The organism is Atlantibacter hermannii (genome assembly GCF_009907385.1).
Classification (GTDB): domain Bacteria; phylum Pseudomonadota; class Gammaproteobacteria; order Enterobacterales; family Enterobacteriaceae; genus Atlantibacter; species Atlantibacter hermannii_A.
On the sequence record NZ_JAAATR010000005.1, the window covers coordinates 57098 to 113065 of the forward strand.

The 55968-nt window shown below is 56.8% G+C and carries 59 protein-coding genes (2 of these 59 only partly in view); 34 read left to right on the top strand and 25 right to left on the bottom strand.

Annotation, left to right across the window (positions count from 1 at the left end; all coding sequences use genetic code 11):
* From sapD to pspF, 5 genes are all read right to left on the bottom strand, one after another.
* Positions 1 to 443, bottom strand: the beginning of a protein-coding gene (gene sapD / locus GV764_RS02080) for a putrescine export ABC transporter ATP-binding protein SapD (RefSeq protein ID WP_161658861.1). 550 nt of this gene lie to the left of the window's left edge; 443 of the gene's 993 nt are visible here — the first part of the coding sequence; its start codon is at positions 441 to 443; its stop codon lies beyond the left edge, outside the window.
* Positions 443 to 1333 (bottom strand): putrescine export ABC transporter permease SapC, encoded by an 891-nt coding sequence (gene sapC / locus GV764_RS02085; protein WP_161658862.1) that lies wholly within the window; start codon positions 1331 to 1333, stop codon positions 443 to 445. Before sapC ends, sapD begins: the two co-directional genes overlap by 1 nt.
* Positions 1320 to 2285, bottom strand: a complete 966-nt coding sequence (gene sapB, locus GV764_RS02090; protein WP_161658863.1) for a putrescine export ABC transporter permease SapB — start codon at positions 2283 to 2285, stop codon at positions 1320 to 1322. Before sapB ends, sapC begins: the two co-directional genes overlap by 14 nt.
* Entirely contained in the window at positions 2282 to 3922 is a 1641-nt protein-coding gene (gene sapA, locus GV764_RS02095) for an ABC transporter substrate-binding protein SapA (protein WP_161658864.1), read from the bottom strand. Before sapA ends, sapB begins: the two co-directional genes overlap by 4 nt.
* Positions 3923 to 4012: 90 nt before the next feature.
* A complete protein-coding gene (pspF, locus tag GV764_RS02100) occupies positions 4013 to 5008 on the bottom strand; it encodes a phage shock protein operon transcriptional activator (protein WP_328515147.1) in 996 nt (331 codons plus the stop codon).
* 160 nt (positions 5009 to 5168) lie between these two features.
* On the opposite strand from pspF, the gene pspA reads away from it, so the two are divergent.
* The 7 genes from pspA (at position 5169) to tyrR (ending at position 10980) form a co-directional block, all read left to right on the top strand.
* Positions 5169 to 5837 carry a phage shock protein PspA gene (gene pspA, locus GV764_RS02105; protein ID WP_125294388.1) on the top strand — a complete coding sequence of 223 codons (669 nt, stop codon included), beginning with the start codon at positions 5169 to 5171 and terminating at the stop codon, positions 5835 to 5837.
* A 56-nt stretch (positions 5838 to 5893) separates the two neighbouring features.
* A complete protein-coding gene (gene pspB, locus GV764_RS02110) occupies positions 5894 to 6118 on the top strand; it encodes an envelope stress response membrane protein PspB (protein ID WP_161658865.1) in 225 nt (74 codons plus the stop codon).
* Positions 6118 to 6477, top strand: coding sequence for an envelope stress response membrane protein PspC (gene pspC, locus GV764_RS02115; RefSeq protein WP_161658866.1), 360 nt, complete (start codon positions 6118 to 6120; stop codon positions 6475 to 6477). The genes pspB and pspC overlap by 1 nt, the downstream gene beginning before the upstream one ends.
* 18 nt (positions 6478 to 6495) lie before the next feature.
* On the top strand, positions 6496 to 6720 hold the full coding sequence (gene pspD, locus GV764_RS02120; RefSeq protein ID WP_161658867.1) for a phage shock protein PspD: 225 nt from the start codon (positions 6496 to 6498) through the stop codon (positions 6718 to 6720).
* A 102-nt stretch (positions 6721 to 6822) separates the two neighbouring features.
* A complete protein-coding gene (locus GV764_RS02125; RefSeq protein ID WP_161658868.1) occupies positions 6823 to 8220 on the top strand; it encodes a YcjX family GTP-binding protein in 1398 nt (465 codons plus the stop codon).
* On the top strand, positions 8217 to 9269 hold the full coding sequence (locus GV764_RS02130; protein ID WP_161658869.1) for a TIGR01620 family protein: 1053 nt from the start codon (positions 8217 to 8219) through the stop codon (positions 9267 to 9269). Before GV764_RS02125 ends, GV764_RS02130 begins: the two co-directional genes overlap by 4 nt.
* A gap of 148 nt (positions 9270 to 9417) precedes the next feature.
* A complete protein-coding gene (tyrR, locus tag GV764_RS02135) occupies positions 9418 to 10980 on the top strand; it encodes a transcriptional regulator TyrR (RefSeq protein ID WP_161658870.1) in 1563 nt (520 codons plus the stop codon).
* 43 nt (positions 10981 to 11023) lie between these two features.
* On the opposite strand, the gene tpx is transcribed toward tyrR, so the two are convergent.
* The gene (gene tpx / locus GV764_RS02140; protein WP_161658871.1) at positions 11024 to 11527 is read right to left on the bottom strand and encodes a thiol peroxidase; all 504 of its coding nucleotides are present in this window, start codon (positions 11525 to 11527) and stop codon (positions 11024 to 11026) included.
* Positions 11528 to 11664: 137 nt separating this feature from the next.
* Between tpx and ycjG the strand changes: the two genes are divergently transcribed.
* A complete protein-coding gene (gene ycjG / locus GV764_RS02145; protein WP_161658872.1) occupies positions 11665 to 12630 on the top strand; it encodes an L-Ala-D/L-Glu epimerase in 966 nt (321 codons plus the stop codon).
* Here the strand turns inward: ycjG and mpaA are convergent.
* A complete protein-coding gene (gene mpaA, locus GV764_RS02150) occupies positions 12621 to 13334 on the bottom strand; it encodes a murein tripeptide amidase MpaA (protein ID WP_161658873.1) in 714 nt (237 codons plus the stop codon). The two genes, ycjG and mpaA, sit on opposite strands and share 10 nt — an antisense overlap.
* A gap of 222 nt (positions 13335 to 13556) precedes the next feature.
* Here mpaA and GV764_RS02155 point away from each other — a divergent pair, with 222 nt between their 5' ends.
* From GV764_RS02155 to GV764_RS02165, 3 genes are all read left to right on the top strand, one after another.
* A complete protein-coding gene (locus GV764_RS02155) occupies positions 13557 to 15158 on the top strand; it encodes a peptide ABC transporter substrate-binding protein (RefSeq protein ID WP_161658958.1) in 1602 nt (533 codons plus the stop codon).
* Positions 15159 to 15284: 126 nt separating this feature from the next.
* On the top strand, positions 15285 to 15932 hold the full coding sequence (gene zinT, locus GV764_RS02160) for a metal-binding protein ZinT (RefSeq protein WP_161658874.1): 648 nt from the start codon (positions 15285 to 15287) through the stop codon (positions 15930 to 15932).
* Between the two features lie 340 nt (positions 15933 to 16272).
* A complete protein-coding gene (locus tag GV764_RS02165) occupies positions 16273 to 16539 on the top strand; it encodes a DksA/TraR family C4-type zinc finger protein (RefSeq protein ID WP_161658875.1) in 267 nt (88 codons plus the stop codon).
* Here GV764_RS02165 and GV764_RS02170 read toward each other — a convergent pair.
* Entirely contained in the window at positions 16536 to 17690 is a 1155-nt protein-coding gene (locus GV764_RS02170) for a sensor domain-containing diguanylate cyclase (protein ID WP_161658876.1), read from the bottom strand. The genes GV764_RS02165 and GV764_RS02170 overlap by 4 nt on opposite strands.
* Before the next feature lie 184 nt (positions 17691 to 17874).
* Here GV764_RS02170 and zntB point away from each other — a divergent pair, with 184 nt between their 5' ends.
* Both zntB and ynaL read left to right on the top strand, forming a co-directional pair.
* Positions 17875 to 18858, top strand: coding sequence for a zinc transporter ZntB (zntB, locus tag GV764_RS02175; RefSeq protein WP_161658877.1), 984 nt, complete (start codon positions 17875 to 17877; stop codon positions 18856 to 18858).
* Positions 18859 to 19133: 275 nt separating this feature from the next.
* Positions 19134 to 19265 (top strand): proline-rich small protein YnaL, encoded by a 132-nt coding sequence (gene ynaL / locus GV764_RS22215; protein WP_269090130.1) that lies wholly within the window; start codon positions 19134 to 19136, stop codon positions 19263 to 19265.
* Between the two features lie 31 nt (positions 19266 to 19296).
* Here the strand turns inward: ynaL and ttcA are convergent, their stop codons facing one another.
* Positions 19297 to 20232, bottom strand: a complete 936-nt coding sequence (ttcA, locus tag GV764_RS02180) for a tRNA 2-thiocytidine(32) synthetase TtcA (RefSeq protein WP_161658878.1) — start codon at positions 20230 to 20232, stop codon at positions 19297 to 19299.
* Between the two features lie 272 nt (positions 20233 to 20504).
* Between ttcA and GV764_RS02185 the strand changes: the two genes are divergently transcribed.
* From GV764_RS02185 to dbpA, 4 genes are all read left to right on the top strand, one after another.
* On the top strand, positions 20505 to 20831 hold the full coding sequence (locus tag GV764_RS02185) for a four-helix bundle copper-binding protein (RefSeq protein ID WP_161658879.1): 327 nt from the start codon (positions 20505 to 20507) through the stop codon (positions 20829 to 20831).
* A 129-nt stretch (positions 20832 to 20960) separates the two neighbouring features.
* Positions 20961 to 21266: a DUF4156 domain-containing protein gene (locus GV764_RS02190; protein WP_161658880.1), complete on the top strand. Its 306-nt coding sequence runs from the start codon at positions 20961 to 20963 to the stop codon at positions 21264 to 21266.
* A 60-nt stretch (positions 21267 to 21326) separates the two neighbouring features.
* Positions 21327 to 21524, top strand: coding sequence for a hypothetical protein (locus tag GV764_RS02195; RefSeq protein WP_161658881.1), 198 nt, complete (start codon positions 21327 to 21329; stop codon positions 21522 to 21524).
* A 102-nt stretch (positions 21525 to 21626) separates the two neighbouring features.
* Entirely contained in the window at positions 21627 to 23000 is a 1374-nt protein-coding gene (dbpA, locus tag GV764_RS02200) for an ATP-dependent RNA helicase DbpA (RefSeq protein WP_161658882.1), read from the top strand.
* Between the two features lie 58 nt (positions 23001 to 23058).
* On the opposite strand, the gene nifJ is transcribed toward dbpA, so the two are convergent.
* Positions 23059 to 26589 (bottom strand): pyruvate:ferredoxin (flavodoxin) oxidoreductase, encoded by a 3531-nt coding sequence (gene nifJ / locus GV764_RS02205; RefSeq protein WP_161658883.1) that lies wholly within the window; start codon positions 26587 to 26589, stop codon positions 23059 to 23061.
* Between the two features lie 263 nt (positions 26590 to 26852).
* On the opposite strand from nifJ, the gene GV764_RS02210 reads away from it, so the two are divergent.
* The gene (locus GV764_RS02210) at positions 26853 to 27119 is read left to right on the top strand and encodes a putative hemolysin (RefSeq protein ID WP_161658884.1); all 267 of its coding nucleotides are present in this window, start codon (positions 26853 to 26855) and stop codon (positions 27117 to 27119) included.
* Here GV764_RS02210 and hslJ read toward each other — a convergent pair.
* Complete coding sequence (hslJ, locus tag GV764_RS02215) at positions 27116 to 27538, bottom strand: heat shock protein HslJ (protein ID WP_161658885.1); 423 nt, start codon at positions 27536 to 27538, stop codon at positions 27116 to 27118. The genes GV764_RS02210 and hslJ overlap by 4 nt on opposite strands.
* A 91-nt stretch (positions 27539 to 27629) precedes the next feature.
* Positions 27630 to 28619, bottom strand: a complete 990-nt coding sequence (locus tag GV764_RS02220) for a 2-hydroxyacid dehydrogenase (RefSeq protein ID WP_161658886.1) — start codon at positions 28617 to 28619, stop codon at positions 27630 to 27632.
* 212 nt (positions 28620 to 28831) lie between these two features.
* On the opposite strand from GV764_RS02220, the gene GV764_RS02225 reads away from it, so the two are divergent.
* The 3 genes from GV764_RS02225 to GV764_RS02235 all read left to right on the top strand — a co-directional run bounded on the left by GV764_RS02225 (position 28832) and on the right by GV764_RS02235 (position 32087).
* Positions 28832 to 31471 (top strand): YdbH family protein, encoded by a 2640-nt coding sequence (locus GV764_RS02225; RefSeq protein WP_161658887.1) that lies wholly within the window; start codon positions 28832 to 28834, stop codon positions 31469 to 31471.
* On the top strand, positions 31468 to 31680 hold the full coding sequence (locus GV764_RS02230) for a YnbE family lipoprotein (protein ID WP_161658888.1): 213 nt from the start codon (positions 31468 to 31470) through the stop codon (positions 31678 to 31680). The genes GV764_RS02225 and GV764_RS02230 overlap by 4 nt, the downstream gene beginning before the upstream one ends.
* A gap of 77 nt (positions 31681 to 31757) precedes the next feature.
* The gene (locus GV764_RS02235) at positions 31758 to 32087 is read left to right on the top strand and encodes a hypothetical protein (protein ID WP_161658889.1); all 330 of its coding nucleotides are present in this window, start codon (positions 31758 to 31760) and stop codon (positions 32085 to 32087) included.
* Between the two features lie 52 nt (positions 32088 to 32139).
* Here the strand turns inward: GV764_RS02235 and azoR are convergent, their stop codons facing one another.
* Positions 32140 to 32745, bottom strand: coding sequence for an FMN-dependent NADH-azoreductase (azoR, locus tag GV764_RS02240; protein ID WP_161658890.1), 606 nt, complete (start codon positions 32743 to 32745; stop codon positions 32140 to 32142).
* A gap of 203 nt (positions 32746 to 32948) precedes the next feature.
* On the opposite strand from azoR, the gene hrpA reads away from it, so the two are divergent.
* A complete protein-coding gene (gene hrpA / locus GV764_RS02245; protein ID WP_161658891.1) occupies positions 32949 to 36851 on the top strand; it encodes an ATP-dependent RNA helicase HrpA in 3903 nt (1300 codons plus the stop codon).
* A gap of 39 nt (positions 36852 to 36890) precedes the next feature.
* Here the strand turns inward: hrpA and GV764_RS02250 are convergent, their stop codons facing one another.
* Positions 36891 to 37586, bottom strand: a complete 696-nt coding sequence (locus GV764_RS02250; RefSeq protein ID WP_161658892.1) for a hypothetical protein — start codon at positions 37584 to 37586, stop codon at positions 36891 to 36893.
* Positions 37587 to 37784: 198 nt separating this feature from the next.
* Between GV764_RS02250 and GV764_RS02255 the strand changes: the two genes are divergently transcribed.
* The 8 genes from GV764_RS02255 to GV764_RS02290 all read left to right on the top strand — a co-directional run bounded on the left by GV764_RS02255 (position 37785) and on the right by GV764_RS02290 (position 43070).
* On the top strand, positions 37785 to 38423 hold the full coding sequence (locus GV764_RS02255; protein WP_161658893.1) for a TetR/AcrR family transcriptional regulator: 639 nt from the start codon (positions 37785 to 37787) through the stop codon (positions 38421 to 38423).
* Positions 38413 to 38808, top strand: a complete 396-nt coding sequence (locus GV764_RS02260; protein WP_161658894.1) for a VOC family protein — start codon at positions 38413 to 38415, stop codon at positions 38806 to 38808. The genes GV764_RS02255 and GV764_RS02260 overlap by 11 nt, the downstream gene beginning before the upstream one ends.
* A gap of 80 nt (positions 38809 to 38888) precedes the next feature.
* Entirely contained in the window at positions 38889 to 39671 is a 783-nt protein-coding gene (locus GV764_RS02265; protein ID WP_161658895.1) for a YdcF family protein, read from the top strand.
* Between the two features lie 356 nt (positions 39672 to 40027).
* Complete coding sequence (gene proP / locus GV764_RS02270) at positions 40028 to 41533, top strand: glycine betaine/L-proline transporter ProP (RefSeq protein WP_161658896.1); 1506 nt, start codon at positions 40028 to 40030, stop codon at positions 41531 to 41533.
* Positions 41534 to 41623: 90 nt separating this feature from the next.
* Positions 41624 to 42154 (top strand): cytochrome b561, encoded by a 531-nt coding sequence (gene cybB, locus GV764_RS02275; RefSeq protein ID WP_161658897.1) that lies wholly within the window; start codon positions 41624 to 41626, stop codon positions 42152 to 42154.
* Positions 42155 to 42252: 98 nt separating this feature from the next.
* The gene (locus GV764_RS02280; protein WP_161658898.1) at positions 42253 to 42603 is read left to right on the top strand and encodes a TehB family protein; all 351 of its coding nucleotides are present in this window, start codon (positions 42253 to 42255) and stop codon (positions 42601 to 42603) included.
* 10 nt (positions 42604 to 42613) lie between these two features.
* Positions 42614 to 42796: a DUF1869 domain-containing protein gene (locus GV764_RS02285; protein WP_161658959.1), complete on the top strand. Its 183-nt coding sequence runs from the start codon at positions 42614 to 42616 to the stop codon at positions 42794 to 42796.
* A 61-nt stretch (positions 42797 to 42857) separates the two neighbouring features.
* A complete protein-coding gene (locus GV764_RS02290) occupies positions 42858 to 43070 on the top strand; it encodes a hypothetical protein (RefSeq protein WP_439954650.1) in 213 nt (70 codons plus the stop codon).
* A 149-nt stretch (positions 43071 to 43219) separates the two neighbouring features.
* Here GV764_RS02290 and GV764_RS02295 read toward each other — a convergent pair whose 3' ends face one another.
* Positions 43220 to 43660: a multidrug/biocide efflux PACE transporter gene (locus GV764_RS02295; protein ID WP_161658899.1), complete on the bottom strand. Its 441-nt coding sequence runs from the start codon at positions 43658 to 43660 to the stop codon at positions 43220 to 43222.
* A gap of 100 nt (positions 43661 to 43760) precedes the next feature.
* Here GV764_RS02295 and GV764_RS02300 point away from each other — a divergent pair, with 100 nt between their 5' ends.
* Complete coding sequence (locus GV764_RS02300; protein WP_161658900.1) at positions 43761 to 44630, top strand: LysR family transcriptional regulator; 870 nt, start codon at positions 43761 to 43763, stop codon at positions 44628 to 44630.
* A gap of 78 nt (positions 44631 to 44708) precedes the next feature.
* Here the strand turns inward: GV764_RS02300 and GV764_RS02305 are convergent, their stop codons facing one another.
* Together GV764_RS02305 and GV764_RS02310 are read right to left on the bottom strand one after the other, a co-directional pair.
* Positions 44709 to 45053: an anti-adapter protein iraM gene (locus tag GV764_RS02305; RefSeq protein ID WP_161658901.1), complete on the bottom strand. Its 345-nt coding sequence runs from the start codon at positions 45051 to 45053 to the stop codon at positions 44709 to 44711.
* A 429-nt stretch (positions 45054 to 45482) separates the two neighbouring features.
* Complete coding sequence (locus GV764_RS02310) at positions 45483 to 45803, bottom strand: hypothetical protein (protein ID WP_161658902.1); 321 nt, start codon at positions 45801 to 45803, stop codon at positions 45483 to 45485.
* Between the two features lie 54 nt (positions 45804 to 45857).
* Here GV764_RS02310 and GV764_RS02315 point away from each other — a divergent pair, with 54 nt between their 5' ends.
* From GV764_RS02315 to GV764_RS02325, 3 genes are all read left to right on the top strand, one after another.
* Positions 45858 to 46328: an Hsp20 family protein gene (locus GV764_RS02315; protein ID WP_161658903.1), complete on the top strand. Its 471-nt coding sequence runs from the start codon at positions 45858 to 45860 to the stop codon at positions 46326 to 46328.
* A 107-nt stretch (positions 46329 to 46435) separates the two neighbouring features.
* Positions 46436 to 47032: a DUF1349 domain-containing protein gene (locus GV764_RS02320; RefSeq protein WP_161658904.1), complete on the top strand. Its 597-nt coding sequence runs from the start codon at positions 46436 to 46438 to the stop codon at positions 47030 to 47032.
* A gap of 179 nt (positions 47033 to 47211) precedes the next feature.
* A complete protein-coding gene (locus tag GV764_RS02325) occupies positions 47212 to 47793 on the top strand; it encodes a DUF4142 domain-containing protein (protein ID WP_161658905.1) in 582 nt (193 codons plus the stop codon).
* A gap of 349 nt (positions 47794 to 48142) precedes the next feature.
* Here the strand turns inward: GV764_RS02325 and arsC are convergent, their stop codons facing one another.
* The 8 genes from arsC to GV764_RS02365 all read right to left on the bottom strand — a co-directional run.
* Complete coding sequence (gene arsC, locus GV764_RS02330) at positions 48143 to 48565, bottom strand: glutaredoxin-dependent arsenate reductase (protein WP_161658906.1); 423 nt, start codon at positions 48563 to 48565, stop codon at positions 48143 to 48145.
* A gap of 12 nt (positions 48566 to 48577) precedes the next feature.
* Positions 48578 to 49867 (bottom strand): arsenic transporter, encoded by a 1290-nt coding sequence (locus GV764_RS02335; RefSeq protein WP_161658907.1) that lies wholly within the window; start codon positions 49865 to 49867, stop codon positions 48578 to 48580.
* 44 nt (positions 49868 to 49911) lie between these two features.
* Complete coding sequence (locus tag GV764_RS02340; RefSeq protein ID WP_161658908.1) at positions 49912 to 50232, bottom strand: metalloregulator ArsR/SmtB family transcription factor; 321 nt, start codon at positions 50230 to 50232, stop codon at positions 49912 to 49914.
* Between the two features lie 235 nt (positions 50233 to 50467).
* Positions 50468 to 51733: a tyrosine-type recombinase/integrase gene (locus GV764_RS02345; protein WP_161658909.1), complete on the bottom strand. Its 1266-nt coding sequence runs from the start codon at positions 51731 to 51733 to the stop codon at positions 50468 to 50470.
* On the bottom strand, positions 51733 to 51945 hold the full coding sequence (xisR, locus tag GV764_RS02350; protein ID WP_144129407.1) for an excisionase family protein: 213 nt from the start codon (positions 51943 to 51945) through the stop codon (positions 51733 to 51735). Before xisR ends, GV764_RS02345 begins: the two co-directional genes overlap by 1 nt.
* A 64-nt stretch (positions 51946 to 52009) precedes the next feature.
* Positions 52010 to 52240 (bottom strand): DUF4060 family protein, encoded by a 231-nt coding sequence (locus GV764_RS02355; RefSeq protein ID WP_161658910.1) that lies wholly within the window; start codon positions 52238 to 52240, stop codon positions 52010 to 52012.
* Positions 52241 to 52273: 33 nt separating this feature from the next.
* Entirely contained in the window at positions 52274 to 53353 is a 1080-nt protein-coding gene (locus tag GV764_RS02360; RefSeq protein WP_161658911.1) for a RecT family recombinase, read from the bottom strand.
* An 11-nt stretch (positions 53354 to 53364) separates the two neighbouring features.
* A protein-coding gene (locus tag GV764_RS02365) for a RecE family exodeoxyribonuclease (RefSeq protein WP_161658912.1) crosses the window boundary here: on the bottom strand, positions 53365 to 55968 show its 3' portion. The gene runs 798 nt beyond the window's last position; 2604 of the gene's 3402 nt are visible here — the last part of the coding sequence; its start codon lies beyond the right edge, outside the window — the gene reads right to left on this strand; it ends in the stop codon at positions 53365 to 53367.

Here is a 55968-nt window from a genome sequence, read left to right on the forward strand (position 1 = left end):
TGATCTTTAATCCCCACCCGGTGCAACAGCTCGATGGCGCGCTGTTTGCGCCAGCCGAAGCGCTGCCACCAGCGGCCTTTCCAGGTCCAGGCGGGTATGTTTTGCATCAGTTGACGACCCACTTTCTCAGAGGGATCCAGGCAGGACTGCGGCTCCTGGAAAATCATCGACACGTTATGGCCCACCAGCCGCCGCCGCTCGCGCGCAGACAGGCGCAGCAGGTCGATATCGTCAAAACGCATACGGTCAGCGGTCACGCGCCAGTTATCCCTGGTCACGCCGCAAATCGCTTTGGCGATGAGGCTTTTACCGGAACCCGATTCGCCCACCAGCCCACGGATCTCCCCCTCGGCCAGCGTCATACTGACGCGATCGACGGCTTTTACCCACTCGTCACCGGCTTTAAATTCGATGGTGAGATTACGGATATCAAGTAACGGCATTATTCCACTCCCGCATTAATGGCGCGTCGGATACCTTCGCCAAGCAGGTTGATCAGCAGCACGCTGACCATAATGGCGGCACCGGGCAGCATCACCGTCCACGGCGCGACATAAATCAATTCTAGCGCATCCCCCAGCATCGCTCCCCACTCGGGCGAGGGCAGCTGCGCGCCGAGATCGAGAAAGCCGAGCGCGGCAATATCCAGCACCGCCATCGACAGCGCGCGCGTCACTTCGCTGACAAATACCGACGCGGTATTCGGCAGCACCGCGAACCAGAGAATATTCAGGGTTGATGCGCCGTCAAGGCGCGCCGCCACCACGTACTCTTTTTCCAGCTCGTCATGCACCATGCTGTAAACCGAACGCACGATGCGCGGCAGCAGCGCCAGCCATACCGCGAACATGGCATGGGTCAGCCCCGGCCCGGCAAACGCCACCACGATAATCGCCAGCAGCAGGGAAGGGATCGACAGCAGGGTATCGAGAATATGGTTCAGCAGCGCCGAGCGCAGACCGTGGGTCGATCCGGCGACCACGCCTAACACTAACCCGACGACCGCCGCGCCCAGCGTCACCACGAACGCGCCGCCGACGGTCGGGGCCGCGCCGCTCAGCAGGCGGCTTAATACGTCACGGCCTAAATCATCGGTGCCTAAAAAGAACGACACCTCGCCATAGCGCGACCACGACGGCGGCAGCAACTGATAGCCAAGAAACTGCTGATTGATGTCGTAAGGGGAAAACAGCGAGCCAAACAGGCACAGCAGCACCAGCCCGGCGCAGCCGTACAGGCCGACCATCGCCATGGTATCGCCGTAGAATTTGCGCCATACCGTGCGTAAGGCTCCCGGCGGGCGTTTTTCGCTGTAAACATTATCGTAGGGCATACCATTCCTTATGCTTCAGCGGGTTCGCCATGGCCCCGAGAATATCCGACAGCACGTTAACCGCGATCACCAGCGCGCCAATCACCATCACCCCGGCGGAAATCGCCGCATAATCCTGCTGGCGGATGGCGTTAATCAGCCAGCGCCCCAGCCCAGGCCAGCTAAACACCATTTCGGTGATCATCGCCAGCGTCAGCATGGTGGAGAATTGCAGGCCCAGACGCGGGATCACCGGCGGCAGGGCGTTATGCAGCACGTGGCGGCGCAAAATGGTGATCCGCGACAGGCCGCGCGTGGCGGCCGCTTTCACATAGTTTTGATCGAACACCTCGATGGTGCTGATGCGCATCAGGCGGATCACTTCGGTGGTGGGTGCCAGCGCCAGGGTCAGCACCGGCAGCACCATATGGCGCACGGCGCTGATAATCATCTCATCGCGCCACGGGGAATCCGACAGCCAGGCGTCAACCAGCGCGAAACCGGTCACCTGCTTAACCTCATACAGCAGGTCGAAGCGGCCTGAAACCGGCAGCCAGCCCAGGGTAAGCGAGAAAAACAGCGTCAGCAGCAACGCCAGCCAGAACACCGGAATCGACAGGCCCACCAGCGCCAGCCCGCTGATAAAGGTGTCCTGCCATTTATTGCGCAAAATCCCTGCCAGCATCCCCACCGGGATGCCCACCAGCAGCGCAAAGCCAAACGCCAGAAAGCACAGTTCCATCGTGGCCGGGAAAACGTCCCGCAGCTGAGCGGTGATGGGCTGGCCGTTGATGCTGGACACGCCGAAATCCCAGTGCAGCACGCCGTCAAACCAGAACCACCAGGCATTCCACAGCGACGCGCCCTGAAGCGGGGCGTGCGGTGTAAAGTAGCTCAGGCAGAAGCCGACAATGCTTAAAAACAGCAGCGTCACCAGCAAAAGCAATAAGCGACGCAGGGTAAAAATAATCATGGCGCTTTCACCTCCGCCTCGTCCCGGGAAACCCCGGCGAATGACGCATTGCCGAACGGGCTCAATACCAGCCCTTTGATATCATAGCGCGACGCCTGCAGACGCAGGGAGGACGCCAGCGGCAGCACCGGCAGCTCCTTCGCCAGTATCCGCTGGGCCTGATCGTAGGCGTCGATGCGCGCCGCCAGCTGCTGTGAGGAGAGCGCTCGTTGCAGTACCTCGTCGAATTCACGGTTGCACCAGTGGGCGACGTTGCTCTGCGAGCGGATCGCTGCACAGCTTAATAACGGGCGGAAGAAGCTGTCCGGGTCGTTACTGTCGGTGGCCCAGCCAGCCAGCGTCAGGTCGTGATTCATATCCATCAGACGCGCCTCCTGGAAACGGCCCTCTACCGGCACGATCACTACCGTCACGCCCACCTGGGCCAGGTCGGCCTGAATCAACTCGGCGGTTTTGAGCGGGCTGGGGTTCCAGGCCTGAGAACTGGTCGGCACCCACAATTGCAGGGTTAAATTCTGTACGCCCAGCGCTTCAAGCTGCGCTTTGGCCCTGGCGGGATCGTACTCGGTGATTTTCGCATCGTTATCATAGGCCCACGAGGCACGCGGCAAAATCGACGCGGCGGTTTCGGCGGTGCCGTAATAAATTGACTGCATCAGGCGTTGATTGTTGATGGCCAGCGCCAGCGCATGGCGTACCGCCGGGTTATTCAGCGGCGCTTTATTGGTGTTGAATCCGAGATAGGCGATGTTCATCCCGGGGCGCAGCGTCAGGCGCAGGCGCGGGTCGTCGCGTAAAATCGACAACTGGCTGGCGGCGGGCCAGGCCAGCACATCGCATTCGCCGGTCAGCAATTTTGATAAGCGTCCGGTGCCGCCGGAACCCAGATCGATGACCACCTGCGGCATCAGCGGCTTACCGCGCCAGAAATTATCGTGACGCGCCAGGCGGATAAATTGCCCGGCGCGGTACTCCCGCAGCTTAAAGGGACCGGTGCCTACCGGTTCGCGATCCAGCATCTCCTGGCGGTCGGCCTTAGCCAGTTTCGCGGCGTATTCCGCCGACATCACCGACGCGTAATGGGTCGCCAGATGCCATAAGAACGAGGCGTCTGGCTGAGCGAGGCGAAACTCAATACTGTATTCGCCAATTTTCCGCACGCTTTTCACGGTATCGGCAAATTGCAGACTGTCGAAATAGGGGTAACTCGCGCCGTTGACGCTGTGCCAGGGATTATTGCGATCGAAAATACGCTGGAAGCTGAATACCACGTCATCGGCATTGAGCGGACGGGTCGGCGTAAACCAGGCGGTAGTCTGGAACTGCACGTTACGGCGCAGGTGAAAGCGATAGGTGGCGCCGTTATCCAGCACTTCCCAGCTGTCAGCCAGTTCGGAAGCCAGCCGGTAGGTATAGGGGTCGACGTCCAGCAACCGGTCATACAGCTGGGCGGCCAGGGTATCAACGGTGAGACCGCTACCCGCTTTTTGCGGATTAAAGGTATTGACCTGTCCGCTGACGCAATAGACAAACCCGCTCTGGCGAATATCGGCAAGGGGTTTTGGGGCAGGGGCCGCATGGGCGTACCCGCCGGAAATGCCGAGCGCCATTATCAGGGAAGACAAAAATACGCGCATAAGTTTTTGAGTTATTTTGACCAATAGTCAAAGTGTATCGCACTTAGTGGGGCCAGGGAAAAATCTCTGCGCCAGTTGGCGCAAAAGCCATCACTGGGCGGCGATCTCGTGCTTTTTCAACAGGGCGCGCAGCTGGTGATAGGTCACCCCCAGTAACTGCGCGGCGCGTTTCTGATTGTATTTCGCCTGCGCCAGACTGGCTTCCACCAGCGCTTTTTCGCTCTGCTGCTGCCACTGGCGTAAATCGAGCGGCAGGGCGGGTAAGTCGTGTTCAGCCATTTCAGTTTTTTGCGGCGCGGGGCGGGAAAACGGGTCGACAATAATCGTATCCACCGGGGTTTCGCTGGTGCCGTGGCGATAAATCGAACGCTCTACCACGTTTTTCAGCTCGCGGATATTGCCCGGCCAGCCATACTCCAGCAGGGTTTGTTCGGCTTCCGGGGTAAAGCCGGGAAACAGCAGCCAGCCGAGTTCGCGGCACATCTGGATGGCAAACTGTTCCGCCAGCAGCATGATATCGCTACGCCGCTCGCGCAGCGGTGGGAGCTGCACCACGTCAAACGCCAGCCGGTCGAGCAGGTCGGCGCGGAAGGTCCCTTCCTCGACCAGATCCGGCAGGCTGGCGTTGGTGGCGCACACCAGACGCACATTGACCTGCAACGGCTGGCTGCCCCCCACGCGCTCCAGCTCGCCATATTCAATAACCCTGAGCAGCTTTTCCTGCACCATCATCGGCGCGGTCGCCAGCTCATCGAGAAACAGCGTTCCGCCGTCGGCGCGCTCAAACCGGCCCGGGTGGCGCTTCTGCGCGCCGGTAAACGCGCCCGCTTCATGGCCGAACAGTTCGGAATCCAGCAGATTTTCATTCAGCGCCGCGCAGTTCAGCGAGATAAACGGCCCCTGCCAGCGGCGCGACAAAAAGTGAATGCGGCTGGCAATCAGCTCCTTACCGGTCCCGCGCTCGCCAGTCACCAGCACCGGTTTATCCAGCGGCGCCAGCCGCGATACCTGCTCCAGCACTTCAAGGAAGCTATTGGCCTCGCCAATGAGATTATCTTTATATTCTGCCATGATGAAATTGACCACTTGTTGGTGGATATGACTACTCTTAAACATATCATACCTGACGGCAGTCTGCGTAAACGTAGTAAAAACAATAAATTACAAAACTGGCACGATGTTTGTATTAGTTATGGCGAAATCGAGCAGGGCGCGTGACGCCCGAAAAATTAAAGAGGATTGAGTTATGGGTATTTTTTCTCGTTTTGCCGACATCGTGAACGCCAACATCAACTCCCTGCTGGAAAAAGCAGAGGACCCGCAAAAGCTGGTGCGTCTGATGATTCAGGAAATGGAAGACACCTTAGTCGAAGTGCGTTCCACCTCCGCGCGCGCGCTGGCTGAAAAGAAACAGCTGAGCCGTCGCATTGAGCAGGCAACAGCCCAGCAGGCCGAGTGGCAGGAAAAAGCCGAACTGGCGCTGCGTAAAGATAAAGACGACTTAGCCCGTGCGGCGCTGATTGAAAAACAGAAGCTGACCGACCTGATTACGGTGCTGACCGACGAAGCGACTCAGGTTGACGAAACCCTGGCGCGGATGAAAACCGAAATCGGTGAGCTGGAGAACAAACTTCAGGAAACCCGCGCTCGCCAGCAGGCGTTGACGCTGCGCCATCAGGCAGCCTCGTCCTCACGCGACGTGCGCCGCCAGCTCGACAGCGGCAAAATTGATGAAGCCATGGCGCGTTTCGAATCGTTTGAGCGCCGTATCGATCACATGGAAGCCGAAGCTGAAAGCCAGCGTTTTGGCAAACAAAAAAATCTCGATCAGCAATTTGCCGATCTCAAAGCGGACGATGAAATCAGCGCTCAACTGGCTGCGCTTAAAGCCAAAGTACAGCGCGACGTTGAATAATAATCTGGCTGCGGCGACATGACGCGCCGCAGCGCCTTTACTGTCAAGGAGTACACATGAGCGCACTTTTTCTCGCCATACCGCTGACCATTTTCGTGCTGTTCGTCGCGCCGATCTGGCTGTGGTTGCACTACAGCAACCGCAATTCGCGCAGCGAGTTAAGTCAAAGCGAACAGCAGCGGCTGGCGCAACTGACTGAAGAGGCTCGCCGGATGCGCGAACGCATTCAGTCGCTGGAACAGATTCTGGATGCCGAACACCCCAACTGGAGAAATGACTAATGACCCCCTCTTTTGGAAATCGCAAACTGTGGCGTATTCCCCAGCAGGGCATGGTTAAAGGGGTATGCGCGGGCGTCGCGCAGTATCTCGACGTGCCGGTGAAGCTGGTGCGCCTGATCGTCGTGCTGTCGATGTTTTTCGGTCTGTTCTTTTTTACCCTGGTGGCGTATATCGCCCTGACGTTTATTCTCGACCCGATGCCGGAAGGCGCAGAACAGGGCGAAGGCGCGCCGCGCAGCAGCGATTTGCTGAACGACGCCGATGCCCAACTGGCCGAATCCGAGCAGCGCTTACGCGCGATGGAGCGTTACGTGACCTCGGACACGTTCACATTGCGCAGCCGTTTTCGTCAGCTTTAACCTCTGTCTGGAGAGCGAATGAAACAAACCCGTTGGCAGCAGGCTTCAGTGAAAGCGCGTCCCGGTCTGAAACTGGCCGGTAAACTGATCATTCTCGGCGCATTGCGCTACGGGCCTGCCGGCGTGGCTGGCTGGGCGGTGAAGTCGGTCGCACGACGTCCGGTTAAAATGCTGCTGGCCTTCGCCCTCGAACCGCTGTTAAAACGCCTGGCGGCCCGACTGTCGCGCAATTTCAAACCCTGATCCACAAAAAACCCATCGCAAGGGCACAACGGGGACGTGCCTGACCGCTAAATCATCCCCATAATAGCCTTATCAATCCGCTTGTTCGAAAACAGGATGACGATGAAGCGAATCAAGACTGAACTCAATGCGCTGGTCAACCGCGGCGTCGATCGCCATCTGCGGCTGGCCGTCACCGGCCTGAGCCGCAGCGGCAAAACGGCATTTATCACCGCCATGGTGAATCAACTGTTGAACCTCCACGCCGGCGCGCGCCTGCCGCTGCTGAATGCGGTGCGCGAAGATCGGCTGCTGGGCGTCAAACGCGTGCCGCAGCGCGATTTGGGCGTGGCGCGTTTTACTTATGATGAAGGGCTGGCGCAGCTGTACGGCGAGCCACCCACCTGGCCGACTCCGACCCGTGGCGTCAGCGAAATGCGCCTCGCGCTGCGTTACCGCTCTAACGAATCCCTGCTGCGCCACTTTAAAGACACCTCAACCCTGTATCTGGAAATCGTCGATTATCCGGGCGAATGGCTGCTGGATTTGCCGATGCTGGCCCAGGATTATCTGAGCTGGTCACGGCAGATGACCGGGCTGCTCAAGGGCGACCGGGAGAACTGGTCGCAACCGTGGCGCACGCTGTGCGACGGGCTCGATCCGCTCGCGCCCGCCGATGAAAACCGCCTGGCGGCGATTGCCGAAGCCTGGACCGATTATCTGCACACCTGTAAACGCGAAGGGCTGCACTTTATCCAGCCGGGGCGCTTTGTGCTGCCCGGCGATATGGCGGGCGCGCCCGCGCTGCAATTTTTCCCCTGGCCGGACGTCGACGGCGTCGGTGAATCGCGTCTCGCCCAGGCGGATAAATCCACCAACGCCGGAATGCTGCGCGAACGCTATCGCTACTACTGCGAAAAAGTGGTCAAAGGCTTTTATAAAGATCACTTCCTGCGCTTTGACCGCCAGATTGTGCTGGTTGACTGCCTGCAACCGCTCAACAGCGGGCCGCAGGCGTTTAACGATATGCGCCTGGCGTTGACGCAACTGATGCAAAGCTTCCACTACGGCCAGCGCACGCTGTTCCGCCGGCTGTTTTCCCCGGTGATCGACAAGCTGCTGTTTGCCGCTACCAAAGCCGACCATATCACCGCCGATCAGCATGCCAATATGGTGTCGCTGCTACAGCAGCTGGTGCAGGACGCCTGGCAAAACGCGGCGTTTGAAGGCATCAGCATGGACTGCCTCGGGCTGGCGTCGGTACAGGCCACGCAAAGCGGGCTGGTGGACGTGAAGGGCGAAAAAATCCCGGCGTTACGCGGTCACCGGCTAAGCGACGGCGCGCCCCTGACGGTTTACCCTGGCGAAGTGCCGGCGCGCCTGCCGGGCAACGCTTTCTGGGAAAACCAGGGATTTCAGTTTGAACAGTTCCGCCCGCAGCGAATGACGGTGGATACGCCGCTGCCGCATATCCGGCTGGACGCGGCGCTGGAGTTTTTAATAGGAGATAAATTGCGATGAGCGAGCCGTTAAAACCGCGAATCGATTTCGCCGAGCCGCTCCAGGCGGATCGGGAACCGCAGATCAAAAGCGCCCAGGCGTTTAGCGAGCCGGAGGCGGAGCTGTTCACCCCGGCGCTCACCGCCGATCTGGCGCCGGACGACGGCCAGGCCGAAGCCGTGGTGGAAGCCGCGCTGCGTCCTAAGCGCAGCCTGTGGCGGCGTATGGTCACCGCCGGGCTGGCGCTGTTTGGCGTCAGCGTGGTGGCGCAGGGCGTACAGTGGACGCTTCACGCCTGGCAAACCCAGGACTGGATCGCCCTTGGCGGCCTGGCGGCGGGCGGGCTGATTGTTGCGGCAGGTGTGGGCGCAGTGGGCACCGAATGGCGGCGTTTGCACCGTTTGCGCGAGCGCGCCACCGAACGCGATGAGGCGCGTGAACTGCTGACCAGCCACGGCATGGGCAAAGGACGGGCGTTCTGCGAAAAACTGGCGCGTCAGGCCGGGTTGGATCAGGGCCATCCGGCGCTCCAGCGCTGGTATGCCGCCATTCATGAAACCCATAACGATCGGGAGATTGTCGAGCTGTATGCCCATCTGGTGCAGCCGGTGCTGGATAGCCAGGCGCGGCGCGAAATCAGCCGCTCGGCGGCGGAATCCACCCTGATGATCGCCGTCAGCCCGCTGGCGCTGGTGGATATGGCGTTTATCGCCTGGCGCAATTTACGTCTGATCAACCGCATCGCCGCGCTGTACGGCATTGAACTGGGTTATTTCAGCCGAATCCGGCTATTCCGGCTGGTGCTGCTGAATATCGCCTTTGCCGGGGCCAGCGAAATGGTGCGCGAAATCGGCCTGGACTGGATGTCCCAGGATCTGGCGGCGCGGCTCTCCGCGCGTGCGGCGCAGGGCATTGGCGCAGGCTTGCTGACGGCGCGTCTCGGCATCAAGGCCATGGAGCTGTGCCGCCCTCTGCCGTGGCTTGACGATAAACCGCGTCTCGGCGATTTCCGCCGCCAGTTGCTGACCCAGGTGAAAGAAACCCTGCAAAAGAAACCGCGCGATAACTAACCCTTCGGCGCTGTGAACGTTTAACTTTACGGCGCAGCGCCCAATTTTCCGCCATACTGTCAATGATTGTTGACAGACATCTTCCTGGTGAAGGTTATCTTGAGTATCATCGCCCCGTCATTGGCCCTTAAGCATGAAGGTTACCCCCATGCGTCTGGAAGTATTTTGCGAAGACCGAATCGGTCTTACCCGAGAATTACTGGATTTACTGGTGCTACGCAGCATTGACCTGCGCGGAATCGAAATTGACCCTATCGGGCGTATCTACCTCAACTTTTCCAACCTTGATTTTGATTCATTCAGCAGCCTGATGGCGGAAATCCGCCGCATCTCCGGCGTGACCGACGTGCGCACCGTGCCGTGGATGCCGTCGGAGCGGGAAAACCGCGCCCTGTCAGCACTGCTGGAAGCCTTGCCGGAAGCGGTGCTCTCGCTGGATTTAAAGAGCAAAGTGGAACGGGCTAACCCCGCAAGTTGCGCGCTGTTCGCCATGAGCGAGGCAAAGCTGCGTAACCATAACGCCGGCGCGCTGATCAACAGCTTCAACTTCCAGCGCTGGCTGGATAGCGACCCGGTAGAATCCCATTCCGAACATGCCGTCATCAACGGCCAGAACTTCCTGATGGAAATCACGCCGGTGCATCTGGAAGAGGATAAAGGCGTTAACACGCTGATTGGCGCAGTGGTGATGCTGCGCTCCACGGTGCGCATGGGCCGCCAGCTGCAAAATATGACGGGCCTTGATGCCAGCGCGTTCAGCCAGATCGTTGCGGTCAGCCCGCGGATGCGTCAGGTGGTGGAGCAGGCGCGTAAATTCGCCATGCTTAACGCGCCGCTGCTGATTGTCGGCGATACCGGCACCGGCAAGGATCAACTGGCCCGCGCCTGCCATCAGGCCAGCCCACGCGCCGAGAAGCCCTATCTGGCGCTGAACTGCGGCTCTATCCCGGAAGACGTGGTGGAAAGCGAGCTGTTCGGCCACGCGCCGGGCGCCTGGGCCAATGCGATGGAAGGTAAAAAAGGTTTCTTCGAGCAGGCCAACGGCGGTTCGGTACTGCTGGATGAAATCGGCGAAATGTCGCCGCGTATGCAAACCAAACTGTTGCGCTTCCTGAATGACGGCACCTTCCGGCGCGTCGGCGAGGAGCACGAAGTGCATGTGGATGTGCGGGTGATTTGCGCCACGCAGAAAAACCTGGTGGAGATGGTGCAAAAGGGTACGTTTCGGGAGGATCTCTACTATCGCCTTAACGTGCTTACCCTTAATCTGCCGCCGCTGCGCGATCGTCCGCAGGACATCATGCCGCTGACCGAACTGTTTGTGGCGCGATTTGCCGACGAACAGGGCGTGGCGCGTCCCAAGCTGTCCAGCGATCTGAGCAATATGCTGACCCGCTACGGCTGGCCGGGCAACGTGCGTCAGCTGAAAAACGCCGTATACCGGGCATTGACCCAGCTGGAAGGTTATGAGCTGCGCGCGCAGGATATTTTGCTGCCGGACTTCGACGCCGGATCGCTGCCGGTAGGCGAAGAGGCGATGGACGGTTCGTTGGACGAGATCACCCGGCGTTTCGAACGCTCGGTATTGACTCAGCTTTATCGCAGCTATCCCAGCACCCGCAAGCTGGCGAAGCGCCTGGGCGTATCGCATACCGCGATTGCCAACAAACTGCGTGAATATGGATTAAGCCAGAAGAAGGGCGAAGAGTAGCGGTTGTCAGGCAATGAAGAAGGGGGCTTAACGCCCCCTTTTGTTATTTCAGTGCTTCCAGAGCGGCGTCGTAGTTCGGCTCGTGGGTGATTTCATTCACCAGTTCGCTGAATACCACTTCGTCCTGCTCGTTGATCACTACCACTGCGCGAGCGGTCAGGCCCTTCAGGGCGCCTTCTTCAATGCCCACGCCGTAATCCTGCTGGAACTGCGGATTGCGCAGGGTGGACAGGGTGATGACGTTGCTCAGGCCTTCCGCGCCGCAGAAGCGCGACTGGGCGAACGGCAGGTCAGCGGAGATGCACAGCACCACGGTGTTATCCACGCTGGTCGCCAGCTGGTTGAATTTACGCACTGACGCGGCGCACACGCCGGTATCAATGCTCGGGAAAATATTCAGGACCTTACGTTTGCCGGCGAACTGGCCAAGCGTAACGTCAGACAGATCTTTTGCCACCAGGCTAAAGGGCTGTGCTTTGCTGCCTTGCGCCGGGATCTGACCGACTACGGATACCGGATTGCCCTGAAAATGAACGATTTGTGACATAGTTATCTTCCTGTTTACATATAGTTAACGTCGCCGACAGTGTATGCCATCATTTCACCGATGAATATAAAAAACTGATTCGGCGGTCGGTAAATTCGCTCGCTATAATGGAGCAAACCACTGGAGAGGCTAAATAAATGCGCAGCGTAAAGGTCTATCAGGAATCCTGGCCCCTGCATTCGCCGTTCGTTATTTCGCGCGGGACGCGCAATGAGGCGGTGGTTGTGGTGGTGGAAATTGAGCAGGACGGCGTGAAGGGCGTGGGGGAATGTACCCCTTATCCGCGCTATGGCGAGAGCGTCGAGTCGGTGATGGCGCAAATCATGACCGTGGTGGAGCCGCTGGAAGCGGGTGCCAGCCGCGAGGCGCTTCAGACGCTGCTCCCCGCCGGCGCGGCGCGCAACGCGCTGGACTGCGCGCTGTGGGACCTTGAGTCGCGCCGTGAAGGGAAACCGCTGAGCGGCCTGCTGGGCGTCACGCTGCCAGAGTTTGTGCTGACCGCGCAAACCGTCAGCATCGGCACCCCGGAGCAGATGGCGAGTTCGGCGGCGGTGCTGTGGGACAAGGGCGCGCGGCTGCTGAAAATCAAGCTCGACGACCGGCTGATCACCGAACGCATGGTGGGGATCCGCGCTGCCGTACCCAACGCGACGCTGATTGTTGATGCGAACGAATCCTGGCCCGCCGATGGCCTGGCGGCGCGCTGCCAGCTGCTGGCGGATTTGGGCGTGGCGATGCTGGAGCAACCGCTGCCTGCGGCGGAAGACAGCCCGCTGGAAAACTTTATTCATCCGTTGCCGATCTGCGCCGATGAAAGCTGCCATACCCGGGCATCGCTGGCAGGGCTGACGCGGCGCTATGAGATGGTCAATATCAAGCTGGATAAAGCCGGCGGCCTCACCGAGGCGCTGCTGTTAAGCGAGGCGGCGCGGGAGAAGGGGTTTGAAGTGATGCTCGGCTGCATGTTATGCACTTCGCGGGCCATCAGCGCCGCCCTGCCGCTAAGCGTAGAGGCGCGTTTCGCCGATCTTGACGGCCCCACGTGGCTGGCGGTGGACGTGGAGCCGGCGCTTCGTTTCTCAACCGGGGCGATTCACCTGTAAGGCTGCCAGTGGAGCAGCGCCGTCATGGCGTCAAGATAGCGCTCGCTGGCCTCGTCGGCGGAAATGGGCGGGAACTCGGCGGTGATGCAGGGCAAATGAATGTCTGCGCACCAGCTGCCGAAGGAGCCGGGGGTGGCGTAGCCGACGCTGGTGACCAGCGGCAGATCGAAGGCCTGCGCCAGCCACTGCCCGAGGGCGCTGCTGCCCGGATCTTCAATGCAGGCCAGCGGATCGTGAAACGAGACCACCCAGCGCGGCGCAATCTGATGGATCAGCTGGCACAGCGCCACGGTTTCCGGCTCTGAACCCGGCTTTTCGCCGGTGGACAACACCACATCGCGCTTATCCGCCGCGCTGTTCCAGCGGTACACGGTTTCGCCCGCCTTCCAGTTCGCCGCCGGAAAATTGCGGTTTAAATCCACGCCGTGCGCATTGGCGCGCAACCCCAGCTGGCAACCGTCGGGATTCACCGCCAGCACCACATGATGCTGACGATGTTTGGGCTCCAGGGCGCGCAGCGCGCAGGAGAGCGTCACCATGGCGGCGTTTTCATCGCCGTGCGTACCCGCCAGGATCAGCCCGGCATTTTCACTGGCCTCCGGGGCCGGAAACCACAGCAGCGGCGCGCCTAATACGCTTTTTCCGTAGCGTTCCGCGCCCGGAGGGAAATGGCCGCGCTGCGAGCGAGGGCGTAACGTCGTCATAACTCTCTTTCCTTGAAGGGGTGATAAGAGGAGTGTTGAGCAAAAGCGCCCGGAAATCAACTGCCTGCGCCTGTCCACATTTCTGAAGATAAATCACCGTCGGCGTTTGCATTTCATTACGTCAAAACAAATAATTAACGCCAGTTAATAATCCGCTGGCCGCCTGTAAAGACGCGTCGGTATCGTTGAGTTTAGGGGGTTGGAATGAAATTTCCGGTGCGTATGGTAACCGGCGTGTTGCTGGCGGGGAGTGCCTTAACGCCTGCCGTTGCGGCGGACGTCCCACAGGGCACGGTGCTGGCGGAGAAACAGGAGCTGGTTCGGCATATCAAAGATGAACCGGCCTCGCTGGATCCGGTTAAGGCCGTAGGGCTGCCGGAAATTCAGGTGATCCGCGATTTGTTTGAAGGGCTGGTGAACCAGAATGAGAAGGGCGAACTGACGCCGGGCGTTGCCACTCAATGGCAGAGCAGCGACAACCGCGTCTGGACCTTCAGCCTGCGCAGCGATGCGCGCTGGTCCGACGGCACGCCGGTCACCGCGCAGGATTTCGTGTACAGCTGGCAGCGGCTGGTCGATCCTAAAAACACCTCGCCTTTCGCCTGGTTCGCCGCGCTGGCGGGCATCACTAACGCCCAGGCGATTATCGACGGCAAAATGCCTGCCGATAAACTGGGCGTCTCTGCGCCCGACGCCGCCACGCTGCGGGTAGAGCTGGACAAGCCGGTGCCGTATTTCCCGAACCTGACGGCCAACTTCTCGCTCTATCCCACCCCGAAAGCCGCCATTGAGAAGTGGGGCGGCGAATGGACCAAACCCGGCAATCTGGTGGGCAACGGCGCGTATACTCTGACCGAACGGGTGGTGAATGAGAAGCTGGTGGCGACGCCGAATAAAAACTACTGGGACAACGGCAAAACGGTGATTAGTAAAGTCACGTTTATTCCGATCAACCAGGAGTCTGCTGCCACCAAACGCTATCTGGCGGGCGATATCGACATCACCGAATCCTTCCCGAAAAACATGTATCAGAAGCTGCTGAAGGATATTCCCGGCCAGGTGTATACGCCGCCGCAGCTCGGCACCTATTACTATGCGTTTAATACCCGGAAAGGCCCGACGGCGGATCAGCGCGTGAGACTGGCGCTGAGTATGACTATCGACCGACGCATTATGGCGGAAAAAGTGCTGGGCACCGGGGAGAAACCGGCCTGGCGATTCACCCCGGACGTCACGGCGGGCTTCAAGCCGACGCCGTCGATGTTTGAAGAGATGAGCCAGCAGGAGCTGAACGCGCAGGCCAAAACGCTGCTTCAGGCTGCGGGCTACGGGCCGAACAAGCCGCTGAAACTGACGCTGCTGTATAACACCTCTGAAAACCACCAGAAAATCGCCATTGCGGTGGCCTCGATGTGGAAAAAGAATCTCGGGGTGGACGTGAAGCTGCAAAACCAGGAATGGAAAACGTACATCGACAGCCGTAACACCGGCAATTTCGACGTGATCCGCGCCTCCTGGGTAGGGGATTATAACGAGCCGTCGACCTTTCTCTCACTGCTGACCTCGACCCACAGCGGCAATATCTCGCGCTTCAACGATCCGGCGTATGACAAAGTGCTGGAGCAGGCCAGCCGGGAAAACACGCTGGAAGCGCGTAACAGCGATTACAATCAGGCGGAAAAAATCATCGCTGAAAAAGCGCCGATTGCGCCGATTTATCAGTACACCAACGGGCGTTTAATCAAGCCCTGGGTTAAAGGCTATCCGATCAACAACCCGGAAGACGTGGCCTATACCCGCACCATGTACCTGATTAAACACTAATTTCTTCTCTTTTCCCCTCCTCTCATTCATTGCCGGCGCGAAAAACTCGCGCCAGGCTCTTTTCATCACCCAAAAACATGTTATGTTATATTATAACTTTTTTCGGGCATCTAAGAGGGACGTATTTTGGCAGGTCAATTTTCTAAAATCGCTGTGGCGCTGGGTGCGCTGCTTTTGAGCGGGTACGCGCTGGCGCACGGGCATTCACACGGCAAACCGCTGTCTGAGATGGAGCAGAAAGCCGCCGGGGGCGTGTTTGATAATAAAGACGTCAAAGACCGTGATCTGTCCGACTGGGACGGCGTCTGGCAGTCGGTGTACCCGTATTTGCAGAGTGGCGATCTGGACCCGGTATTCAACAAGAAAGCCGAAAAGGACAAGACCAAAACCGCTGAGGAGATCAAGGAGTACTACCGTAAAGGGTATGTCACGGATGTGGACATGATCGGCATCGAAAACGGCGTGATGGAGTTTCACGTCGGCGACAAAGTCAACGCCTGTAAATACGATTACGCCGGGCATAAGATCCTGACCTATAAATCCGGCAAGAAGGGCGTGCGCTATCTGTTTGAGTGTAAAGACGCCAGCAGCCAGGCACCGAAATTCGTTCAGTTCAGCGATCACATCATCGCGCCGCGTAAGTCCACGCACTACCACATCTTTATGGGCAACACCTCCCAGGAGGCGCTGCTGGAAGAGATGGACAACTGGCCGACCTATTACCAGTACCAGCTCACCAAAGAGCAGGTGGTGGATGAGATGTTGCACCACTGATTTGTTGCCAACGCCAGGTACAGGCCGCTCGCGTAGAGCGGCCTTTTTTATTCAGGTTATTGACGGACGATAAGGCGTTCAGGAGTGAAATTGCGCCACCGTGATGGTGAACACCAGACGGGGGCTCATTAGCGTGGCAGAGGGAGTGCGCTGATGCTTTCAGCCCATGCCTGAAGTCAAATTTCTGAAACCCGATATACTTACTGGACGACAGGTCGGCAGGGAAAATCGACACGTGGCGGCTTGAGCGGTCATGGCATGACCGGTTTTTGCCGGTGTTTTTTATCCCCAGCCGACCCCTGTAACACAACGATTAAGCGTTACGCTTGAGGAGGCGGTGATGGCATCGGGTTGGGCTAATGATGATGCGGTTCAACAGCAGATAGACAGTACCATTGAAGATGCGATTTCGCGCGCGCGCCAGGATTTAACCTCGGGAGAAAGCCTGACGCACTGCGAAGAGTGCGGCGAGCCGATCCCTGAAGCCCGGCAGAAGGCGGTGCCCGGCGTTCGGCTGTGCATCAATTGCCAACAAAAGGCGGATGCGGATAAGCAACGCTTCTCGGGCTACAACCGCCGGGGCTCTAAAGACAGCCAGTTGCGTTAGCCGGTGCCGCGAACAACATCGTATTCATTCCAGCGATTACGCCCGCTCTCTTTGGCCTGGTAGAGCGCCGCGTCGGCCTGAGCAATAAATACCGTACCTGACATATTGGGCTTCCAGACAGATATCCCCTGGCTTACCGTCACGTGCTGATTAACCGGCGAGGCGGCATGTTCGATCGCCAGGTTTTCCAGCCGCCACGCCAGCCGACGCGCCACGCGGTGTGCCGCCTCGCTGCCGCCGCCGGGCAACAGAATGGCAAATTCCTCGCCCCCCAGACGCGCCACGCTGTCGCCCCGTTTGCGTACCGCGCTTTTGAGTTGATGCGCCACTTCTTTCAGGCAGATATCTCCCGCCTGATGGCCGTAGTGGTCGTTGAAGCGTTTAAAGTGATCGACGTCGACCATAATCATCGCCAGTTCGCCGCCGGTTTGCGTGGCGTCATGGATGGCATTATCCAGTTGTTGTTGGAAATTGCGCCGGTTAGCGATGCCGGTCAGGGGATCGTAGCTTGCCAGGGTTTCCAGTTGCTTAATCAAATCCCGCTTTTCCTGGCCGCGCCGCAGCGCCAGGAGAAACCAGTTGTTTAGCATCCGGCGGCCTGACTCCAGCAGCGCGGCCAGCAGCAGCCACAGTACCGCATTCAGCGCGGTGGGGCTTTGTTGGTAAACAAAGGCGCTCACCAGAATCGATAGCCAGATGGGCACAATAAAGGTGAGCAGTACCCGTGCATCGAAATAGAGCGAAATCAGGGCGGTGAACAGCAGCAGCGCCGCCAGCGGAAAAATGACCCGCATATCCCCGCTGGCGATGAACACATAGAAAGAGACAGCCCAGGTCAGGCTTAAAAATAACACCGTGCCTTTAGCCAACTGGCTCAACCAGACCGCTTCCCGGTCGGGTGCCATGCGTAAGATAAACAGCACGCTGGACGAGGCGGCGAGCACCAGCACCATTGCGCTTTCCAGCACATGGTGAGGGTGGTGCATCACGGCGGCCAGATATTCCGGCGAAAAGTAGTTACGGCCCAGTATAAACAGCGAAAATAAGATGTTTACCCACAAAAACCAGCTTGCGCTGACGGTAATCGCCTGGCGGCGCATTTCCGCAGTATGAAGGTCAAAATTAAGGCAGCGTGGCTGTTTATCAGTCACTCAAAGCTCCTGGTAAAAAGGAAAATAAAAGAATTTATTTCATTGGATTAGGCGATTTTTATCGCATATGTTAACCGTTTGCTTTCGTTCTGAGCAAACGGTATGACAACGCCGGGCAGCCTCTTGCCAGCCAGAGGCAGGAGGCTAGACTGACACCATTGCCCGGTCAACTCAGGAGGCTTACGTGCAGGCGATAAAGGGATCGGAACTGAATGTACCGGATGCGGTATTCGCATGGATACTGGATGGAAAAGGCGGGGTCAAACCGCTCGATAACGACGACATCATCGATAAAGCGCATCCTTGCTGGCTGCATCTCAACTATACCCATTCCGAAAGCGCGCAATGGCTGGCGACCACGCCGCTGCTGCCGAATACCGTGCGCGATGCCCTGGCGGGGGAAAGCACACGCCCGCGCGTGACACGCATGGGCGACGGTACGCTCATCACGTTGCGCTGCATTAACGGCAGCACCGATGAGCGCCCGGATCAGCTGGTGGCGATGCGGCTGTACATGGATGAGCGGCTGATTGTTTCCACCCGGCAGCGCAAAGTGCTGGCGCTGGACGACGTAGTTCAGGATCTTAACGACGGCACCGGCCCGACAGACGGCGGCAGCTGGCTGGTGGACATCTGCGACGCGCTAACCGACCACGCCAGCGAATTTATTGAAGAGCTGCACGATAAGATCATCGATCTGGAAGATAATCTGCTGGATCAGCAGATCCCGCCGCGCGGCTTTCTGGCGCTGTTACGCAAACAATTAATTGTGATGCGCCGCTATATGGCGCCGCAGCGCGACGTGTATGCCCGGCTGGCCAGCGAGCGTTTGCCGTGGATGACCGACGATCATCGCCGCAGAATGCAGGACATCGCCGACCGGCTGGGGCGCGGGCTGGATGAAATCGACGCCTGTATTTCGCGTACTGCCATCATGGCCGATGAAATCGCCCAGGTGATGCAGGAATCGCTGGCGCGCCGCACCTATACCATGTCGCTGATGGCGATGGTGTTTTTGCCCAGCACCTTCTTAACCGGTTTGTTCGGCGTGAACCTGGGCGGTATTCCCGGCGGAGACTGGCGGTTAGGTTTTAGTCTGTTTTGCCTGATGTTAGTGGTGCTGATTGGCGGTGTTACCTGGTGGTTGCATCGCAGTAAATGGCTGTAAAAATTCACATTTTTAACAATATTGGAACCTTTTAAAGCGTTTCTTATTGAGCGAAGTCAATAAAAAAAACGGCTACTGCGGGCAGAATCTCTCCTGCAGGTGAATGCAACGTCAAGCGATGGGCGTTGCGCTCCATATTGTCTTACTTCCTTTTTTGAATTACTGCATAGCACAATTTAATTCGTACGACGCCGACTCTAAACAGTCGGCTTTTTTTTTGCCAGCCGGAAAGGGGCATCTACGCTTAAGAAGTACAGCCACTTCCGGAGGTAAAGATGATCACTACCCTGAGCGACCCGGTTCCCACCGATCCCGTTCCGGTGCCGGACCCGATTCCGCGCCCTCAGCCCATCACTGAACCCACGCCCGATCCGGGCCCAATCCTGGCCGCGCCGCCACAGCGCTAAAAAAACGCCCTCGTAACAGAGGGCGATGTGCTTATTTGACTTCGACGATATCCAGTCGGTTACTGATAGCCTGCTGTTCATCCTCTTCCGGCTGCCAGCCCACCGGCTGCATCGGAATGTCATCGCGATCGAACGCCAGGTCGCCGCCGTCCACCACGTCGCTGCCGTGGGTGATGGCTTTAAAATCAAACAGGCTGGTATCGCTCAGGTGCGACGGCACCACGTTTTGCATGGCGCTGAACATGGTCTCAATGCGCCCCGGGTAGCGTTTATCCCAGTCGCGCAGCATATCGGCGATCACCTGGCGCTGCAGGTTAGGCTGCGAGCCGCACAGATTGCACGGAATAATCGGATAGGCTTTCGCTTCAGCAAAGCGCTCGATGTCTTTTTCGCGGCAGTAGGCCAGCGGACGGATAACAATATGCTTGCCGTCATCGCTCATCAGCTTCGGCGGCATACCTTTCATCTTCCCGCCGTAAAACATATTCAGGAACAGGGTTTGCAGGATGTCGTCACGGTGATGGCCGAGCGCGATTTTGGTGGCACCCAGTTCGGTGGCGGTACGGTACAAAATGCCGCGGCGCAGGCGGGAGCAGAGCGAGCAGGTGGTTTTACCCTCCGGGATTTTATCTTTAACGATCCCGTAGGTGTTTTCTTCGACGATTTTGTACTCAACGCCGATGCTTTCCAGATATTCCGGCAGCACGTGCTCCGGGAAGCCCGGCTGCTTCTGGTCGAGGTTGACCGCCACCAGGCTAAAGCTAATCGGCGCGCTTTGTTGCAGATTGCGCAAAATCTCCAGCATGGTGTAGCTGTCTTTGCCGCCTGAAAGGCAAACCATGATCCGGTCGCCGTCTTCGATCATATTAAAATCGGCAATGGCTTCGCCGACGTTGCGGCGCAGGCGCTTCTGGAGTTTGTTCAAATTGTATTGCGTTTTTTTATCAATCTGCTGGTTATCTTGCATAGTTGGCGTGACCGGTTGATTCAGGGACGATACGGAGTGCCTCCGTATCCGTTGCGTCAGAGCATCGCGTTGCGTGGCGTGTATGGTACGGATTACGACGACGATTGCCAGCAGGATTTCGCTTCAGGCCGGCCAGAAAAGAGAATGACTTATGCGATGAGGCAAGGTATTCGCATTTTTTTAGAACGAATTTAACTTAAATCAGGCAATTTTGGCATAACCGCAGATTGTGTGCAGACTTAACAGTCCCTAACCCAGAACAGGAGAGAAGCATGCAACACGATCTGAAAGCCTGTATCACCGCCTGTTACCAGTGCGCTGAAGCCTGCGACCACTGCGCGGCGTCCTGCCTGCAGGAGCCCGATATCGACATGATGCGCGGCTGCATTGGTCTGGATATGCAGTGCGCGGCGATTTGCCGCCTGGCCGCGCAGTTTATGACCCTCAATAGCGAACATGCGCGCCAGCTTTGCCAGGTGTGCGCCGACGTATGCCAGGCCTGCGCTGAAGAGTGCGGTCAGCATCAGCACGACCATTGCCAGCACTGCGCACAGGCCTGCCGCCAGTGCGCCGAGGCATGCAGAAGCATGGCGGCATAACGCGCGACGATCCGCGCAGGGCGCGCAGCATTGCGCGCCATTCGGTTATTTCTTCCCCTGTTACCTTTCGTTTAAGTATTCACGCCGTTTATAAATTATGCTGCGCGCAAATCAACCAGAGGTGACATGATGAAAAAATTACTCGCCGCGCTTGGATTCATTAGCCTTGCAGGATGCGCAACGGTCAACCCGCAGGCGGACCAGGTCGGTATTATCAAAGGCAACAGCGCTTTTTCCTCGCAGTGCCAGTTTGTCGGCAACGTGGTGTCGCACCGTAATCCGATGGCTTTCCTGGATATGGCGGAATACGAGCAGCAGGTGAAAAACGACCTGCAAATGGAAGCGCTAAAACTGGGCGCGGATTCGGTGGTGTTGCAAACCCTCGATGAGCGCGGCGGCACGGGCAGCGCGCTGAAGTGCGCGAAAACCAGCTGAATAACCTCGCTTTTCCCCCATCGTCTACACTTAACGTACGACAGCTGATGGGAGAAAACGATGTCTGATAAAACTAATGATGAGCGCAATAAAGAAGGTGAAGTCAGCAAAGGGCTGCCTGAGGTCGCGCCGAATGCGGGTAACGCCTATGAAGAGGATGAGCGTCAGGTGAAAGACGCGCCCAATAAGCAGGGGGAAATCCCCCGCAAGCGCGACGACAGCGAAGACGATGAAAAAGACCCGTTTAAAGCGCAATAACCTTCAGGCCCGATTATCGGGCCTGATTGTTTTTGACGGCGAAATGACCGCGCCGCGCGAATCTGCTAGCATAGCGGCCCGCCTGACTTCAGAGAGATGACCGTGACTGCTTTTTCAACCTTAAACGCTTTGCCTGCCGAACTGCTCGCCAACCTTAACGAGCTGGGCTACCACACCATGACCCCGGTCCAGGCGGCGGCGTTACCGGCCATTCTCGCGGGAAAAGACGTGCGCGCCCAGGCCAAAACCGGCAGCGGCAAAACGGCGGCGTTTGGGCTGGGCCTGCTCCAGCATATCGACGCCAGCCAGTTTATTACCCAGTCGCTGGTGCTGTGCCCAACCCGCGAGTTGGCGGATCAGGTGGCGAAAGAGCTGCGCCGCCTGGCGCGCTATCTGCCGAACATCAAAGTGCTGACGCTGTGCGGCGGCCAGCCGTTCGGGGCGCAGCGCGATTCGTTACAACATGCTCCGCATATCATTGTCGCCACGCCGGGGCGTTTGCTCGATCATCTGGAAAAGGGCACCGTATCGCTGGACGCGCTCAAAACTCTGGTGCTCGATGAAGCCGATCGCATGCTCGATATGGGTTTCAGCGATGCCATTGACGAAGTGATCCGCCATGCGCCAGCGCAGCGCCAGACGCTGTTGTTCTCTGCCACCTGGCCGGAATCCATCGCCGCCATCAGCAACCGCGTACAGCGCAACGCCGGGCACATCGAAATCGACAGCGTGGACGAACTGCCCGCCATCGAACAGCAGTTTTACGAAGCCTCGCGTCGGCAGAAAATCCCGCTGCTGTTAAGCCTGCTGAGCAAGCATCAGCCCGCCTCCTGCGTGGTGTTTTGCAATACCAAAAAAGACTGTCAGGAAGTGTGCGACGCGCTCAATGAGCACAGCCAGAGCGCGCTGGCGCTGCATGGCGATATGGAACAGCGCGACCGCGATCAAACGCTGGTGCGCTTCGCCAACGGCAGCAGCCGGGTGCTGGTGGCCACCGACGTCGCCGCGCGCGGGCTGGATATCAAGTCGCTGGAGATGGTGATCAACTATGAACTCTCCTGGGATCCTGAAGTCCACGTCCACCGCATTGGCCGTACCGCCCGTGCCGGGCAGAGCGGTCTGGCGGTGAGCCTGTGCGCGCCGGAAGAGGCGCAGCGCGCGGCCATTCTGTCCGAAATGCTGGGCCTGTCGCTGGACTGGCGCGAGCCGGTGATCGGCAATAATATCAAACCGCTGGAAGCCGAAATGGCGACGCTGTGCATCGACGGTGGGAAAAAAGCCAAAATGCGTCCGGGAGATATTCTCGGCGCGCTCACCGGCGATATGGGGCTGGACGGCGCGGACATCGGCAAAATCGACATGCATCCGATGCACGCCTACGTGGCGGTGCGCCAGTCGGTAGCCCGTCACGCCTGGAAGCAGCTCCAGCAGGGGAAAATCAAAGGCAAGTCCTGCAAAGTGCGCCTGCTGAAATAACCTTTGGCCGATAAAAAATCCCCGCTCAAACGCGGGGATTTTTGTTTATAAAGCCTGCTTACTCGCTGCTGGCTTTCTCGGCTTTTCCGGCCATCTGCGCCAGGAAGTCATAGCGTTTTTGCAGATCCGCCGTGGCATCCTTCCACAACTGTTCCGCCACCTCCGGCTGCTGCGAATTGAGCCTGCGGAAGCGTTGCTCGTTGAGCAGCGTTTCGGCCAGCGCGTCTGACGGCGGACGCGAATCCAGCGCCAGCGGCAGTTTACCCTCATCGGCGCGACGCGGATCGAAGCGGTACAGCGGCCAGAAGCCGGTCGCCGTGAGCTGGCGCATCTGATCGTGGCTGAGCGCCAGATCGTAGCCGTGCTCTTCGCAGGGGCTGTAGGCGATAATCAGCGACGGCCCCGGATAGGCCTCCGCTTCCTGAATCGCTTTCACCGTCTGGTTAAGCTGCGCGCCCAGCGAAATCTGCGCCACGTAGACGTGCCCGTACATCATCATGCTGACGCCGAGATCTTTACGCGCTTTACGCTTGCCGTGCTCGCCAAATTTGGTCACCGCGCCGAGCGGGGTGGCTTTCGACGCCTGGCCGCCGGTATTGGAATAACACTGGGTATCCAGCACCAGAATATTGACGTTCTCGGTCAGGCTCAGCACGTGGTCGAGCCCCCCGAAGCCGATATCGTAGGCCCAACCGTCGCCGCCAATCAGCCAGATGGATTTTTCCACCAGCGCGTCGGCGTCGGTCAACAGCTGGCGCGCTCCGGCGCTGGTTTCCCCGGCAAGATGCTGGCGCAACCGGGCGACCTGCTCACGGCGCACCTCCGGCGTGGCCCCGGCGCGCAGCTGCGCGTTGAGCTCCGCCGGGATCTTATCGGCAAACTGTTCCAGCAGGCGCATCACGCGGGCCCGGTGTTGATCCACGGTTAAGCGGAAACCGAGGCCGAATTCGGCATTATCTTCAAACAGCGAGTTGGCCCAGGCCGGGCCGCGCCCGTTGGCGTCGGTGGTATACGGCGTGGAGGGTAGATTGCCGCCGTAAATCGACGAGCAGCCGGTGGCGTTGGCAATCAGCAACCGGTCGCCGTACAGCTGGGTCAGCAGCTTGATATACGGCGTTTCGCCGCAGCCGGAACAGGCGCCGGAGTATTCAAACAGCGGGGTGATCAGCTGCGAGGTACGAATATCGATGCGTTCCAGTTTGCTGCGGTCAATTTCCGGCAGATCGAGGAAGAAATCGTAATTCGCTTTCTCTTCTTCCACATGCTCAAGGCGCGACATCATATTGATGGCCTTGATTTCCGGGTTCTGGCGATCTTTCGCCGGGCAGACTTCCACGCACAGGTTACAACCGGTGCAGTCTTCCGGCGCGACCTGTAAAACATATTTCTGGCCGCGCATATCGCGGGATTTCACGTCCAGCGATTGCAGGGCCTCCGGCGCGTTTTCCATGTCCTCGGGGGAGACCACTTTGGCGCGGATCGCCGAGTGCGGGCAGGCGGCGACGCAGTGGTTACACTGGGTACACAGCTCGGGTTTCCAGATCGGAATTTCTTCGGCGATATTGCGTTTTTCCCAGCGGGTGGTGCCCACCGGCCAGGTGCCGTCCGGCGGCAGGGCAGAAACCGGTAGCGCGTCGCCGAGGCCCGCCAGCATCGCGGCAGTCACGGTTTTGACGAAATCCGGCGCGGCATCGGAAACCACCGGCGGACGGCTGGCGCTCTGGCTGTTCACCGGCTGCAATGGCACCGCAGAAATCGATTCCCGCGCCAGCGCCAGCGCCTGCCAGTTACGCTCCACCAGCTCCTGGCCTTTACTGCTGTAGCTTTTGGCGATCGCGCCCTGTAGCTGTTGCAGGGCGCTGTCGCCCGGCAGAATCTGGGTCAGATGGAAAAACGCCATCTGCATCACCGTATTGATACGCGCGCCCAACTGGCATTCGCGGGCGATTTTCTGGGCATTGATAATGTAGAACCGCGCCTGTTTCTGGTTCAGCACCGCCTGCACATCCTGCGGCAGACGATCCCACGCCTCTTCAGCGCTGTACGGCGTGTTGAGCAGGAAGATCCCGCCGGGTTTCAGCCGTTCGGCCATCTGGTATTTATCGATAAACTGCAACTGGTGGCAGCCGACGAAATCGGCTTTATCCACCAGATAGGCGGAATTAATCGGTTTTTCACTGACGCGCAGGTGGGAAACCGTCAGGCCGCCGGCCTTTTTGGAGTCATAGACAAAATAGCCCTGGGCGTACCACGGCGTGGCGTTACCGATAATTTTGATATTGTTTTTGGTGGCCGACACGCTTCCGTCGCTGCCCAGACCGTAGAACAGCGCTTCCAGTTTGGCGCGAGACGGCAGGGTGTTTTCCGGCAGCGGCAGCGAGAGATGGGTGACGTCGTCATAAATCCCCACCGTAAAGCGCGATTTCGGCTTTGCCTGGCGCAGCTCTTCAAAGACGGCCAGCGCGCAGTCCGGCCCGAATTCTTTCGATGACAGGCCATAACGGCCGCCAGTCACGCGCGGCAGCGTTTCGCGTTCGCCGCGGCTGAAGGCTTCCGCCAGGGTGGTCATCACGTCGAGATACAGCGGCTCCGCCAGCGCGCCGGGCTCTTTGGTGCGATCCAGCACGGCGACATGACGCACGCTTTGCGGCAGCGCATCCAGCATCTGGCTGGCGTTGAACGGGCGGAACAGCCGAACTTTCAGCACGCCGACTTTCTCGCCGCGCGTCAGCAGTTCGTCCACCACTTCTTCACAGGTGCCAATCGCGGAGCCCATCAGCACGATAACGCGATCCGCTTCAGGGTGTCCGTAATAGTCAAAGGGCCGGTACTGGCGGCCGGTTGCCGCCGCGAAGTCGTCCATCGCCTGCTGAACGTGGTCGTACACCGCGTCGTACCACGGGTTGGTGGCTTCCCGGGACTGGAAGTACGTATCCGGGTTGGCGGAGGTGCCGCGGATCACCGGATGTTCCGGGTTCAGCGCTCTTGCGCGGTGGGCGTCAATTTCTTCTTGCGGTAGCAGGCTTAACAGCGTTTCGTTAGAGAGCGGGACGATTTTGTTGATTTCGTGGGAAGTGCGGAAACCATCAAAGAAATGAATAAACGGCACCCGGCTTTTCAGGGTGGCGATATGGGCAATCAGGGCGAAATCCTGCGCTTCCTGAACGCTGCTGGCGCACAGCATAGCGCAACCGGTCTGGCGCACCGCCATCACGTCGGAATGATCGCCGAAAATCGACAGCGCGTGGGTTGCAACGGTGCGTGCCGCCACGTGCAGCACAAACGGGGTGAGCTGCCCGGCAAGTTTATACAGGGTCGGGATCATCAGTAACAATCCCTGCGAAGACGTGAACGACGTTGACAGCGCGCCGGTTTGCAGCGCGCCGTGTACCGTGGCGATCGCCCCGGCTTCTGACTGCATTTCCACTACGCGCGGGACATCGCCCCACACGTTTTTTACCCCATTGCCAGCCCAGTCGTCGGCCTGCTCCGCCATGGTAGAACTGGGGGTGATGGGGTAGATAGCAATCACCTCGCTGGCGCGAAACGCCACCGAGGCGACTGCGCCGTTACCGTCAATTGTGATCATTCGACACCCTTACATTGCGCAAAATGAAATAAACTCCCTCAATGTGGAGTCCTGAAATAATTCATTAAGTTTAGCAAAGCGCAATCCGGGCCATTTTCGCTTTTGTGTCCTCGATATATCTTCTGGCCGTTTCAGGCGCGAATAACCATAAAATTGCTAAAAAATGTGTCCAGACGCCGAAAGTGGCGCGGGGGCTCTCGACGTGACGGCGTTGGCTCGCCTATATTGCAGGGGTTTTGCTGTTTATTAATGAGGGGAGCGTCATGCGTGCAGCGTTTTTAGTGGGGTGTGCGGCACTGTTTTTGTCCGCGTGCAGCAACGAACCGGTTCAACAGGCAACGGCGGCGCACGTAGCGCCAGGCATGAAAGCCGCGATGTCCAGCGCCGGCGAGGCGAACTGCGCGATGGTGGGCGGCGCAGCGCTCTCAGCGCGACAGCTGGACGGTTCGTTAATCGGCATGTGTGCGCTACCGAACGGCAAACGCTGTAGCGAAGCCGCTTTAGCCTCCGGCAGCTGCGCCAGCTATTAATTGACCCAGTCGGCCTGCTTATAAACCAGGGTATGTTGCGAGTTTTGTAACGTCAGCGATTGCGGATTAACGTCTATCGTCGCGCCAGTCGTCAGCAGTTCACCGATCAGGTTATCCAGCTGGTTAAGCTCAGGCTCGGCGCACAGCATCCGGGTGGAGGCCATGCCGTCCACTTTCAGCACGTTGCCGTCCAGTTTGCCCTGGCCCATAAAGCGGTTGCACATGCTGCCCGCAACGTGCAGATTTTCGCCAAAGCTGATGTCCAGCTGGCGCTGGCTTGCGGTAAGGGGTTTACCGTCCACGCTTTCCAGCACGTAGCGGCGGTGCTCAAGGTCTTTCGAGGACAGCGCGTCGCTGGCGGATTGCGCGCAGCCGGCAAGCAGGGCGATGCCGAGTGCTAAACAAGTTAATTTCTTCATAACTCCTCCCTAAGTATTTACGCCATCAATGATTACGCGCTGAGTGTGCCACGTCATGTGCGCGTAATCATTGAGGATTGTCTTAAAAGACCTACACCAGCGCGTTCGGGCACTCGCCGCCGTTTTCCAGCTGGCGCAAATTATCCAGCGTGGTTTCAGAAATGCTGATCAGCGCTTCTTCAGTCAGGAACGCCTGATGGCCGGTAAACAGCACGTTATGGCAGGCGGACAGACGGCGAAACACGTCATCCTGGATCACGTCGTTGGACTTATCTTCAAAGAACAGATCGCGCTCGTTCTCATACACGTCCATGCCCAGCGAACCGATTTTTTGATTCTTCAGGGCGTCAATGGCGGCCTGCGAGTCAATCAACCCGCCGCGGCTGGTGTTGATGATCATCACGCCGTTTTTCATCTGATCGAACGCCGCCTGGTTTAACAGGTGGTAGTTTTCCGGCGTGAGCGGGCAGTGCAGGGAGATCACGTCCGAATGGGAGAACAGTGTCGGTAAATCGACGTATTCCACGCCGATATCCAGCGCCGCCGCGCTCGGGTACGGATCAAACGCCAGCAGGCGCATCCCGAAGCCTTTTAAAATGCGCAGCGTGGCGACGCCGATTTTCCCGGTGCCGATAATCCCGGCGGTTTTACCGTGCATGGTAAAACCGGTTAACCCTTCCAGGGAGAAGTTGGCATCACGGGTGCGCTGATAGGCGCGATGAATGCGACGGTTAAGGCACATCATCATGCCGATAGCGTGTTCGGCAACGGCTTCCGGGGAATAGGCCGGGACGCGCACCACGCGCAACCCCAGCTCTTTGGCGGCGTCTAAATCAACGTTGTTAAACCCGGCGCAGCGCAGGGCGATAAACTTCACGCCCTGATTTTTCAGCTCTTCAAGCACCGGGCGGCTGCCGTCATCGTTGACGAAAATGCATACGCCGTCGCAGCCGTGCGCGGTTTTCGCGGTCTTCTCAGTAAGCAGGAAGTCATAAAATTCGAGATCGTAACCATAATCCTGGTTAACATGCTGCAGATACTTCTTGTCATACTGTTTTGTGCTATACACGGCCAGTTTCATAAGACATTCTCCAGTGATTTTCTGTGATCACGTTAGCATGATTCAAATTTTCTTACAAAGTCTAAAATAGCGGATATGAAAGTCAGGGTTATCAATAATTTTAGGCCAACTACGCTTATATCAACGGCCAGGTTCACCAGAGCTTGCAAAAATGGCACAATGCGCGGGACAGCCCGTTTAAATCTCTATTAATATCAGGATATTAATCACCCATGAGGGGTAAATACCGAGCTCTTATCGCCCTTGCGCTGCTGCTGGTTCTGCTGCCGCTGGCGCTGCTGTTAACGGTGGCACACTGGTTGCCGGGGCTGGTGGGGATTTGGCTGCCGCCGGGCACCCGCATAGCGCTGGAAGAGAGCCCGCGCATAACGCGCAACAGCGTGGTGATCCCGCATCTCAGCTATCTGGCGGGGGATTGCCAGCTGGCAACAGTGACTCACGCCACGCTCAGCCATCCCAGCCGCTGGAAGCTCGACGTCGACGCGCTCGACCTGAACAGCGCCTGTTTCAACCAGCTTCCTGTCGGAGAAGAGGATCCCGCCGCGCCGCGCACCCTGGCTGAATGGCAGGCGATGCTGCCTTACAGCTGGCTGACGGTAAAAAAATTCACCTTATCGCCCTGGCAGCAGTTTGCCGGGGAATTACAGGTTGGGCTGACCCCGACGCGCCAGACCATCCGCTACCGGGGTGATGCCGTTTCTCTGGCCGCGCAGATCACCGGCCAAACCGCCACCATCACATCATTCTCCCTGCAGGCCATTGAAGGGCAGGAGCCCCTGTCGCTGGCGGGCGAAGTGACGCTGGGCCTGTTGCCGGACGGGTTGCCGACCCAGGGGCACCTCAGTACCCGCGTGCATCTGCCCGGGCCGCTGCCGCTGGCGGATGCCGAGCTGGAATGGGAGCACAATCGCGGCCAGTTGCTGATTAGCTCGCCGGACGATCCCGATCCGCTGCTCGATCTGCCCTGGAGCGTGACGGCCGATCGGCTATCTATCAGCGACGGGCGCTGGCACTGGGCGCTGGAGGGAATGCCGCTTAGCGGCCGGCTGGCTATTCATGCCGATAACTGGCAGCAGGGGCTGGATGCGGCGCTTATCAGCGGACGGCTGAACGTGGTGACCCAGGGGGCTGCCGGGAAAGGCAACGCGGTGCTCAATTTTGGCCCCGGCAAATTGAGCCTCACGGAGAGCGCCATGCCGGTGCAGCTCACCGGAGAAGCCAAACAGGATCAAATGATTTTCTACGCGATACTGCCGGGGACGCTGAGCGGCCCGCTGCTTGACCCGCAGTTGCGCTTCGCGCCGGGCGCGCTGCTGCGTTCGCGCGGGCGGGTAATCGACTCGCTGAATATTGATGAAATTCGCTGGCCGCTGGCGGGGGTGAAAGTCGCCTCGACCGGCGTGGACGGCAGGCTACAGGCTATTTTGCGCGCCCATGAACAGCAAATGGGCGATTTTGAACTGCACCTCTACGGCCAGGCGAGCGACTTTTTACCCGACAGCGGCCTGTGGCAGTGGCGCTACTGGGGAGAGGGCGGCTTTACGCCGATGCAGGCGCGCTGGGACGTGAAGGGCACTGGCGAATGGCGCGACAGCACCATCACGCTGAATACGCTCTCTACCGGATTCGATAAGCTGCAATACGGCGCGATGCGCATCAACGCGCCGCGCCTGACGATGAACACACCGGTGCGCTGGGTGCGCGACGCGGCGCATCCGCTGTTTGAAGGGGCGTTGACCCTCGACGCCGGTGAAACGTCCTTTACCGGCGGCAGCGTCCTGCCGCCGTCGCGGCTTAACTTCAGCGTTCAGGGCAGCGATCCGACGTCATTCCAGTTCAAAGGCGATCTGCATGCCGATGAGATTGGTCCGGTGCAGGTCAACGGCCGCTGGGATGGCATTCGCCTGCGCGGCCAGGCGTGGTGGCCCGCGCAGCCGCTGGCGGTGTTCCAGCCGCTGATCCCGCCTGACTGGAAAATGGCGCTGCGCGACGGCAGTTTCTACGCCCAAATTGCGTTCTCGGCAGCGGCGGAGCAGGGTTTCGAAGCGGGCGGGCACGGCGTGCTTAAGGGCGGCAGCGCCTGGATGCCGGATAACAAATTCGACGGCGTCGATTTTGTGCTGCCGTTCCGCTTCAGCGACTCGACCTGGCAACTCGGCACCCGCGGCCCGGTGAGGCTGCGGATCGGCAGCGTGGAAAACCAGGTCGTCGCGCAGCATCTCACGGCGGATCTGCAAGGCTGGTATCCGTGGAGCGAACAGCAGCCGCTGATCCTCAGCAATGTCAGCGTTGACGTGCTGGGCGGCAATATCAGTATGCAGCAGTTGCGGATGCCTCAGCGCGATGCGGCGCTGCTGCGGGTAAACAACATCTCCTCCAGCGAGCTGATTACGGCGCTTAACCCAAAACAGTTTACCCTTTCCGGGCGGGTGAACGGGGCGCTGCCGCTGTGGCTGGATAATCCGGAATGGATCATCAAAGACGGCTGGCTGACTAACCCCGGCCCGATGACGCTGCGGCTGGACAAAGATATGGCGGACGCCATCGTCAAAGACAATATGGCGGCGGGCGTCGGCATCAACTGGCTGCGCTATATGGAGATCGCCCGCTCCTGGACGCGGCTGAATCTGACCAACCTCGGGGTGCTGACGCTGCATGCTGAACTCCAGGGCACCAGCCGCATCGACGGAAAAAGTAACACCGTGAAGTTGAACTATCAGCATGAAGAGAATCTCTTTACCCTGTGGCGCAGCTTGCGGTTTGGCGACAATCTTCAGGCCTGGCTTGAACAACATGCAAGTTTGCCGGCAGCGGAGTGCAAAACCGGCGAAACCTGTGAGGAACCCCAATGAGAGTGATGTTAGCAACCGGGCTGGCGCTGCTGTTTCCGGTGCTCAGCGGCTGCACGCCGCGCATTGAGGTGGCGGCACCGAAAGAGCCGATCACCATCAATATGAACGTAAAAATCGATCACGAAATTCATATTAAAGCGGATGAAGAGGTAGAAACGCTGCTTAACAATCGCAGCGATATGTTGAAGCCTAATCGCACACAACGCTAGCGGCTACCCCTGACGGGTAGTCTCCGGCGCAGGCCTGAAATGCTACGCTGTTATTCTCATTTTGATGGAGAGCCGTCATGGAACAACACACATTTCGCCTGCCGCTGGATGGTATCGATGCGCAGGATAAACAGCAGCTTATTCAGCTTATTACGCGCCATGCGGGGATTTTCGAGCGCTTCGTGATGTCGGAATTTCCCGGCGATCGTCGTTACGCCTATCAACCGGAATCGTTTGAAATCGTCAGCCTCGATGACAAACAGTTCACTTTCCGCTGCCTGACGCACTATTTTGAACCCTGCTGCGATCGCAATATGCATGACGAGCACCAGTATACAGTGGGGTATCAACGGGACGGGGAGGCGCTGACGATCACGCTGGATGAAACGCCCTGGGAAGTGGTGTAGCCATAAAAAAAGTGGGCGCGAGGCCCACTTTTCAGGTATTCAGGATGGAAACTCAGGCTGCGACCAGGCTATCAATCGCCGCTTTGGCATCGGTTTGCGCTTTGGTCGCCACTTCCGGACCGTAGGCAATGCCTTCCGCGAACACGAAATTCACATCGGTGATGCCGATAAAGCCAAGGAACACGCTCAGGTACGGGGCAATCAGGTCGGTCGGGGTGTCTTTATGGATACCGCCACGGCTGGACAGCACAATCGCACGTTTACCGGTAATCAGACCTTCCGGGCCTTTCTCGGTATAACGGAACGTCACACCCGCGCGGGCCACCAGGTCAAAATAGTTTTTCAACTGGGTCGGGATGTTGAAATTGTACATCGGCGCCGCAATAACAATCACGTCATGGGCTTTCAGCTCGGCAATCAGTTCATCCGACAGCGCCAGCGCCTCCTGTTGACGCGGAGTCAGCGGGGCATCGCTCGGGCGCAGCGCGCCAACCAGTTCACCGTCCAGTACCGGAATGGGGTTTGCCGCCAGATCGCGCACGGTGATGTCATCCGCGCTGTGCTGCTCGCGCCACTGGTCGACAAAATAATCAGACAACTGGTTAGACTGTGAATACCCTGCCAAAATGCTTGATTTGAGAACTAATACTTTGCTCATGGGTGGTTCCTTTTATTTAGTAATCGGGGATGTGCCCCTTGCTTGAAAACACTTTATTCACAATCCGATTGCAGTGATAGCGCAATATATCGATTTCTATGTTCGAATTTATTGAACAAGGCGTGGAAGTGAGCGATGTGATACTCTACGCCCCATCGCGCTCGACGCCTTAACACCTTGTGCACCTAACGTTTAAAAGCACCATGGAAACCAAAAACCTGAATTTTAACGCGCTGATGGCGCGCATTGATACGCTGATGCTGAAAGATCGCCAGCGTTTCGCGCGCCGTCTGCATGGCGCGAAAAAAGTGAAAAATCCTGATGCCCGGCAGGCCGTCTTTGCCGAGCTGGAGCAGCATATCAACGAAGCGGCAGGGAAAATTCAGCTGCGCCTTGCCGCGCGCCCTGAGATTACCTATCCGGATAACCTGCCGGTCAGCCAGAAAAAAGACGACATCCTGGCCGCCATTCGCGATAACCAGGTGGTGATTGTCGCCGGGGAAACCGGCTCGGGGAAAACCACCCAGCTGCCGAAAATATGTATGGAGCTGGGGCGCGGCATTACCGGGTTAATCGGCCACACTCAGCCGCGTCGTCTGGCGGCGCGTACCGTGGCGAACCGTATTGCCGATGAGCTGAAAACCGAGCCGGGCGGCGCGGTGGGCTATAAGGTGCGGTTTAGCGATCATGTCAGCGAATCCACCCAGGTCAAACTGATGACCGACGGGATCCTGCTGGCGGAAATCCAGCAGGACCGGCTGTTGATGCAGTACGACACGCTGATTATCGATGAAGCGCACGAACGCAGCCTGAACATCGATTTCCTGCTCGGCTATCTGAAAGAGCTGCTGCCGCGTCGTCCGGATCTCAAGGTGATTATCACTTCGGCGACCATCGACCCGGAACGCTTTTCGCGCCACTTTAACCATGCGCCGATTATCGAAGTTTCCGGGCGCACTTATCCTGTTGAAGTGCGCTATCGCCCGATTGTCGAAGACGCCGATGATACCGAGCGCGACCAGTTGCAGGCGATTTTCGATGCCGTCGACGAGCTGAGCCACGAAGCGCCCGGCGATATTCTGATCTTCATGAGCGGCGAGCGGGAAATCCGCGATACCGCCGACGGCCTGAACAAGCTCAATCTGCCGCATACGGAAGTGCTGCCGCTGTATGCGCGCTTGTCCAACAGCGAGCAGAACCGGATTTTCCAGTCCCATACCGGGCGGCGCATCGTGCTGGCGACCAACGTGGCGGAAACCTCGCTGACCGTGCCGGGCATTAAATACGTCATCGATCCGGGCCAGGCGCGCATCAGCCGCTACAGCTACCGCACGAAAGTGCAGCGCCTGCCGATCGAGCCGGTGTCGCAGGCCTCCGCCAATCAGCGTAAAGGCCGCTGCGGCCGCGTGTCGGAAGGCATCTGTATCCGTCTCTATTCCGAAGACGACTTCCTGTCGCGCCCGGAATTTACCGATCCGGAAATTCTGCGCACCAACCTGGCGTCGGTGATTTTGCAGATGACCGCGCTGGGGCTGGGCGATATCGCCGCCTTCCCGTTTGTCGAAGCGCCGGACAAGCGCAACATTCAGGACGGCGTGCGCCTGCTGGAAGAGCTGGGGGCGATTACCACCGACGAGCAGGCATCGGTTTACAAACTTACGCCGCTGGGCCGCCAGCTGTCTCAACTGCCGGTTGACCCGCGTCTGGCGCGCATGGTGCTGGAAGCGCAAAAACTCGGTTGCGTGCGCGAGGCGATGATTATCACTTCGGCGCTGTCGATTCAGGATCCGCGCGAGCGGCCGATGGATAAACAGCAGGCTTCCGATGAAAAACATCGCCGTTTCCACGACAAAGAATCGGATTTCCTGGCGTTTGTGAACCTGTGGAATTACCTCGGCGAGCAGCAAAAAGCGCTGTCGTCGAACCAGTTCCGCCGCCTGTGCCGCGCCGATTACCTGAACTATCTGCGGGTGCGCGAGTGGCAGGATATCTACACCCAACTGCGCCAGGTGGTGAGAGAGCTGGGCATTCCGGTGAACAGCGAACCGGCGGAGTACCGCGAAATCCACACCGCGCTGCTCACCGGCCTGCTGTCGCATATCGGCATGAAGGATACCGACAAACAGGAGTTTACCGGCGCGCGCAACGCCCGGTTCTCGATCTTCCCCGGTTCCGGGCTGTTTAAGAAGCCGCCCAAATGGACGATTGTCGCCGAGCTGGTGGAAACCAGCCGCCTGTGGGGGCGCATTGCCGCGCGCATCGATCCCGAGTGGATTGAGCCGGTCGCCCGGCACCTGCTGAAACGCAGCTATAGCGAACCGCACTGGGAGCGGGCGCAGGGCGCGGTGATGGCCACCGAAAAAGTCACGGTTTACGGGCTGCCGATTGTCGCGGCGCGTAAGGTGAATTACAGCCAAATCGACCCGGCGCTGTGCCGCGAACTGTTTATCCGCCACGCGCTGGTGGAAGGCGACTGGCAGACCCGTCACGCCTTCTTCCGGGATAACCAGAAGCTGCGTGCCGAAGTGGAAGAGCTGGAACACAAATCGCGCCGTCGCGACATTCTGGTGGATGACGAATCGCTGTTTGAGTTTTACGACCAGCGCATCGGCCATGAGGTGATTTCGGCCCGGCATTTCGACAGCTGGTGGAAAAAAGCCAGTAAAGAGAACCCGGATCTGCTCAATTTCGAAAAGAGCATGTTGATCAAAGCGGGCGCGGAGAAAGTCAGCAAGCTGGACTATCCGAACTTCTGGCATCAGGGCAATCTCAAGCTGCGCCTCAGCTATCAGTTTGAGCCGGGCGGCGACGCCGACGGGGTAACGGTGCATATTCCGCTGCCGCTGCTCAATCAGGTGGAAGACGCCGGTTTCGAATGGCAGGTGCCGGGGATGCGCCGCGAGCTGATTATCGCGCTGATCAAATCGTTGCCCAAGCCGTTACGCCGTAACTTTGTGCCCGCGCCAAACTACGCTGAAGCCTTCTTAGGGCGCGCCACGCCGCTGGAGTTGCCGCTGCTGGAGTCGCTGGAGCGCGAGCTGCGCCGCATGACCGGCGTCACCGTCGATCGCGAAGCGTGGCAGTGGGAACAGGTGCCCGATCATCTGAAAATGACTTTCCGGGTGGTGGACGAAAAAAATCGTAAGCTCAACGAAGGCAAAGATCTCACGGCGCTGAAGGGCAGCCTGAAGGAGAAAGTGCAGGAAACGCTCTCCGCCGTGGCGGATGACGGCATCGAACAAAGCGGGCTGCATATCTGGAGCTTCGGCACGCTGCCGGATCACTACCAGCAGAAGCGCGGCGGCTACCAGGTGAAGGCCTGGCCGGCGCTGGTGGATGAAAAAGAGAGCGTGGGCATCAAGCTGTTCGATAACCCGCAGGATCAGCAGAACGCCATGTGGCGCGGGCTGCGGCGTTTGCTGTTGTTGAATATCCCGTCGCCGATTAAGTATCTGCACGAGAAATTGCCCAACAAAGCCAAGCTGGGGCTTTACTTCAACCCGTACGGTAAAGTGCTGGATCTGATCGACGACTGCATTTCCTGCGGCGTCGATAAGCTGATTGCCGAACACGGCGGGCCGGTATGGACCGAAGAAGGTTTCGCCGTGCTGCACGAAAAAGTGCGCGCAGAGCTTAACGAGACGGTGGTGGATATCGCCAAACAGGTGGAGCAGATCCTGACGGCGGTGTTTAACATCAACAAGCGGCTGAAGGGCCGGGTCGACATGACCATGGCGCTGGGGCTGTCGGATATCAAAGCCCAGATGAGCGGGCTGGTGTATCGCGGCTTTGTCACCGGCAACGGCTATCAGCGCCTCGGCGATACCCTGCGCTATTTGCAGGCCATCGAAAAACGGCTTGAGAAGCTGGCTATCGATCCGCACCGCGATCGCGCCCAGATGCTGAAAGTGGAAGCGGTGCAGCAGGCGTGGCAGCAGTGGCTGAATAAACTGCCCGCCGCGCGCCGTGACGACGATGAAGTCACCGCGATCCGCTGGATGATTGAGGAGTTGCGGGTCAGCTACTTCGCGCAACAGCTCGGGACGCCGTATCCGATATCCGATAAGCGCGTGCTTCAGGCGATGGAGCAGGTCGGCGCGGCATAAACAACAAGGCTGCACAAAACGTGCAGCCTTTTTTATTGGTTAACTCTGCGGCTTCGCGTCATCTTCATAGGTAAAGGATACCGGAAAACTGCTTTCACCGTTGGCCAGCGGCGGTTTCGGCAGCGGGCTGGCTTTGGCGGTGTTGATAAACGCCGCGCACAGCGAGCCGCCGTTTTGCTGTTGCTGGATTTCCGGCGGCGCGATAGGCGTGGCGGCGTTTTCGTCGCTGGACGGCCCGTTCGCGAGGGCGGCGTCGATACTGGCATCGGCCATGGCGACGCTGGCTGCGGCGGCCTGCGCGCGCGGCAGCGCCGGGGTGCCTTCAATCTCATTAATGGTGCCGTCGGCATTGACGCTCATCAACACGTCACAGGCCTGGCCGGAATAGATAGCCTGCTCGTCGTTCAGGCGTTTATTTAATTCCGCCACCACCAGCTTTTGATACTCTTCGCCGGTCAGCGGTTTCGGTTTCGGCTTCGGTTTGAAGGCGGCTTTTTGCGCATCAAGTTTCTCAAGAATTTGCGCCAGCTCCGCTGCGCCGAGTGGGTTAACGAAATTCATCCGCTGGCGAATCGCGTTTTTTGACTGGCTGTAACAGGTATCAAAGGCTTTCTGATCGCCGTCAGATTTTTGATTGCAATCCACGTCATACTGGGCGCGGAGCTGGGAAGGGGTGCTGCACCCGCTAAGCGTGAACAGCGCTGCAAGGGCGATGAAGGTGTAACGGGTTTTCATAACGCGTGAATACCTGGTTTTATCGTTAAACGTGCCGGAGCCTCAAAGGCGCAGAATGATGCCGCAAATTGGCGCAATTTTCCATTGTCCATCCTCCGTTTTACACAGCGACGCAATGCAGTGGCGTTGACGGGCGGTTTAACCGGGAAAGTTTATTTTTACATTGGTAAGATTTAGCGCAGCTAAGGAGCCTGAACGATGGATGAGAAACGCCCCTACCACCACGGTAGTTTACCGGAAGCGGTACTGGAAGCCGCCGAGCGCGTGCTGGTGCGCGACGGGTTGGCGGGGGTCGGGCTGCGCGCCATCGCGCGGGAAGCGCAGGTGTCGCATACGGCGCCGAAGCATCATTTTGGGGATCTGGCGAATTTGCTCAGCGAACTGGCGGCCCGGGGATATCAGCGGCTGGCGGCGGCGCTGTTTAACGCCACGGAAAACTGCGTGGACGATGCGGCGCGGCGGCGCGCGATGGCGAAAACCTATGTTCATTTCGCCGCTGCACATCCCCAACTGTTTGGGCTGATGTTTCGTAACGAGATTATCAGCCTGTCTAATCAAAACCTGCTTTCCGCCATGCGCCGCGCTATGTTTATGATGGCGCGCAGCGTCGCGCCGCAGGCGGGCGATGGGCAGATCGCCATGGATGACGCGGCGGCGATGCGCGTCACCGTCGCCTGGGCCTATCTGCACGGCCTGGCGACGCTGCTGATCGATAAACGTCTTAACGGCATTGCCCGCATCAGCCCGTTTGAAAACGCCCAGGCGCTGGTAGAAGGCGTGCTGGATCAGGTTACGTTAACCCTTCATCTGCCATCGGATAACCCTTATGAAACCTGATATCCACTATACCTTTCACCATGTCGGCATCCCGTTGCAGGACGGGGTTCAGGAAGGGATCTACAGCGCTAATGCGGGGATGTACACCACCGATAACCCCGGCAAGTTTCGCGTGCAGTGGCACCGTTTTACCGAGGATTCGCCGCTGCATCCGCTCTTAAAAACCGTTCCGCACGTGGCGTTTAAGGTGGATGATTTACAGCAGGCCATTGAAGGCGAGGAGGTCATTTTGGGTCCGTATGAGCCCATCGACGACTATTTCGTGGCGGTGATCAACGATGCAGGCGTGCCGATTGAGCTGATTCAAACCGGGCTGAGCGATGAAGAATTATGGGGAAGGGCGCGGTCGGGCCAGGGAAGTCTGTATCGCGATAAGCAGGAGTAACGCTTTCGGATCCTTCTCCCTGCAACCCTTACTGGGCGACGATACACTGGTCGCTGGTTTTTAACATAGAGTGCCAAACGATGACGCCATTTCCTCCTTTATCGACCGAACTGATTGATGCTGCGAATACGCTTGGGGAGTGGCTGGCGCAGGATGACAGCGCCGCGCTGGCGGATGCGAAAGAAATCGGCCTGGTGGTGCTGGCAGGCAATGCGGCGATGCCCGCTATCGATGCGGCGTGCCGGGAAGCCGCTGCGCGTGATGTCCCGCTGCTGATCAGCGGTGGGATCGGCCATTCCACGCCGTTTTTGTATGCCGCCGTGGCGCGCCACCCGCGCTATAACCTGCTGCCCACCACCGGGCGCAGCGAAGCGGCAATCCTGGCGGATATCGCAGGCCGGTTCTGGAACATCCCCGCCGATAAACTGCTGGTGGAGGATAAATCCACTAATTGCGGCGAAAACACGGCCTTTACCCGCGACAGGATGCACGCGCTTCGCTTACTGCCGCGTCAGGCGATCCTGGTGCAGGATCCGACCATGCAGCGCCGTACTGCGGCGACGTTCGCCCGCGTCTGGCGCGACGATGAATCTCAGGTCGAATGGTTTAACGTACCGGGGATAGTGCCGACGCTCACCGTCACGCCACGCGAAACCCGTTTTACCGCCGGGGAGGGGCTGTGGCCGGTGGATCGCTATCTTTCGCTGATTGTTGGCGAGATCCCCCGGCTGCGCAACGATAAAGACGGTTACGGCCCCAATGGCCGTGGATTTATTGAGGCGGTGGATATTCCCGGGCACGTTTTAGCCGCCTGGCAGATCCTGCGTCACGCTCCTTCGCTTAATGCGGTACTGACCCGCTAAGTCCCCTTTGATTAACGCCGGGCCTGTTCCGGCGTAGTCGCTTTTTTGGCTTTGGCTTTGTAATCATTCGTTTACGCAAACTGTAAATTCTTTTCAGCCGATCGATAACTTCAGATTATGTGAAGTTGATCACTATTTACATCCCTGATAAGGTAAATAAGTTGTTACAGCAATACCTGACACACACAGCGCGATTGCTTATTACTTCACCATGCTGAAATAACAAACCTGCTACGCTTTCAAAGGGGCAACCCTGTTTCTAACTTTTATTTCGCCGCTTCGTGAAACCACGCACTGCTCAGACTGGGCTATTTGCGTGCGTCTGCTGTCGCTACGGTGATTTTTAGAGGATGACTATGAAACTTAAAAGGAAAAAAATTGAGCCGATATCGCTCTCCGATGTCACAATCATTGATGACTCGCGGCTTCGTAAAGCGATAACGGCGGCCTCCCTGGGTAATGCCATGGAATGGTTCGATTTCGGGGTTTACGGCTTCGTTGCCTATGCCCTTGGTAAAGTCTTCTTTCCAGGCGCCGATCCCAGCGTTCAGATGATCGCCGCGCTTGCCACCTTCTCGGTTCCGTTCCTGATCCGTCCGCTCGGCGGTCTGTTCTTTGGGATGCTGGGCGATAAATATGGTCGCCAGAAAATCCTCGCCATCACCATCGTTATTATGTCGGTCAGTACCTTCTGTATCGGGCTGATACCCTCGTATGCCTCGATAGGCATCTGGGCGCCGGTATTGCTGCTGCTGTGTAAGATGGCGCAGGGCTTCTCGGTAGGCGGTGAATATACCGGCGCGTCGATCTTCGTGGCTGAATACTCACCGGACCGCAAACGCGGCTTTATGGGCAGCTGGCTGGACTTTGGGTCCATCGCCGGGTTCGTGCTGGGCGCGGGCGTGGTGGTGTTGCTCTCCGCGATGATCGGCGAAGAGAAGTTCCTGGAGTGGGGCTGGCGTATCCCGTTCTTCCTGGCACTGCCGCTGGGTATCATCGGGCTCTATTTACGCCACGCGCTGGAAGAAACTCCGGCGTTCCAGCAGCATGTCGATAAGCTGGAGCAGGGCGATCGCGACGGCCTGCGCGACGGGCCAAAAGTCTCGTTTAAAGAGATTGCCACCAAACACTGGCGCAGCCTGTTGACCTGTATCGGCGTGGTGATCACCACCAACGTGACCTACTACATGCTGCTCACCTATATGCCGAGCTACCTGTCCCACAACCTGCATTATTCAGAAGATCACGGCGTGCTGATTATTATCGCCATCATGATCGGGATGCTGTTTGTGCAGCCAATTATGGGCCTGTTGAGCGACCGTTTTGGCCGCCGCCCGTTCGTGATTTTTGGTAGCGTGGCGCTGCTGCTGCTGGCGATCCCGGCATTTATTCTGATTAACAGCAACGTCATCGGGCTGATTTTCGCAGGCCTGCTGATGCTGGCGGTGATCCTTAACGCCTTTACCGGCGTGATGGCCTCCACGCTGCCGGCGATGTTCCCGACCCACATCCGCTACAGCGCCCTGGCGAGCGCGTTTAATATTTCGGTCTTAGTTGCGGGCCTGACGCCGACCCTGGCGGCATGGCTGGTTGAAACCTCTGACGATTTGATGATGCCCGCCTATTACCTGATGGTGATTGCGGTGATTGGTCTGATCACCGGCCTGACGATGAAAGAAACCGCTAACCGCCCGCTGAAAGGCGCGACGCCTGCGGCCTCGGACATCCAGGAAGCGCGTGAAATCCTCCAGGAGCATCACGATAACATCGAGCAAAAAATCGAGGATATCGACCAGGAAATCGCCGATCTTCAGGAGAAGCGCCAGCGCCTGGTGCAGCAGCATCCCGACATCAACGAATAATTCGCAACGGCCCATGACGGGCCGTTTTTTTTCGCCACGCCAGAGCCTTGCGGCTACGCTTAAACAGGGATCACTGTTGGGGTTTTCGCGATGCGCTCAAAATACACCTCACTGCAAATTACGCTGCACTGGCTGGTTTTTCTGCTGGTGATCGTTGCTTATACGGCGATGGAATTGCGCAGCGAGTTTCCACGCAGCCTTCGCCCGATTGCGGCTTCGGTTCACTTCAGCTGCGGCATCACGATCTTTGTCGTCATGGCGCTGCGGCTGGCGCTGTGCATCCACTACGCCGCGCCGCCCATTACGCCCAGGCCGCATCCGCTGTTTATCGGGCTTTCCCATCTGGTGCATCTGCTGATTTATCTTATTTACCTCGCGCTGCCGCTGCTGGGCGTCACCATGAAATACTATGGCGGCAGCGAGTGGGTGGCTTTTGGCATTGCGATGCCCGTGGCGGCGGTGCCGGATGAGGATTTCGCCGATACACTGGCGGACTATCACGAACTTATCGCCCGACTGGGCTACCTCGTGCTGGCGCTGCATGCCGCAGCCGCGCTGTTTCATCACTACGTCTGGAAGGACAACACGTTGCTGCGGATGATGCCTGGCAAACGGTCTTAAAATAAAGTTGCATTTCAACTGCACATTTTGAAAAATGCCCCTCGACGCAACGTGGTTAAATAGCGTTAACGCTTACCGCGACTCATCAGGGGGACATTATGCTGCGCATTCCAGCCGACTGTATTCACACCCGCTCTACGCCTTTCTGGAACAAAGACACTGCGCCCGCAGGGATTTTCAAACGCCATCTCGATACCGGTACGCGTCCGGGCGTGTATCCACGATTATCGGTGATGCAGGGTGCAGTGAAATACTACGGGTTCGCCGATGCCGACTGTCCTGAGCCGGATAGCGAGCGCGTGATTAACGCCGGGGAGTTTGGCGTTTTCCCGCCGGAAAAATGGCATTACATCGAACTACTCACTGACGACACCTGGTTTAACGTCGACTTTTTCGTCGCCCCTGAGGTGCTGTTAGCGGGCGCAAAACTGCGCAACGTGAAAAAATAAGGAGTCAATGATGGGCAAGGCAACCTATACCGTAACGGTGACCAATAACAGCAATGGCGTATCAGTGGATTATGAAACCGAAACGCCGATGGCGCTGCTGGTGCCGGATGTGGCCGCCGAAGTGATTAAAGAACTGGTTAATACCGTGCGCGCCTACGATACCGAAGATGAACACGAGGTCTGCGGCTGGTAAATCATTCATCCTTTATTTGCGGTGGCGTATACTGCCATTCTGAATGAAATAAAAGGAGATCATGATGTTAGCAGGGTACTTCGACGACAACGACACACCGCAAAACAAACAGCGTTTACTCGCCGTCGCGGCCGCGCTGGAAATAGCAAAATCCGCCGTGGGCGCAGGCAACGGCATTTCCGGCGCGCGCACGGAATACGATCTGCAATCGGTGGCAAGGGAGATCGGTCCGCTGGCGGATGCTATTCAGCAAGCCTTAACACCGGGCAACTAAACGGATCGGCAGTGAACAAACAACCGGATAGCAAGTGCATTCGCTGTGCAAGTGTTATCCGGTGAGTTCCTGTCAAGGCGACGGGAATATTATTCCACTGCGCACTTGATCATGCGCGTCATGCTGTGTTCAGGGGTGACAGGCTGGACCTACTGATAGCGCATCACAAACCGCGCACGCAGCGTATCGTAAGCCCAGTTATAGAACATGGTGTAAGGCAGGAAAAACAGCAAAATGCCGATTTCCAGAATAAAAGCCTCAACGTAGCTGATGCCGAGATAAAACGCGGCGATCGACAGACCAATCAAAATAAATACGCCTTCGAAGCCCATGGCATGAAACAAACGGACCTTAGCCGTACGGGTAACGTGATGAGCAGGCCATAACCGATCAAACATCATGTTATAGATGACGTTCCACATCATCGCTGCCGTCGCCAGCAGAAGAGTTAACCCACCCATTTCCACCACATTACGCGTCATCAACCATGCCATGACAGGCGCAAGAATTGCGGTTGCCAGCCCTTCAAAGCACACTGCATGGAATATCCGTTCTGGTAACGCGCGTTTTTCAGGTAAAACGGTTTGCATAGATTATTGCCTGGTTGTTGAAGTCAAAAGTCATTGCCGGGAATTTTATCGATTTAAATGATATTCTGAAGATAGAATCCATCGATAAAAGCGATACACAATGCGTTATTCCCCTGAGGCGCTGGTGGCCTTTGTTGAAACCGTATCAACCGGTTCGTTTTCCGGCGCGGCGCGGCGGCTGCGCAAAAGCCAGTCGACAATCAGCACCGCCGTCGCCAATCTGGAAGCGGACCTGGGCGTCCTGTTATTTGACCGCTCGGCAAGACAGCCGGTATTGACGGAGCAGGGGCATCAGGTGCTGAGTTATGTACAGGCGATCCTCTCCGCCAGCGACAGGCTTGATGAGCTCGCGGTCGCTTTGTCGAGCGAAACGGAACCACGGCTGTCATTTGTGCTCTCTGATACGCTCGATCCGGAGGTGCTGGAAGATCTCTGGACGCAGTTCGACCGCCTCTTTCCTCATACCGAGTTTGAATGCCTGATTGGCGAAAATGAGGATGTTATCGATCTGATTGAAAAGGGGCGCGCGCAGATTGGCCTGATAGAGGCGCGGGAACGCTATCCCGGCGATATTGGCGCCAGCCGTTTGCCGTTGCAGAGTCACAGGGGCATTTACGTTGCAGCAACCCATCCGCTGGCCCGGCGTGAGCAAATCGCTTATGAAGAGCTGAACGCCTGGCGCGAGCTTCGCCTGAATACCTTTCTGGATAAATCCATCAACCTCTATCGGGGGCCGGTCTGGTCTGCGCCCAACTATCTGCTGCTGTTAAGCATGGCGGTACAGGGTTTTGGCTGGTGCGCATTACCCTGCGCGCTGGTGGATGAATTTGCCAGCCCGCAAACGCTGGTGCCGCTACCGATTCCCGGTTGGCCGCAGAGCCTGGCGATTGATGTGCTGTGGAATAAACGCACGCCACCGGGTGTGGCAGGCAGGTGGCTGCGTCAGTATTTACTGGAAAGAAAAGCATAATAAATAATCGAGCGTTGGATCTCGCGCAATCAACGCTCGACGCTTTTCTGCCCTTTATATTTCAGACAAAAATAACGCTTATTGTTGAAGCGGACTGATACCGTAAGGACATATTTTAAATAAACAACGCTCAGCGCGGGCACATTCGCAAGAAAGAAGGGCATCATTGCCCGGACAGCGCATTGTCGATTTAAACGTATTCCAGAGTACGGGGTTAAAAGGGAAGGCGTGAATAATTTCAATGTTTCTGGCACGACCATTAATATTAATACCGAAATAACCTGTGTTGAGACTATTTCCGGTGCGTATAAAATAGCTGCCTTTATACCATAATATAAGTTTTAAATTTCTGGCGCTTGATACTAAGGCGAAATATGTGCCAGTTGAAGGGCAAACCAACTGCTTCTCTACAACCCATTCCATGAGAAAATAATGCTCCTGTGGTGTACTGTCATTTATGCAGTCGCGTTTCGAAACTGCCATTCAATATTAGCAAACGAAATGTTCTTGTCTAATAAAAATATGAAAAAAATCTCATTAAACTAAATTTTAATTTTCATTACGATACTTTTCATTTTATTACCTCTTGATAAATAAAGATATTTAAGAGGGTTGTTGTATCTTGATACCCCTGGGGATTATTTTGCGGCTATTATTCCCCCGAAGAATCAGTGAATAATGGTAATAGTCAGCGCTGTTTGCGCTCCCTTTTGATGGCATCGCATGAAAAGGGGCCGAATAAAATCACGATCCAAAAGTCTTTAATAAGTGAGTAATTAAAGACCGATTTTTCGAAAACTTTGTCTATCGCTTTCAGGCTGCGTCATTTTAGCGGACGATGTAGCCTCATGGTTACAGCGCCAGGCCAATCACCGCATTGACCACCGTTGAGGCCATCATGACGCCGCCGACGATAAAAAAAGCACGGTTTTTCCGGGTCGCGCCCAGGGTCAGTAAAACAACGGCTGTCGCAAAAAACGGGATGGCGATGATGCTGAAGGTGTTCATGATTTTCCCTGTACATTTTTTCAATTGATTAATGACAGAATAGGGACGCTGCGGCACCCCATTCAACTCTCTTTTCTTGTAGGCGCCGGGCAGCTTGTTCAGGAAATTTTTTTCATTGCCCCCCTTGAAACCGCCGTCGGCGATCCTATTTTTAGTATCGGACAAGCCACGCTTGCCTTTAACTTGAGCTTTTGAATTGATGATTCAGGAGGTTAACTTATGGCACTCAGAACCTTGTCAGCCTTCCCGGGCTTAGCTGACTCTGTGTTTAGCGATCGCTTTAACCGTATCGATCGGCTTTTTAGCCAGTTAACGGGGGATACGCCCGTTTCCGCATCACCCGCTTACGATTTGAAAAAAGTAGACGGGAATCACTATCTGCTTACCTTAAGCGTACCCGGCTGGAAAGAAGATGAGCTTGAAATTGAAACGGTGGGCGGCAACCTTCATGTCTCGGGTAAACGTTCGGCCAGCGAGTCGGAGAGCGAAGAGGGCTGGATTTACCGCGGCATCCGACGCGCCGATTTTCGCCTGAGCTTCTCATTACCTGAATTCGCGAAGGTCGATAATGCGAAACTGGATAGCGGGCTGTTATACGTTTCCATTTATCAGGAAATCCCGGAAAGCGAAAAGCCGCGTAAAATCGCCATTGAAAATTCGCAGCAGGTCATCGAGCATAAAGCCTCATAATGGCATCGTCATTGACTGTGTAAAGGCCCACTTCGGTGGGCCTTATTGTTTTCCGTTGAGAAGCCTTTGCCAGCTGCTATAAATAACATGATGCGAGGAGGCAACTGATGACCCTGATTCATTCGCTGCAAGCTGAGGGCGGGTACTGGATTAACCCACCCGATATTTATTGCCTGGAAAATGGACACCTGGCCTTTACCACACACGCTGACACGGACTTCTGGGCGCGCACGTATTATGGTTTTCAGCGCCATAGCGGTCACGCGTATGGATTTTATGTCGAAGGGGAATTTACTCTCCAGGTAAAAGTCAGGGCTGAATTTACCCATCTTTATGACCAGGCCGGCATCTTTATTCTGGACGATGAAGAACGCTGGGTTAAGGCGGGTATTGAGTTTAATGACGAGCAACCCGCTATCAGCAGCGTGGTCACGCGTGGCACATCGGACTGGGCAACCGGTCTGTTCACGGGCGATCCTGGCACATTCTGGATGCGCGCTACCCTGAAAAACGAAGCATTGCGCATCCAGTATTCCGCAGACGGTAAAACGTGGCCGCTGCTGAGGCTGTGCCACTGGCCGGAATGTCAAAAGCGATTTGTAGGCGTCATGGCATGTACGCCGGAGAGGCAGGGACTGGAGGTCGCTTTCGGCGATTTTTCCCTCGGTAAACCCTCCGACAAGCCGCTACACGACCTTTCCTGAGGGAAATTTCCGGCCATTTATCGCGCTTTTATTCCGCTATTTCCTGCCATTCTCCGTTGAGGCCATCACTTAACCTGTGGTCTGGCACTATACTGACCATAACCGTTGTCATTTTCATACGAAACCGCGCACGGTTGATTATCTGGCACAACCTCATCCACGAGCACCAGGAGAGTAAAATGCAAAAGCGTAAGACCTTGAAAAGTCTGCTCGCCATTTCGGCAATCGCAGCGATGTTCAGCACCGTCAGCGTGCAGGCCCAGACGCAGACCAACGCCGCGCAGAATAGCACCGCAGGCCAGACCGCATCGAACGCCAGACTCAGCGCTGACGATGAAAAAGCGTTAAAGGACATGGCGCAGGCCAATATCAATGAAGTCGCCGCCGCCAGAATCGCGCTGCAAAAGGCCCAAAGTAGCGAAGTCAAAGCCTTCGCTCAGAAGATGATCGAAGACCACGGCAGTGCCCTGACTAAAGTGCAGGCGGTTGCCGGGCAAAAAGGCGTGTCGCTGCCGACTGAGCCGGACGCCATGCACAAAGAGATGGCCGCGAAGCTTGAACAGCAGACTGGCGATGCCTTTGACAAGATGTACATGGAAAACGCGGGCACCAAAGATCATGAAATGGTGCTGTCGAAACTGAAGAGTGATGCACAGAATATCAAGGATCCCGATGTGAAGGCCCTGGCCGATGCACATACGCCCATCGTTGAGCAGCACCTGAAATCAGCTCAGCAGATGTCGATGCAATCAGGCAAGTAAACAGGCTGTTGGGCGGATAACAACCCCTGATATTCATGCTGTGTGATAACAACGGGAATTGACCCGAGCCGCCGTTCGACAGGCTGCGCGGCGTAACTAATGCGAAGGATCGCACCTGACAGGCAGTCGGTTGCTTCAACCTTATAGCCTTACAGACATAACCGTGAATTTACGATGCCCTGTACACAGAGTTTTACCCCCATTTCCCTGTAAAAACAGCCTTTACCGGAAAGGCTGAACATGATGGCAGGCTCTGTGCGTCATCTGTCCGGATATCGACAGTACGAGCCGCCTCCTTCATCCCTGAGAGGAGGCGCTGAGGGTCAGGCCTTATAACATTGAGCAGGCGCTAAACTCGCTTCCCTGCTTCGTTAACCACTTTTTCCCCATCCTCTTTTGTAAACGCCCCTTTTTGATCATCGGGGAGAATATCCAGCACCTTTTCTGACGGGCGGCATAAACGTGTGCCAAGCGGTGTGACTACCACCGGACGATTGATCAGGATCGGATACTGAAGCATAAAATCGATTAATTGCGCATCGGAAAATGCGTCTTCATCAAGCCCCAGTTGTTCATATGGTTCAACGTTGTTACGCAGTAACGCGCGCACCGTAATTCCCATATCTGAGATGAGTTTAATGAGTTCATTGCGGGACGGCGGTGTATCAAGGTAATAAATGATAGTGGGTTCGTTACCGCTGTTACGGATCATCTCCAGCGTGTTACGTGAGGTGCCGCAGGCCGGGTTGTGATAGATGGTAATGTTGCTCATAATATTTTCTCTTTACAAAGTGATCGAGAGCCGCCACGCCAGCGCGGCCAGCGTAACAAACAGCACAGGCAGGGTCATTATGACGCCGGTGCGAAAATAATATCCCCAGCTAATGGTTATCTTTTTCTGTGAAAGAACATGCAACCACAACAAGGTGGCAAGACTGCCAATTGGGGTGATTTTCGGGCCCAAATCACAGCCGATCACATTGGCATAAATCATCGCCGCTTTGATGACGCCGTCCGCGGTGCTCCCGTCAATTGACAGCGCGCCAATCAGCACCGTAGGCATATTGTTCATCACTGACGACAGAAAGGCCGCCAGGAAACCCGTGCCGAACGTTGCGGTCCATAATCCTTTTTCCGCCAACAGATTCAGGACGTCTGAAAGATACGCCGTTAATCCGGCATTGCGCAGGCCGTAGACAACCAGGTACATACCCAACGAGAAAATAACAATCTGCCAGGGTGCGCCACGGAGCACTTTTCCGGTGTTAATGGCATGGCCTTTTTTCGCCACCACAAACAACACCGTTGTGCCAACGGCGGCTATCGCGCTGACCGGGATCCCCAGCGGTTCAAGAACAAAGAATCCGATAAGCAGAAACAGCAGAACAATCCGGCCCGCCCGGAATGTCGCCGGATCCTTTATCGCACTGGCGGGGGGCTTGAGTCGGGAAACATCATACGTGGCCGGAATCTCCCTGCGAAAGAAGAGATGCAGCATAACCAGCGTTGCCGCAATGGCAGCCAGATCCACCGGAACCATGACGGAGGCGTACTGCGTAAATCCCAGACCGAAGAAATCGGCCGAGACGATATTCACCAGATTAGAAACAATAAGCGGCAGACTGGCGGTATCCGCGATAAAGCCGGCGGCCATTACAAAGGCCAGTGTGGTGCCCTGGCTGAACCCCAGTGCGAGAAGCATGGCGATCACTATCGGCGTCAGAATAAGCGCGGCGCCGTCATTGGCAAACAGCGCAGCAACAGCCGCGCCCAGCAGAACTATCCAGGTAAACAGTAACCGTCCGCTCCCGTTACCCCATCGGGAGACATGCAGTGCAGCCCATTCAAAGAAGCCCGATTCATCGAGTAACAGGCTGATGATGATCACTGCGATAAACGCGGCCGTCGCGTTCCAGACAATATTCCAGACCACGGGAATATCACTGAGGTGGATAACGCCTGAAGCCAGCGCCAGCACGGCCCCGATGCTCGCGCTCCAGCCGATACTGAGGCCTTTCGGTTGCCAAATAACCAGCAACAATGTCAGTAAAAAAATACTCCCTGCCAGTAACATTCTGAACTCCATCATATCTGTTTTTGTGTATGTGACTTGTCGGCTCAGCAGGCAGCGCAGGCCGATTTTGCCAGACATTTACGCACATCTTCCCGCAGGCACTGCCAGGATGCCGCGATCGTCTCAGCTGCCCATGCCGGTATGTGGGGTGACAGGCGGTAGTGGATCCACTTGCCTTCACGGCGGTCCAGAACCAGCCCGGCTTCACGCAGTATGGCCATGTGGCGTGAGATTTTAGGCTGTGAACCCGCAGTAGCCGCGCAGATATCGCAGACGCACAGTTCGCCGGCCTCCCGGAGAAGCATGACAATGGCAAGACGAGTTTCATCCGACAGGATTTTGAAAAGTTGAACAGGTTGTAACATTCCTGACTCCGCGCCCTTGAGATTACATATATGATAAAGCATATGTGTTGCGTTTAACATCATCCCTCGCTTTTGAGGAGAAAAAGGGCACACATTCCTGTCCTGAACGTATCCCATTACTCTTCTGAATCCACGCAATCACACAAATTTTACAATCACTTGCCGATTCTGTTACTATACCCCCCTATAGTACTGTTGATGTGTCATAACCTCCTGATTTTTAACGGTTATTTTATTATTTAATGCTTTTCAGGGGCGTAATGGGGGCGGTTGCCAATTTTCCATTCAGCATCTCAACCTGATCCCCGTCGAATTCTTTAATCCAGGATGAATAGACGCGATAGACCATTTGCGCATCTTCATGCCCGAGCTGGCTGGCGATAAACGTAGGGTTTGCACCCGCAGATAACGCCCAGCACGCAAAAGTATGCCGGGTCTGGTAAGGCGTTCTTCTGCGGATGCCGCTTTTATTCACTGATGCATCCCACCGATCGCTTATGGACTGAGTGGAGAAATACTTGCCTGGCTGACCGTAACGCAAACCCGGTACGAAAACGAAACGGTGATTTTGGATCTCGGTTTTTCCATACTCCCTGAAATGCTGAACAATCTCTGTAATCGCTAAGCTGCCGGTAACTGAATACTGGGCTTTCAGAGCTTCAAGAGCAGGGGCGAGTAGGGTGATGATGCGATCACCCGCGAGTGTTTTAGGTGGAACAAAATCACCCCGGCCTGTCAGGTTCCTCCTGATATGAACCGTGCCTGCATTTAAATCAACATCGTCCCATGCAAGCGCCGCAATTTCCCCGTGACGCAGGCCTGAATTAATGGCGAACTGCCACATATTTCGATCCTGTCCGGTTATCGCCAGTATGAGCGTGGCATATTCATCCCTGAGAAGAGGGTCTGGTTTGGTGCGATCTTTATGTAGCTTGGGAATGTACTCAAACGGCTTATCTTGTATGAATTTGCTCCGGTGGGCATAACGAAGAATCTGACAGGTCAGAGATATATAGTCGTTGACCGTGTTAACACTGCGACCGACTTTCTTTCTCTTGTGGCCATCGGCATAAAAAGTTTCTCCCCGCAGTAGTTCTTTGCGGTAGTTCATCATGTCGCTGTGTGTGATATCGGCTATAGGCGTCATCTCGCCGATGATCCTGTTCATTGTCTTTAGCTGGGCGAGAACACGTGCCATGGTATTCTTTGAGATATCTTCTTCTTTTGCACCCAACCAGAGTGCGACTAACTCTCCCCATGTTTTAGCCACACGTGTGGAAGTAAATTTTTTAACCGCATTGGACTCTGGAAAACGAAGCGCGTAATCGAACTCGCCCAGTTGGATCTCGCTCATGATCAGCGCGCGCAGGCTGCCGGCTTTTTTGATATTGGCATTATTGACTACCCAACCCTTCAGTACCTCACGACAACGCTTGCCACGGAAGGTGAAGGTGATACGAATTTTTCCGTTATGTATTTCAACACCCTTTGGGTAATTCATTACGATTCCTGTACCAGCTGATTGATGCGCGGATAGTTGTACCAGATGATCCCTCGTTTGGTTTCCTTCCCTGTCATTGTGACTTTTTTGAAGTGAACACCTTCCACCCATGTTCCATGGCGATGCTCTTTGATCTGCCGGTTACTCAGGCCGGTTTTTTCGGCCAGTTTTAACTCGACAACCCATTCTTCGTTAAAAATAACCTGTGCCATAGTTGCTCCATGGCGGCAGGCATGAGTATATCCATGCCCGCCGCAGTGAGTTGATAAATCGATATCAACAGACGACGGCCCGCAACCGCCGCATGCCTGTCATTGCCGTGGCTACATAGCTGGATTTGCGGTTAACCACTTCCACAATCACCTTTGTTCCCTGTACTGCCACCGCATAGGTGGATTTTGTTTTCTGAGGACCGTAATCGCCGAATCTGGTTACGTGTTCTGCCAGTGCTGCATTACATGCCTGCCGTGCAATTGGTGATGATTTGCTGCGGTTGATTAGTCTCATCGTTAACCGGGAGGGCGAACCCTCCCGCCTCCCTTAGCCGACATACTCAGGTTTCATATCCAGCAGCGTGATGCTGAACTTCTCGTACAGCTCATCGCCCAGGTGGCGTTTCGCCGCCGTCAGGGTCTGCTCAGCCTTCGCGAATCGTTCAACGGCATCCGGTTCATTTGGCTGCGGAAGGGAGTTGATCGCCGCTTCGACTTTGTTGCGCGCATCCACCAGGTAGTAGCGCTTCACGGCTTTATTTTTCAGTTCAGTAAACAGGGCGGTGCCCAGTCTGGCTTTCGCTGCTTCGATATCCGCACGTACAGCTTTCGCGCTGTCGACGTCTTCAGCAGTTTCAATGCGGTCGCGGAAATCATCGGCCAGGGCATCGATGTTCGGGGTGGACTCCTGAACATTGCTGGTGGCTACACTGTCGCCCGTAATTTCCTGGACGGTAACGCGCGGCACGGGTTCCGGGTTAATAACCTTCTCCTGGCGTTCTTCCAGTTCATCCGGCGTGTAAACACCCATAATGACGTCAGGGCAGTACAGCCGGGCCCAGCGTTTAACCGCCAGATAAGCGAGCTGCTGGCGGGGATCATCTGCCCAAAGCGGGGAGTTGCGCACACGAGCCTGAGCCAGCAGGAGGTCAAGTTCACGCGGTTCGTCTTCACCTTTCAGCCGGGCGCGGATGATAATGCCGATCCCGGTTTCGTCAGCCATCGTCCAGCCGGGTACCCGGTATTCACCTTTCTCGCCTTTTTTGATACTGAATTTACCGATTACATTTTCCCACGGGCCATACCACTCATATTCAAAGCGGGAGGCCAGCACGCCGCTGCGTGAGATGACGGCATTAACCAGCTGAGCTTCATAGCTCAGCGCACCGTTAATCAGGTGGGTTTTCTGAGCGACCGCAAAGGGATTCATCTGCCACTGCGCTGCCTGCATAGCGACGGCCATGCAGTCTGCCGGATTACCCTGCAGGTGGCGCGGTACCGTTGCGGAGCCCTGCGCCATCATCTGGGCAAAGGCGCTGATTGCGTTAAGGTACTGCGAATCAAAAAGCGCAATATTGGAGTTAACGACAGCTGTTTGATCAGCCACTGCTACGTTTGAGTTTTGCATCTGTTTTCCCCTTAAGCCGTGCGCAGCGCTTCGAGGCGGCGCATATCGTAGTCGTTCAGTTCGTCGGTGTAATCGTCAACAATCGGTGCTGGCCACTCGCCGGTATCGAATGCGTTCGCGATTGCGCGCATGGTAGTGCGGTACTCAAGCGCGCCCAGCTCCAGCAGTTCCTGGCTGGCTTCGACAATGGCGATCCAGTGGTAACCTTCGTCTTTGTTCACGAATATCCAGAAGAACTGATCCAGTGCTGCAGTTTCGGTATACATGGCCGCGCTCAGGTGATAATCGCGGTCAATGATTTCGCGGTGGAGCCGGGCGCGCAGAGCTGACTGCTTGATGTTCCACATGCTTATCGTCTTGAGGTCAGCCCCGATGCGGATGCCGTTCATATCGATTTCAAGGTCCGGGCGTACCCGGATTTCCAGCCCGGTTTCTTCGTCAATCCCGAAATAGCTCACCTCGACGGCGCGGCCTGAATGAGTCAGGAACTTACCGGCGGTCGGGTGGGCCAGTAACGCCGACTGAATGGCTTGGGCGGTCGCCAGCTGCTGGCGCGTTACCAGAATTTTTTCCTCCGGATTTTCGCGCCAGGCGTCCAGTAGTTCGTCCGCAAACACCGCATCCGGTTTAACGGACTTCACCGCCTGGATCATCTCCGCTTTCGTGCCGGACACTTTCAACGGTGCCGGTTTCTGCGCTTCCTGAGCCACCAGGTCAGGGTTGATGATCGCCAGCTGCTCGAGGAGCGCATCACGGCTACCGCTGGTTTTCACCGGCGCGGGCAGGGTGGCGTTGTGCTCCTTAATGCAGGCTTTCATTGCCGTCGCTGTCTGCTTCTGGTCAGGCTCAATACGCTGATATTCTGCGGGCAGAGCCATATAGCTCTGCGCTGTCTCTTCCAGACTGCCGCCCAGCGGCAGTGGAGCTGTCAGGGTGGCGTTGTGCTCTTCCAGCAGCGCTTTGATATCGTCAGCGCTCAGCAGCGCCGGCAGGCTGGCGTTGTGTTCGTCGATAAACGCGCGCAGCGTTGCGGTGGTGGTGAACGCACCCTGCGGGATTTCAGGCTCAATACTGAATTCTGCGTGCAGGTTCTCCGGTTGCAGTGCCAGCGCATGCACCAGGTTACCCATATCCAGCACTTTGGACTGCTCGCGGGAAATGGTCTTTTCAACGTGGCGCGCATTGAAATACATCAGCGATACACGGGCATCTTTCACCATGGTTGAGCTGATACCGTTCGCGGCGTGGTAAACGTTGTTCGGCACCCCTTCATATCGGCCTGGTTCGAAGAAAGCCGGGTACTCGATTACTGGCTCTTCTTCAGTGTCCGAAATATTTTCAGGAATATTTTGTTGTTCAGATTGCTGTTCAGCGGCGGCAGCGAGGGCCGGGCAGCCAGCGGTAAAAACTTCGGCAGCGTTTACGGCATCTGCCTGCGAATGATCTGCATCAGCGCTTTCGCCTGTTGATACCGGTGTACCAGCCGGGATTTCGTTACTGACAGCCGTTTCCATCTGCACATCTTCGGTAACCTCCAATTCTTCGCGTATGCCTTCGGCCATTTCCTGATAAGTGGCGTCGCCCATTACCGGGCCGTTGTCCGGATTAGCCGGGGTGTTACCGGTCATCACTTCGATAGAGAACACACCAGCGCCTAGGTTTTCGACCTTCGACTGTGCGGCTGCTTCTTCAGCCCGGCGGCGCGCCCCTTCTTCCCGGACGCGCTGTAAATTCTCTTCGTGAGTACAGAAAGTTTTACGTGGCGTTTTATCCCATTTCGGATCAGCCGGGTCGCTGATACCCTCAACATATTCTCCGCGGTCAGCAGCCAGTTGTTTATTCAGGGTTTCACGGCTGAATTGCGCAGCCTCTACAGTTGCAGCATCTGGCTTGTCATGCTGGTGTTCTTTCAGGTTTGCGCTGATGTAGGTTTGCAGGCTGACCGGGAAATGATGGACGTTCTCGGCGGCGCCACGGATCAGTGCGAAAATTGATGCGCGCGAATAATCCAGGATACCCGCTGTTTTGCGAAGCGCGGCAGACCATTCCTTGAACGGGCTTTCTTTTTTCTCAATGATTTCTCTGGCGCGGCGGTGAATGGCGCCCGGGATGTTGTAGATATCGAAATCCATTGGCAGGGTCGCGGCTGCGATCTCGTAATCAAGCGTATCCAGGGTATGCGTGTAGTCCTGGCTGCGATCGGTCGCGATGCCGCCGCCAGCGTTCGTGCCGGTATCGGTACGCTGGATAGCGGCCACGCGGTTGCCTTTGGCCCACTCTTTCACAAGCAGACCTTTGTCGATATACGACGTTTCGCTCCAGGCCTTCAGGAACTGCAGCATCACACCAAGCTCGGGTGTTTTACGATCCTGCGGAAACACTTCCCTGACCGCCTCGGTCAGTTTCCACAGGTCGTATTCTTTGACGTCTTTCAGCGCAGGCGCGTTTTCAGCAGCCAGTAGCAGGTTCTGGGCGTATGAGTTATCGACATCCATTTCCAGCTTAATAACTTCTTTCTTCTGCTCCAGGGTGATGTGATAGGCGTACTCATTTTCAGAAATGAGCTGGGCGAGAAGGCGCTGGCGGAATGGCAGGGTTGCCACGGTGATAAGCTC

Excerpts from the sequence above, each read along its gene's own strand:
- pspC (WP_161658866.1), top strand. The coding sequence starts at position 6,118 with ATGACCCCCTCTTTTGGAAATCGCAAACTGTGGCGTATTCCCCAGCAG.
- GV764_RS02250 (WP_161658892.1), bottom strand. The coding sequence starts at position 37,586 with ATGAAAACCCGTTACACCTTCATCGCCCTTGCAGCGCTGTTCACGCTT.
- ynaL (WP_269090130.1), top strand. The coding sequence starts at position 19,134 with ATGATCACTACCCTGAGCGACCCGGTTCCCACCGATCCCGTTCCGGTG.
- GV764_RS02210 (WP_161658884.1), top strand. The coding sequence starts at position 26,853 with ATGCGTGCAGCGTTTTTAGTGGGGTGTGCGGCACTGTTTTTGTCCGCG.
- ttcA (WP_161658878.1), bottom strand. The coding sequence starts at position 20,232 with ATGCAAGATAACCAGCAGATTGATAAAAAAACGCAATACAATTTGAAC.
- GV764_RS02185 (WP_161658879.1), top strand. The coding sequence starts at position 20,505 with ATGCAACACGATCTGAAAGCCTGTATCACCGCCTGTTACCAGTGCGCT.
- azoR (WP_161658890.1), bottom strand. The coding sequence starts at position 32,745 with ATGAGCAAAGTATTAGTTCTCAAATCAAGCATTTTGGCAGGGTATTCA.
- GV764_RS02355 (WP_161658910.1), bottom strand. The coding sequence starts at position 52,240 with ATGAGACTAATCAACCGCAGCAAATCATCACCAATTGCACGGCAGGCA.
- arsC (WP_161658906.1), bottom strand. The coding sequence starts at position 48,565 with ATGAGCAACATTACCATCTATCACAACCCGGCCTGCGGCACCTCACGT.
- GV764_RS02335 (WP_161658907.1), bottom strand. The coding sequence starts at position 49,867 with ATGTTACTGGCAGGGAGTATTTTTTTACTGACATTGTTGCTGGTTATT.
- GV764_RS02290 (WP_439954650.1), top strand. The coding sequence starts at position 42,858 with ATGATGTTAGCAGGGTACTTCGACGACAACGACACACCGCAAAACAAA.
- xisR (WP_144129407.1), bottom strand. The coding sequence starts at position 51,945 with ATGGCACAGGTTATTTTTAACGAAGAATGGGTTGTCGAGTTAAAACTG.
- tyrR (WP_161658870.1), top strand. The coding sequence starts at position 9,418 with ATGCGTCTGGAAGTATTTTGCGAAGACCGAATCGGTCTTACCCGAGAA.
- pspB (WP_161658865.1), top strand. The coding sequence starts at position 5,894 with ATGAGCGCACTTTTTCTCGCCATACCGCTGACCATTTTCGTGCTGTTC.
- GV764_RS02305 (WP_161658901.1), bottom strand. The coding sequence starts at position 45,053 with ATGGAATGGGTTGTAGAGAAGCAGTTGGTTTGCCCTTCAACTGGCACA.
- GV764_RS02325 (WP_161658905.1), top strand. The coding sequence starts at position 47,212 with ATGCAAAAGCGTAAGACCTTGAAAAGTCTGCTCGCCATTTCGGCAATC.
- nifJ (WP_161658883.1), bottom strand. The coding sequence starts at position 26,589 with ATGATCACAATTGACGGTAACGGCGCAGTCGCCTCGGTGGCGTTTCGC.
- sapB (WP_161658863.1), bottom strand. The coding sequence starts at position 2,285 with ATGATTATTTTTACCCTGCGTCGCTTATTGCTTTTGCTGGTGACGCTG.
- GV764_RS02345 (WP_161658909.1), bottom strand. The coding sequence starts at position 51,733 with ATGAATTACCCAAAGGGTGTTGAAATACATAACGGAAAAATTCGTATC.
- GV764_RS02315 (WP_161658903.1), top strand. The coding sequence starts at position 45,858 with ATGGCACTCAGAACCTTGTCAGCCTTCCCGGGCTTAGCTGACTCTGTG.
- GV764_RS02285 (WP_161658959.1), top strand. The coding sequence starts at position 42,614 with ATGGGCAAGGCAACCTATACCGTAACGGTGACCAATAACAGCAATGGC.
- sapC (WP_161658862.1), bottom strand. The coding sequence starts at position 1,333 with ATGCCCTACGATAATGTTTACAGCGAAAAACGCCCGCCGGGAGCCTTA.
- ycjG (WP_161658872.1), top strand. The coding sequence starts at position 11,665 with ATGCGCAGCGTAAAGGTCTATCAGGAATCCTGGCCCCTGCATTCGCCG.
- GV764_RS02255 (WP_161658893.1), top strand. The coding sequence starts at position 37,785 with ATGGATGAGAAACGCCCCTACCACCACGGTAGTTTACCGGAAGCGGTA.
- hrpA (WP_161658891.1), top strand. The coding sequence starts at position 32,949 with ATGGAAACCAAAAACCTGAATTTTAACGCGCTGATGGCGCGCATTGAT.
- GV764_RS02360 (WP_161658911.1), bottom strand. The coding sequence starts at position 53,353 with ATGCAAAACTCAAACGTAGCAGTGGCTGATCAAACAGCTGTCGTTAAC.
- tpx (WP_161658871.1), bottom strand. The coding sequence starts at position 11,527 with ATGTCACAAATCGTTCATTTTCAGGGCAATCCGGTATCCGTAGTCGGT.
- GV764_RS02165 (WP_161658875.1), top strand. The coding sequence starts at position 16,273 with ATGGCATCGGGTTGGGCTAATGATGATGCGGTTCAACAGCAGATAGAC.
- mpaA (WP_161658873.1), bottom strand. The coding sequence starts at position 13,334 with ATGACGACGTTACGCCCTCGCTCGCAGCGCGGCCATTTCCCTCCGGGC.
- GV764_RS02230 (WP_161658888.1), top strand. The coding sequence starts at position 31,468 with ATGAGAGTGATGTTAGCAACCGGGCTGGCGCTGCTGTTTCCGGTGCTC.
- GV764_RS02320 (WP_161658904.1), top strand. The coding sequence starts at position 46,436 with ATGACCCTGATTCATTCGCTGCAAGCTGAGGGCGGGTACTGGATTAAC.
- GV764_RS02265 (WP_161658895.1), top strand. The coding sequence starts at position 38,889 with ATGACGCCATTTCCTCCTTTATCGACCGAACTGATTGATGCTGCGAAT.
- GV764_RS02300 (WP_161658900.1), top strand. The coding sequence starts at position 43,761 with ATGCGTTATTCCCCTGAGGCGCTGGTGGCCTTTGTTGAAACCGTATCA.
- GV764_RS02195 (WP_161658881.1), top strand. The coding sequence starts at position 21,327 with ATGTCTGATAAAACTAATGATGAGCGCAATAAAGAAGGTGAAGTCAGC.
- pspA (WP_125294388.1), top strand. The coding sequence starts at position 5,169 with ATGGGTATTTTTTCTCGTTTTGCCGACATCGTGAACGCCAACATCAAC.
- GV764_RS02295 (WP_161658899.1), bottom strand. The coding sequence starts at position 43,660 with ATGCAAACCGTTTTACCTGAAAAACGCGCGTTACCAGAACGGATATTC.
- GV764_RS02340 (WP_161658908.1), bottom strand. The coding sequence starts at position 50,232 with ATGTTACAACCTGTTCAACTTTTCAAAATCCTGTCGGATGAAACTCGT.
- GV764_RS02130 (WP_161658869.1), top strand. The coding sequence starts at position 8,217 with ATGAGCGAGCCGTTAAAACCGCGAATCGATTTCGCCGAGCCGCTCCAG.
- GV764_RS02190 (WP_161658880.1), top strand. The coding sequence starts at position 20,961 with ATGAAAAAATTACTCGCCGCGCTTGGATTCATTAGCCTTGCAGGATGC.
- GV764_RS02220 (WP_161658886.1), bottom strand. The coding sequence starts at position 28,619 with ATGAAACTGGCCGTGTATAGCACAAAACAGTATGACAAGAAGTATCTG.
- sapA (WP_161658864.1), bottom strand. The coding sequence starts at position 3,922 with ATGCGCGTATTTTTGTCTTCCCTGATAATGGCGCTCGGCATTTCCGGC.
- GV764_RS02280 (WP_161658898.1), top strand. The coding sequence starts at position 42,253 with ATGCTGCGCATTCCAGCCGACTGTATTCACACCCGCTCTACGCCTTTC.
- hslJ (WP_161658885.1), bottom strand. The coding sequence starts at position 27,538 with ATGAAGAAATTAACTTGTTTAGCACTCGGCATCGCCCTGCTTGCCGGC.
- pspD (WP_161658867.1), top strand. The coding sequence starts at position 6,496 with ATGAAACAAACCCGTTGGCAGCAGGCTTCAGTGAAAGCGCGTCCCGGT.
- proP (WP_161658896.1), top strand. The coding sequence starts at position 40,028 with ATGAAACTTAAAAGGAAAAAAATTGAGCCGATATCGCTCTCCGATGTC.
- GV764_RS02225 (WP_161658887.1), top strand. The coding sequence starts at position 28,832 with ATGAGGGGTAAATACCGAGCTCTTATCGCCCTTGCGCTGCTGCTGGTT.
- GV764_RS02125 (WP_161658868.1), top strand. The coding sequence starts at position 6,823 with ATGAAGCGAATCAAGACTGAACTCAATGCGCTGGTCAACCGCGGCGTC.
- GV764_RS02155 (WP_161658958.1), top strand. The coding sequence starts at position 13,557 with ATGGTAACCGGCGTGTTGCTGGCGGGGAGTGCCTTAACGCCTGCCGTT.
- cybB (WP_161658897.1), top strand. The coding sequence starts at position 41,624 with ATGCGCTCAAAATACACCTCACTGCAAATTACGCTGCACTGGCTGGTT.
- GV764_RS02260 (WP_161658894.1), top strand. The coding sequence starts at position 38,413 with ATGAAACCTGATATCCACTATACCTTTCACCATGTCGGCATCCCGTTG.
- GV764_RS02235 (WP_161658889.1), top strand. The coding sequence starts at position 31,758 with ATGGAACAACACACATTTCGCCTGCCGCTGGATGGTATCGATGCGCAG.